We start from the raw sequence: 43,506 nt of genomic DNA, 5'->3' as shown, positions 1-43,506 counted from the left end.
CCAATCTACTCTGGTAGAAAGGTGTAAAATGTTTTCCTTGGGCCAATTGTTTTTTTCAGAAAGACCTTTCAAGAATGTTTTACACCAATCTACTCCAGTAGAAAGAGGTAGTAAAGCATATCTGGTCATTTGTTAAGGCAAAAGAATGATGTAATTATATGTGGTATTTATTTTTTCAAAAAAATATAGAAATATATGTTTCAGACAGTTCAATTGCTAAAAATATGGCTTTAGAAATATGTTGTGCAGCATAATGTTTTGATGATCGAACCGTATGTGTTTACTTTTTGAGTCGGTTTTGAAAGGTGTAACGTATTGATGTTTACTTTATTGTCTTGATAAAAAAGGAATGTTTGTTTAATTTTATATAGCATATTTGTTACGTACATAAAACAAGTATGGAATATAGTAAAAATCAGAGCTCCAATTTTAGGAATTGGTAATCTTTAAAAGAATGGATTACTTATTGTTTAACTTCAAATTGAGATGATATGAAAACAGAACAATTTAGTGCTGCACGATTCAGAAATGCAGAATTGATTTCATTGGGGGATGACACCATTCGTATCTGTAAAGTACACGATTGGAGTACATCACCAGTTCAAGCTCTTTATACGAATACAGAAAGTTCGTTGGGAGCATTAAAGCAGCAAGTGAACAAGGCATCTACAATCGTTGAAACTGCTGAAGTTCGTGAGTTGGATTCACTTTTTAATAATTCGTGGCGAGCAGCGAAATGGTACTGCAAGGCTTATGTGCTTAGTCCTGTTAAGGCAGAGAGCGATGCTGCCACCGTATTAATAAATCTGGCAAAAACTCATGGTAGTAATTTGCACAACGAAAGTTTGGCGGTACAAAATTCCAATGCGCGTTTGTACTTGAACGATTGTGAGACGAAGCAAAATGTAAAGGATGCCATTGCTGTCATTAAATTCCAACCCTTTGTTGATCGTATCAAGTTGAATCTTGATAATTTAGTTGCCGGCATTGTAAACAGAGATGAAAAGGCCAGTAGTGAACATCGCGAAGTCGACACCAAAGAGTTTCGTGTAATGTTGACAAATGACCTGAACAGTCTTTACCAGTATTTGGAACTGATGTCGGAATTGAATGGTGAAGGTGAGTTTACCGACATGCTTATGCTGATTAACGAAAGCATTCGCAAAATTGAGCATTCGATTAGCTTGAGAAGCAAACAGGCCAAAGAGGAGGAGGTAGAGGAGGAATAGTTAGATCGTAATGGATATAAAATCGCCCCACTGATGTTTTGGTGGGGCGATTGTTTATATACACGTTTTGTTTTTAAGCGTTTATTTTAAAATTAATTGGATGTCCTGTGTTGTATTGTTTCCTGTAGTTATTGTAAATTCTTTGTTAATCTTACTTTCCGGATGGCTAACAACAAATTTATATTTGCTTTCCTTTTTTAATTTGAATTGAAGGAATTGGTTCATGTCATCAGTTTTGCGAGGTGAATATCCGAAGTTTATATTTTTTTCAGATAATTGAACATCTACACGACAGCTGATGCGCGAGTCACTTTTTGAAGTATTATCGTTATCGAAAACCACCACGTTAGCCATTAATTCATCATCTTGTAAAGGGCTGTTTTTAATCGATTCATGGTACAAATCAATGTAACGTTGGGTTACATTAACTCCCCAGGCTAGGGTTTCCTTTTTGTCTGAATTCGCCATTGAGGCTTTCATTTCTTCAAATTGAGGACGAACTTTGTTCGGTAATTTATTTAAATCAACCACTTCTATAATTCGACCATCAGGTGCTGCATAGTAAGGCATATCAGTTGGTTTGTACGAAGCTGCATAAATCCAATGAAGCATATTGTTTGGGTCAGATTTTCCGGCATCGGCTAAAAACCATGATTTATTTAATGCCTCGGGATAGTATTCTATAAATTTCCACTCATCCTCAATCAATACTTCACACCAGGTATGATTGCCCTTGTAATTGGTCCACATGGCTGTTCCTGCCAAGTGAGATGGAATTCCAACAGATCGGAAAGCATCGGTCAGTAAAATTGACAAACCGGTACAAGTTGCCATATTCTCCTTCATGGCTTGAAATGGGCTAATGTCAACTCGTGAGCGTTTGGTATTGTATTCAACATTAACTTCATCTTTTATATTTTTGGCTATGGACATTACAGCATCAACCAAATCATCTTTCCCTTCTACATATTTAGCGAAGCGTGAATAAAATTCTTTACGCCACGGATCACGTTCTTCCGAAATATTCGCATATGGCAATACTTCGTTAAAGAAAACCGAATCGGCTAGGGCAGCACACCAAGCATATTTCTTGCGCGCTTTGTAGGCGTATTCAGCGTTTTCGAGAAGGAAATCAGCTTTTATAGTACTTAAATCTCGTTGTGGCATATGGCTAATAATAAATGCCATGCCTTCCCTTTGTTCTTTAGGAGATTCGCTAAGTGCCTTTTGTAGCTCAGTAGCATTTTTACCAGCATTGGTAAATGCAGTTTCCAATAGAGAGTTATAGGTTGTTGGAACTCCTGGATACTTTGATTGACATCCCCAAGTGAATAGGATAATGACAACTAATATTGCTAGTTTATTCATAATTGAGTTGTATGTAAAAATTTAATAAGATATCTAATAAATAAAATTTGATGTTGTTAGTCTCCCAGATTTTCCATGCTCACCAAATACCATTTTCCAGAAAATCCTTTAAAGAAATATTTGGCATCGCCTCCTGTTTCAACACCATACCAATGCAAAACTCGTTCGTTGGTAGCTTGGAATTTTAAATCGAAATTGTCGTAAATTTGAGTTCTTTCAAAGGCTGTATTGATGTAAAATGATTCATACTTCCATTCAGATTTCGTTATGATTAAAGTATCAATAGCATCTCCTGGATCATCGAGCCATGTCACATTCTTTATTGGGAATTTAATTCTACTGACTTGAAATGTGGAATCACTCATGAAATTCCAAAAGAAATTCTTGAAGTCTTCATTTGCGTACTCTTTTACTTCGTGATGTTTTAATTCTTCTTGCAAAGATTTGATTCTATCTGAAGATATTTTCAATTCCTTCCTAAGCTTATCGATTTGATGTAGATATTCGGATTCTTTCTTTTGATTAATGTTATTGCAAGAGAGAAATAGGAGAAATAGTAATAATACTGAAATCTGCTTCATATCATCTAGTTTAAGGAAATCTTATTGATTGTAGTGATGTAATTTCTTAAGGTCTTCATGGTCTCCTCTTTGTTAAAATACCAATCGGAGAAGGGAAGAGGGAATATACTCACATCAGCTCGGTTTAAAATTCTGTAGCGCTCAATGCCAAAAACATCAGAATATTCACCAGGGTAACCCACCAAATCAATTCCGATATATTGGTTGTTGTATTTTATGAGTAGATCGATCTTAAGGCCTGCGATAGAATAAGCTTCCCAAATTGAATTTATCTGCCAGGATTTAAGAGCTTCTTTAACTTCGTTAAGGAATTGATCACGTGATTGATTCTCTATATCAGATGCTACAATTGTATTCGATTTGGTTTTCGATAAATAAGCCCGAAGGAGGGTATCTGCTTTCAGCTCGTTTGTGGATATTGAATGATGTACATATTGCCTGTTTCGTGCACGAGTTATGGCTACGTTAAAAACATCCTCTTTGTTAATATGATTGATTGCCGAATGATGACTATGAGCATCTATGGTCAAGGATAAATGCATAATGTCCCGTTCTTCACCTTGAAAACTATAAGCAGTTCCTACTCTTATTTTATGCTTTTCGATTTCTTCCATTTCAAACTGATTTAAAAGCTGTTTTCCCAACCAATCTACCTGTGCTCTAAAGGGGGATAGTACTCCTATACTTGAGCTAATTTCGGGAGATAAATCTTTTTCTTTGTCAACCAACTCACGAACGGCATTCAATATTGTACTTGCCTCTTTTTCGTTTAAACCATTTTTGTCTCGTTTTCCTTCAATATTGATAAAATATAACGCTTGTTCTGTCTCATCAGGTCGTGACGTCATTATTCTTAGTTGATTATCGTAAAAATGTTCATTACTGAAATGAATGATGGGCGATAAACTTCTAAAATGTTCGTCAAGCATACTCACTTGGTTTCCTGATTGCAGACTACTCATAACCAAATCTAAAATACTCTTATCTCTGTAGTTTAGTATATTGTTATCGATATGTTGAAGCTTGTACTTGTTTCGATAAATGTTTTGAATTTCTTTGGAGAGAAAAGAAACATGCCTCAATTGACAAGGATCACCTGCAAAAACAAGTCTTTTTGCTCGCTGAATTAGAGGGAGACAACTGGCGATGTCACATTGTGTAGCTTCATCTATAATCACGACATCGAACATTTCTTTTTTGAAAGGCAATGCGTCTTTTACTTCCGATAAATTACATAACCAAATTGGGAATGCTTTTAAAACTGCATCGAATTTTATTTCATCGAATTTGGCAAGCTTTTCTGTGTCGCTCGACATTTTTAAAGCTTCATGAAAGCGTTGTATGTTTTTCCAGTCGCTTTTCATCACACTTAAAATTTGTTTGATGTATTTCAAACGAATAAAAAGCTGAATGTCTTCTATTTGTTGCTGATCGTTTTGCTTTAATTGCTGATTGTATTCCCATATTGGCACCTGAATTCTGTTTCTGATGTCAATGTAGCGTGTCTTAATTTTATGCCATACTCCATTCTGATGATTGCTGAGGTGTTCACCCCATTTAAGTTCATTTTCTACCTCATTGGAAAAGGATTGCTCCAACTTGTTAATAAGCTTGGCTCTGGATTCAATCTCATTCGATAGGTTCATTAAATTCAGGTCTAACTCATCGCCTTTTATTTTAGGCAGATCAAATTCTTTTAAGAGGTAATTTAGTTTTCGAACACGGGTAAGAAGAGATTTTAGAAATCGGTTTAGTGGAGTGGAGTAGGAACGTTTTTTGCCGGTTCTAACAACAGCTTTGTCTACACCCAATTGAAGTTTTATTTTTTCAGCGATTACATCAACGGCTTCATCGGTGCGTGATGCAATTAAGACCGATTCTCCTCTGTTCATATGTTCCAAGGCAACTGCTCCTATTGTATATGTTTTGCCAGTTCCGGGAGGGCCAACAATTAAAGTTAATGGATTCACCGAACTAGACATTAGTATGGCTTCCTGGGCTTCGCTTAATATCATAGGTAGCTTGCCCTTGGTATATTTTTTTTGTTTATTCTTTAGTTCTTCATCTGAAAATAAAGATTGCAAAGGCAATGAATAATCGGAGTGTGAACCCAATTCATTTAGCTCATTTAATACCCCCCTTGTATTTGTAGATTTTGTTACCAATCCCAAAATACTGGATGGAAGCAATACATATTTACTTTCCTGATCCTTGGATAAGCTTGAAATGTTTTTTTTGATCGTTTTTACATTTGTGTTTTGCGGATATGCATAAATGTTTTCGATGTCAACGTTTAAAAAGTATTTTTTGAACAGGCGTACGATATATTCAATATGCTCGAAACGAATGTCATTTTTGGGTAGATCTTCGAATAAAGTATCTTGAAGGAATTCAGAACTGGAATCACTCAAGAGCATTTGTATAATTGGATAGTTTATTCTTCTTTCCTTGGTGTTGATTGATAAATAATAGAATTCATCCTTTTGTTGTATTTCAGCAGGATAATAAAACAGAGGCGCACATAGTGTTTTGGAATCTCCTTTCGGATCGATATAATTTCCACAAATGAAAAACGTACCATATAGCAATTCCTTTTCTTTCTCGTATAGCTTAACCTTTTTGCTGATTGTGGATGCTTTTGCAGAATCGATGGGTACAATGGGATGATTGCCGGTAAGCAGCTCTTCTTCTCCTTCGAAGTATATTTTATTTTCTACTTTTTGATCTAAAAAATTGTAAATGCTTAATTCCCTGTTGTCTGATCTGTAGCAATCATTAAAGTATTGAATAACATTTGTAAGGGAGTTATTGTTGTTCATAAGAGGTATAAGTATTTTATAAACGATGTAAGGCATAAACTTACATAAGAATTCGTAATATTTCAGAAGATTTTAATTTTATTGAAGAGTCATTAGAGAAGCTTTTCAATTTCATCAATATATTTTTGGAATTCTATTTCCTGGTTTTTTTTCTGTAAAGGAAATCCTCCATCCATATAACGAACAATTCCTTCTTTATCAATTATAAATGTGTATGGATTACCCCAAATATGGAAGTTGTCTATAATTTGTTGACTTGTAAATGATAATACTGTGTAGTTGAAAGCAGGCAGATTTGGGTATAAATCTCTTGGTGCATCAGGACTTAGTTTTTTACTGGCATTGTGATTTATAATTTTCTCTGGTAACAAGTCTGTAATCCCAAATATTTGAACTTCGTTTTCCGGGAACAGCTTTCTTAGTTTTACCATATAGGGAATCTCCAACAGGCAACCTTTACAGGGTATTGTAAAAAAATTCAACACGCTTACTTTTCCTTTGAATAGATCTGACTTTAAAGAGGTTCCATTCATACTAATTATTTCGCCCTTAAGAATCTCTTTGCCTAATAGGGAGTCGTATTTTTCATGAAGTTTCTTTGTAGTGATTTTACCTCCCAAATGTATTTTATTGATATCAATTGGATTTTCTCTTTCCTGTGCTTCAAGGTAGCATGTCATCATTAAGAAAGCAAGCAGTAAAAGGTTGAGTTTCATAAGTGTTTTATTGAGTATATTTTCAGTTTAACAACTAAGTTATTAACAAAATAAAGATTCACAATTAATGCGAGAAGCTAATTGCTTGTATTAGCTAATTTAGTCTCTCTCTAAATTCTATCGATTGCAATGTGTGGCAGATATTTCTTTCAATTCCGTTTGAAATAAAGGTCAGTAAACAAAATAAGTGTTCAAAGCTTGTTTTAGGAATACTAGGGTGAAATGTTTTCGAATTTGGTGGGAGAGGTAAAATATCATTTTCTATAGAAAAATTAAAGTTTATCGTGAAATCAAGATATCTGGATACAATTGGTTTGTATCTATTGATCTTAAAAGTAGAATTGGTTTGGCAAATTGAGAATATTCCCAATATGGACCTTATGGCTTGTAGTAGTGTGTTTTAAGTCTCATTGTCTGGCATGGCTTTTTTCTTAGTTTTACGGTGATTTTTAGCCTCTGAAAACGCGTAGGTAGCTGAATAGGGGTATGTAAAACTCAAAAAACATTTAATAATGAAGAAAGAGAATCAAAACTCTTACAAAGAAAAGCGCAAAAAGGCGCATGAGTTCGAGAGCAGAGAAGCATATCTGAATCACGAACTTGAAATTATGAAATTTCGCAAATGGAGAATTCACTTGCCATTCAGAGATTTTCATATCGAATTGGAAGACTGGGTGCCTGCTTTGGCTGCCACCATTGGTAAGGTGGTAATGGTAACCGCTATGGTTGCTGTATTTGCAACCCAGTTTGGCTTATCGCCAGAATTCGTAGCAGAAAACGTTCGTTACGAGTTGTTAATTGCCGGAGGTATTTTTGTACTTCTGTTTTCGGCAATTCTTAATCCTAATGCCAACCTTGCAGGAACTCACGGTCCTATGATACCGCTGATTCCTATCATTGCCGCCGCTGGTGGTCATCCGCTTGCATTGGGGATTTTAATTGGAGTGTTTGGACTTGCTTTGAGTATCACCAAAGGAGGTTCAAAATTGATGAAACTCACCGGAGTTGGTGTTCGTGGTGGATTGTTGATTTATTTGGGAGCTGTAGGATTGATTAGTCAGATTTCTAAATTGGGAGCTTGGGCTACTGCCGGAGATGTTGGTTACATTTCTTTTGCGGTAATCGGAATCACCATTTTAATTTATGCGTACCTGGCAAAAATCAACAAGCGTTGGTTGGCAATTCCTTTGTGTTCGGCAATTGCTGGTATTGTTGCCTTTGCTTTGGGTGCTGATTTTGCCTTTACAACCAAACCTGGTTTACCACATATGAACCCAATGTGGTGGTGGGGCGAAGATACAGGCTGGAAACTTGGTTTACCAAACTTGGGACACTTTATTGCTGTGATTCCTTTCGCAATTCTTGCTGTTGCCATGTGGTCGCCTGATTATTTGGGACATCGTGTATTTCAGGAATTGAATTATCCTAAGAAAGCCAAGAATGTATTAATGGATGTGGATGATACCATGACTGTTGCTTCAGTTCGTCAGATGATTGGAACAGCTTTAGGTGGTGGTAATATTACTTCATCGTGGGGAACTTACATGATTCCTGCAGCAATTGCCAAGCGTCCTATTCCTGGTGGAGCTGTATTAACGGCACTGCTTTGCGTGTTGGCATCGGTTTTTGGATATCCTATGGATTTGGCCATGTGGGAGCCGGTATTGCGTGTAGCACTAATTGTTGGTGTATTTCTGCCATTGCTTGAGGCAGGTATGCAAATGGTTCGCAAGCACAAAGATTCACTGAGTGCAGGTACTTGTATTTTTGCATGTGCTTTTGTAAATCCTGTATTCGGATGGGCATTTACCATGTTGCTTGATAACCTTGGTTTGATAGGCGATAGCGAGCGAGCTGCTGAATTGAGCTGGAAAGAAAAGCTAATTATTCCCGGAGCAATGTTTATTGTTTGTGTTGTTTCCCTTGCATTGGTGGGACAGCTTCCTGGAATCCCAGGAATTTTCTAATCGATAGTAATTAGATCAATATATGATGCCGTTCCGTTTGGGACGGCATTTTTATTTGATAGTCTTGAATAGTCCAAAAGTCGAATGGTCCAAAAGTCAAAAGTAGGATGGGCAAACAGTCATTGCTTATTACAATATCTTTTGTATGTATAAAGCAGCAGAGCTGCGTAATATTTGTAGCATGAGATTTATTCTTGTTTTTAAGGTGCAGCGCACCGCGGTACAATCAAAGTCTAAAGCTTAATTTTGTTCAAGTAATTGGGCATCCTTTCCGTTAAAATCCTTAAGTTTGATTTCGAATTCATTTAATAAACAAAATACACAAATGGAAATCAGAAAAAACGAAACGCAGTTGGTGTGTATCGCCAAATTTATAGCCAAAGAAGGTGAAGTTGATCAGTTGATTAAAAATCTTCATTCTTTAATTCCAATGACAATGCAGGAAGGTGCATGCATTCGTTATGAATTGAATCAATGTATCGATGAACCTAATAGAATCACTTTCATCGAAAAATGGTATGATCAGGTAACTTTTGATGCGCATTGCAACAAGCCATACATTGTAGAATTCTTTAATGATGGCAAACCACATCACGTTAAAGAGTTTGAAGTAACAATGCACAAGGAGTTGTTGCCATAAGAAAACTTCAAGAATCAAGCTCCAAGCTCCAAGCTATAAGGTGAAATGCATGGGAAAGTACGATTTTACAGTTTGAGACTGCGATAAAAGTTCGGACTCTCAATTGTTGATATTTTTAAAGATGACCAGATAAAACAAAAGGGAAATTGGATGGTATCCAATTTCCCTTTTTTTATCTTAAAAGAATAAACTTTGCTTATTTTGTTGCAGGAATTACTTCTTTTTCTCCAGCTTTAAGCCACGCTTCGCCAACTCCTAAAATGGTTCTGCCCGCTACACCGTTAATAATAATTGCTGCCATCATGTACCAAGCGGCAAGTGCGCATGCAATTAGTACGTAAGCCGCAACTGTATTCATTGCCGGGAATCCAAAGTGTCCTAAATCCAATAGAATGAATCCTAGCATTAGAATACTGAAAGTAGTTGCCATAGCTCCATGAATGAATAATGAAGCAAACCAAAGAATTAAAGTAAAGAATGTATAAGCTAATAAGAAATAACCTACATCAGTTCCGGTAGATTTGTAGATTCCGAAGTGGTTTAACATCCATACAATTCCTATGGCAATCCAAAAAGATCCATAAGCTGAAAATGCTGCAAATCCAAAGTTGTTTGCATTTTTGTGTTCTAATAGACCTGCGCACAATTGAGCAATTCCACCGAATGCAAAACCTACAGCCAATACCGGACCTAATCCACATAGTCCAAGGTTATGCAATTGTAATAAAATGGTACTTAAACCAAATCCTCCAAGTCCGACAACAGCCGGATTTCCTAATTTTACGTTGTTCATCACTAAAGTTAATTTTATCCTAGATTGAGCGGCAAAACTAACAAAATGCCTAGCAGGTAATTAAAGCCGATTGTAGTTTAAAAACATACCTACTGTACAACATTTTGCTTTGAAAAGTGTAAGCTTGTGATAAACAGTGCTGTTTTAGTGATATCTGCCTTTTCAGGACTTGGCCTTGTGTTGCACAATAGTGTTTGTAACGAATAGATTGATAGATTTTTATGCGTAAAAAAGAGACTGTGAAAAAAGTAAGGACTTTTGCAATCCCATTAAAATTCAGTTTTATTTTATCGGTAAAATGCCAACTGAACTAAAAAAAATGCATGAAATTCTTACTTTTTGCACAGTTTTATAGGTTTATCTTCCGACCAATTCAAGTTCACGACTTGATATTTCTCGCATTTCAATTTTTCGAATTTTACCAGTAACTGTTGTTGGAAATTCTTTTGTGAATTTAAAGTACTTCGGAATTTTATAGGTTGCAATTTGTCCTTTGCAATACTCGCGAAGTTCATCTTCGCTAACCGATTTATCATCTTTGAACTTAATCCAGGCCATTACCACTTCGCCATATTTGTAATCAGGAACACCAATAACGTATACCTCGCTAATAGCTTCGTGTGTATGCAAATACTCTTCAATTTCGAAAGGGGAGATGTTCTCACCACCTCTAATGATCATGTCCTTGATTCTACCAGTTATGGTAACATAGCCATCATCATCCATACTTGCAACATCGCCGGTGTGCATCCATCCTGCATCATCAATTACTGCATTGGTAGCCTCTTCGTTGTTCCAGTATTTTAGCATTACCGAATAACCTCTGGTACAAAATTCGCCACTTTCTCCTCTTGGCACGATTTTTCCGCTTGTAGGATCAATGATTTTGATTTCCTGATGAGGATGAACACGACCAACGGTACTTACTCTTTTATCCAATTGATCATCCACGAAAGTTTGAGTAGAAACAGGAGAGGTTTCTGTCATGCCGTAGCAAATGGCAACATCTGTCATGTTCATTTTTTCTTGCACTTCCCGCATCGCTTTTTCAGGACAAGAAGCTCCTGCCATAATACCGGTTCTCAAACTACTCATGTCGTATTTTTCGAAGTTGGGATGTTCCAATTCGGCAATAAACATTAGCGGGACACCATACAAAGAGGTGCATTTTTCATCCTGAACTGTTTTTAGAACCGTTTCTGCCTCAAAAGCTTCGCCCGGAATAATCATTGCCGAACCATGCGTAATGCAGGCAAGATTACCCAATACCATTCCAAAACAGTGATAAAAAGGAACAGGAATACAAACTCTGTCCTTTTCAGTATAGTGTAATCTTTCACCAATAAAGTAACCATTATTCAGAATGTTGTGATGAGTTAATGTAGCTCCTTTGGGAAATCCTGTGGTTCCGGATGTGTATTGAATGTTAATCGGATCATCGAATTGTAAGGTGGCTTCAATGTCTTCAACTTCCTGGGTAGAAATTCTTTTTCCAGCTTCAATTAAAGCTTGCCAGTCTCTATCAAGAATCACAATTTGCTTCAGGTGAATACAGGATTTTCGAACTTCCTGAATGATTTCAAAGTAATTCGTTTTTCTAAAGTTTTTGGACATGATTAGCAGACTAATCTCCGACTGACGCAAGGCAAATTTCAGTTCAGATGCTTTGTAAGCCGGGTTTACATTCACCAATATGGCGCCAATTCTGGCCGTTGCAAATTGTACGATCACCCATTCGTGTCGGTTTGGAGACCAAATTCCTACACGATCCCCTTTTTTTACACCAAAAGCCAATAAGCCTTTTGCGATTTCTTCTATTTGGTTCCAGAATTCCTGATATGTGGCACGATAGTTTTGGTAAGGGACAACTAAAGCTTCTCTGTCGGGGAAAAGCTCTACAGTTCTTCTTAATCTTTCGGTAATGGTTTCGCCTAAAAGTGGCATTTCTGAGCTACCATGCTCATACGATAGTTTATTCATGTCTATGGTTTTGCGCAGGAGAATTATTTCAATTCACCTGTTTTAAGATTAATAACAAAACCATCTTTTGCTCAAAAGAAAATTTGAGCACTTTGATTAGGAAGTAAATTTAGTTGTGTGATTTGTCTGAAATCGGCTGCAAGTTATAAAAATTGAGGCTAGAAAGAACTTCTTTACAGAATAAATTGTTTGAACATTTACTAATCTTCCCAAACAATGGTCTTCATATCTTCCCAGAACGGTCCAAATTGAATTTCCGAAATTTTCCCATCATCTAACCACAGGTGTAGATTTTCATTTGGGAAATAAATTAATTCATGTGTAGGAAATTCTTCGGAATCAGCCTTTTCGAATTCTGGTTTGCCGAGCTGAAATAGCTCTAGTTCATCCAAAAGGTTACGTTTTGATAAGCCTATTTTTATAAAATTAAAAATGTGGTATTGTGAGTGATAGATTGAAATGTAACTCAACCTGAATTGATCGACAGATTCGAAAGTGAAACTTAATCCTTTATTGTTATAGAACAGGGTTATACTATTTTCGCTTGGAGAAAGTGAATATTCTCCAACTTCATCAGCTTTACCCAGTATTTTTTCAACTTCGGCTTGTATCATTCCAAAGTTGACACCAGAGATGCCTTTGCCTAATAAGATTTCATTTTGGTTCATATTCAATTTTCAAAAGGATATTTTAATTTGATCTGATCTCTAACTTCATCAAGTATTGATAATATTTTTTTGCTCTTCCAAATGGGAACAATTGAGCTTTCCAACCTGCCTTTTTTAATTAATTCTCCAACAGCATAGGCTTCGTAGTTGTAGCCCATCTCTTTACTCTCATCTTCAAACTCCAATACTTCATCATCGGTAATTAGCTTGGATTTTTTTGCCATCCAAAACTTAGGAATTTCAATTCTTCCTTTGGTGCCGTAAACAACAGCTTCATTCTTCATATTTGAAAGAAAGGAACTTGAAATTTGTGCCATTCCACCATTTACATACTTCAACTGAATGCTATTGTATTCATCAACACCAGTATTGCCTATATGTGCTAAACTTTGAATTGTTTCAATTTTGTCGTTAAAAACCAGTTCAGAAATGGCAATGCCATAAATTCCAATATCAAGTAATGCACCACCAGCTAAATCAGGATTTGCCAATCTTCCCTCTTTGCTCATATTACCGACGAAGCCAAAACTTACCTGCAATTGCATGATATCACCTATTTTACCTGAATGTATCCATTCCATGCTTTTTAATATGGCAGGCAAATAATAAGTCCACATGCCTTCCATAAAGAATAAGTTCTTTTCTTTTGCCAATCGACTTAAGGCTTCGAACTCTTTGGCGTTGACACAAACAGGCTTTTCGCACAATACAGCCTTGCCATTGTTAAGACACAAGCTGGCATGTTCAAAATGAAAGTTGTGAGGAGTGGCAACATAAACAATTTGAATATCCGGGTTTCGCAGCATGCTTTCGTAAGACGAGTGTGAGTGCTCGATATCATATTTACTTGCAAAATGTTTTGCTTTCGATTCAGATCGAGAGGCTACCGCAATGATTTTACCATTTGGTACAAGTTTAAAATCATTTGCAAATTTACCAGCTATCTTTCCAGCACCTAATATTCCCCAGTTTACTGTCATTGTTCTTTATTTTGATTATTAAAGATATGATTTTGCCAAAAAACTAAGAATGAAATCGGGAAAAATATTTTTAATAATTTCTCCATTTCAATATCAAAAGTTTTGGAAAAAATAAGATGAAGAAAGAAAAAAGGGAATGAATTAAATGTAATATTGAAGAAACTGTTCACCAATTGGTTTTCCTGTCTAATCCCAATTTAAGAACAGTAAAAAGAGCTTAAAAACTTTATCAATACAGTAAAATCACTATTTTTACATCTTCAAAATCAATACAAGTAAAAATGGCAAAAGATTTTCGACCAACCGACTATATTTTGGAGTCGCAAGAAACGGGTAAGAGATTTGAGGACGAAGGATGGACTCTTGATGCTCCCGGTGAAGATAAACCTTGTTTAATTAGAGCAATTTACGATAAAAAACAGATTGAAGTAAAGGACAATTCTTTAGGGATTTATAAATTCTCTGATTGGTTGCCAGTTCACAAAACATTGGAAGGATCTTCTGCGCCTGCAACCTACAAAAGTGAAGGTTTGGCAAAGTATCTTGGTTTGAATAATCTTTACATCACTTTTAGTGGATATTGGCCTGAAAAAGGGGCTAATTTCAGAACTTGCTCTTTTAAGGAAACTGAAGCTTATTCGGTTGGTGGTCGTTTGGACGATGATAATAATATTTTGGTAGTTGCATCGGCAGGTAATACTGCAAGAGCATTTGCCAGAGTATGTTCAGATAATAATATACCATTGTTATTGTGTGTGCCGGAAGATAACATTAATGCACTTTGGTTTGATGAACCAATTAAAGACAATGTAAGACTTGTGGTTACCAAATCGGGAAGTGATTATTTCGATGCAATTCACCTTTCGAATATCGCATGTCAGCTTGATGGGTTTATTGCCGAGGGTGGTGCAAAAAACGTTGCTCGTCGCGATGGTATGGCTTGCACAGTTAATTCAGCAGTAACCGAAATAGGTAAGATTCCTGATTACTATTTCCAGGCAGTAGGATCGGGAACAGGTGCCATTGCCGCCTGGGAGGCAAACCTTCGTTTTATCGAAGACGGAAGATTTGGTTCTAATAAAATGAAATTAATGGTTTCTCAGAATACACCTTTCTTGCCAATGCATGATGCATGGAAAGAAGATTCAAGGGAAATGTTGCCATTGGATGATAATTTGGCAAGAAAACAAGTTGAGGAAATTGTAGCCAAAGTACTGTCGAATCGTAAGCCTCCATATTCAATTGTTGGTGGATTGTACGATGCGATGAAAGATGCAGGTGGAGATGTTCTAAAAGCTACAAATGAAGAAGCTGCTGAAGCTGGTAGAATCTTTGAAGAAACCGAAGGAAATGATATTCACCCTGCTGCTGCAGTTGCAACGGCAACTCTTATCAATTATGCCAAAGAGGGCAAACTGGATAAGGATGATTGTGTAATGCTTAACATTACCGGAGGAGGAGAAGAGCGCTTCAAAAGAGAAAAAGAGGTAGTTTATTTAAAACCTTCCCATGTTTTCGATATCAATCCTGATTTGAGTGAAGTGAAGGATGTGATGGAAAAACTTTTTAAAATAGAAATTGACACTACAGTATAAGTACAGAGAAAGCAGGCTTTAAGCCTGCTTTTTTTATGTGGATTATCTTTGCCTAGTTGATCAGCGAATGTACAATATCAATTGAATCGGTAATGCATTTTGCGCAAATGCTTTCTTTTGTGTTGTTATCCTTACAATATTGCTGACCTTCCGGGGTATTTAAATCACATTTGATAATGTCTTTACAATCCAATGATTCATGCAGTTGTGTAAATCTGCGGTTAAACTCCTGTATCATTGACCTGTTGTTATCGGTTTGTAAGCTGTGATTGGAATACTTCTCGCAATTATGAATACCGATAAGCATAAAAGCACCGGTTACAGCACCGCATGTTTTTTGCAGTCGTCCCATTCCTCCTCCAAAACCGCTTGAGATTTGAAAGGCCAGGTTTTCATCAAATTTGAATTGATCTGAGAATGCAAGTAGAACCGATTGGGCACAGTTCATTCCGGATTTAAAGCTTTCAATTGCTTTTTCCTTTTTTGTAATCATAGTGAGGTATTTAATTCATCTTTGGGTTAATTAACTGCTTGCTTAAAGATAGCTTAATTGATTGGATTTAAAGTTCCTGCAGAGGAGGAATTTCCATGTTTTTCGTGTATTCGTATCCCAAATTAAAAATTTCCTGTGCTTTGTTTCCATTCAATATTTCGTAATCGCGCAAGCCAGTTGGTTCAATAAGCAGCGAACATTTATCCTTATGCCTGATTACATTGGAGTGAACTCCAAGTTGAAAAGTGCGTGAAGCCACCTGTACCAGATTATCAAATTTTTCTATCTTTTGAATGGGACTTACATTTACTGCAATAATAATATCGCACTTATTAATGAGTGGAGAAATAGGCAAGTTATCGAAAAGGCCACCATCAACATACATGGTGTTATCCATTTCAACCGGAGAAAACAAAACGGGAATACTCACCGAGGCCAATAAATATTTTAGCAAATCCCCTTCTTTAATATATTCAACTCGTCCATCATTTAAATTGGATACAGCAATGAACAAAGGAATTTTAAGGTTTTCTATTTTCTTGGTTTTAATGTGTTTTTTTATCTCTTTTTCAAGTCCAATCAAACTAAATAGTCCATGTCGGGGGTATTGCCATTTTGAGTAGGCCATTACACCCTTATTTTTAAGTGCTTTTAATATTTTGGAATAAGAAAAGCCCGAAGCAATAAAGGCTCCAATAAGTGCACCGGCACTAACACCCGAAATAATATCAGGTTTAATTCCTTTTTCTTCTAAAGCTTTTAAAACACCTAGATGAGCAAACCCTCTTGCTCCACCACCTCCAAGAGCAATTCCAATTTTCATGTGCGTACAAATTGAATTATAAACTTAAAATAGCAAATTGCGATTAGATTATCCAGTATTTATGAAAGATTTGCAAAAAAAAGATCATTCAACTTGAATGATCTTTTTTTCATTTAATCCTTAACACCTTCCAATGCTCCTTTTATGATTTCTTCCACAACCGAGGTGTCGAGTAGAGTGGATATGTCTCCAAAATTGCTGTAGTCTCCTTGTGCTATTTTTCGTAAAATTCTTCTCATGATTTTCCCGGATCGTGTCTTAGGTAAAGCTCTAACCAATTGTATTTTATCTGGTTTGGCAATTGGTCCAATAATTTTGGTTACCCCTTTGCGAATACTGGTTTTAATCCCTTCTTCACCTCCTGTTGAAAGATCACCGCAAACCACAAAAGTGTAAATGCCTTGTCCTTTGATATCGTGAGGGAATCCAACAACGGCAGATTCATTTACCAAAGGATGCTCATTAATGGCATTTTCTACTTCGGCAGTTCCCATTCTGTGTCCCGATACATTGATCACATCGTCAACCCTTCCAAGTATTCGGTAGTAACCATCTTCATCTCTTTTAACGCCATCGCCCGAAAAGTAAAGGTTTTCAAAAGTACTAAAGTAGGTTTTCTTGAACCTTTCATGATCTCCCCAGATTGTTCTTAACATTCCCGGCCAAGGATATTTAATACACAGATTCCCTTCTACACTCTTTCCGGATAATTCATTTCCATCCCCATCAACTATGATTGGCTGAATTCCCGGTTGTGGGAGCGTGGCAAAACCAGGCTTGGTAGGAATGATTCCTGCGATAGGACTAATGGAAATGCCTCCTGTCTCGGTTTGCCACCATGTATCAACAATCGGACAACGATTTTTACCAACATGATCATGGTACCAGTGCCAGGCTTCTTCGTTAATTGGTTCTCCAACTGTACCCAATACTTTCAGGCTTGACAAATCTTTATTTTCGACATACTCTTGCCCCATCGAAATTAAAGAACGAATGGCAGTAGGTGCAGTGTAAAATTGTGCGATCCCATATTTATTTACGATATCCCAATATCTTCCAGCATCAGGATAGGTAGGAATACCTTCGAACATTACCGTTGTCGCTCCATTTAATAATGGGCCATATACAATGTAGGAGTGCCCGGTAATCCAGCCAATATCTGCAGAGCAGAAGTAAACGTCGCCATCGCTGTATTGAAAAACATTTTTAAATGTGTAGGCAGAATATACCATATAGCCACCACAGGTATGCACGATGCCTTTGGGTTTATCCGTAGATCCTGAGGTATATAGAATAAAGAGAGTGTCTTCCGCATCCATTAGTTCAGCCTTATTGTTTTCATCGGCATTGGCCATGACTTCGTGCCACCACATGTCTCTTGAATCATGAAAAGCAACCTCAGTATTGGTTCTTTGAACCATTACTACCTTTTCAACTGATGAGCAGTTTTCCAGAGCTTCATCCACAATATCTTTTATAGGAATAATTTTACTGCCACGGAAAGCGCCGTCAGAAGTAATTACCAATTTGGCTTCCGCATCATTAATTCTATCGGCGAGTGAGTTTGCCGAGAAGCCTGCAAAAACAATGGAATGTATTGCACCGATTCTCGCACAAGCCAACATGGCAATTGCCAATTCGGGAACCATTGGCATATAAATGGCAACCCTATCACCTTTGCCAACACCAAGATTCAGCATTACATTGGAAAACTTTTTTATTTCTAAAAAAAGTTCATTGTAAGTTAATACTCTGTTCTCGTCATTTGGTTCATTGGGTTCCCAAATAATTGCAGGTTGATCGCCGCGAGTAAACAAATGACGTTCGAATATATTTTCAGTAATGTTCAGCTTCCCATTCAAAAACCAATTGATTTTTGGTTCGGTAAAATTCCAATCCAGAATCTTATCCCATTTTTTTCTCCAAAAGAAGCTTTCTGCAATTCTACTCCAAAATGCCTGTGGGTTTTCTACACTTTTTTGATATTCGTGAATGTAGCCACCCAGAGTACTAATCTTATCAATCATGATCTTTTAATTTGGTTATCAGTTTAAATCTAAATAACTAAATATATGAAATTCTAGATTGATTGTCCAGATGTAATTTCTATTCAAAAAAGTGATGCTATACTTCTCTGGAAAGATAGTATCTTCACACAGTAAAAATTAAAAACGGATGAAAAACAAAAAAACGCTAATAATTATTCTACTGCTTGTCTTATTAATCTCAGTAGGTTCAATTCTATTGATTAACAATTCTGAATTACTTGTAAACCTTGATGCCAATACAGTATCCTTAATTAAGCAATATCTTAAAGTAATTGGATTCTTAAGTATTATGGGTTTGGTGTATTTGCGCATGAAAAAAGGAAATGAGACCACAAGTGAAGAGATAGAAAAATGAACCGGCAGAATTTTTCTGATAAAGGGACTACGGAAAAATTCTGCCGCTTCGGCTAACCACTAACCACTACCAATGTAGTATTTTTGTTCCTGTTCGGAATTTTATGCTGATTAAATATCAAGAAACGAGATACAGGAGAATTTCGTTACTTGTGAAATCCAGGTACAATTGCATGGTTGAGTTTACAGATTGATGTAATTAACCCAGATTTTCAAATTTATATCCACTTTTTAGGAATATCTAATTTACGAAATTGACAGACGAATGTCCACTTTTTAGAAATCTTTTCTTGCTTTTTAAAGAGACTTATTTACATGTGTTTAAGATAATATAAATGCATGGTGAAAATTGCAATTCTTAGGGTTAAGATTTACTAATCAATCTGATATGTTTTTGCTCTAAAGGCATTTAAAATTGGCTTAGTTTTTTGAATGCAAAGTTGAGGATATTTTATATTGGCAGTAATGGATTAATTGTATTTGTCAATTGAACCATAGTGAGATATCAAGTGGATGGGATGTAGTTCCGACACATGGAGAATGTACAAATTGAATGCCTAAACATTCCTTAAGCAAGACTAAATATGATAATAAAAAACCAGACAGAATATAAAAAGACTGTCTGGTTATAATGATATCATTCTTTGTTTAAATAAACAAATTCAAGTTCGATTGTTCAGCTTCCGACAGGTAGGTTGCAACACCACCAATCTGAACACCATCCAACAATTCTTCTTTGTCTACGCCCATTACATCCATGGACATTTGGCAGGCAATCATTTCCACACCATTCTCCATGGCACTTTGAAGCATATCTTCTAACGAATCTACCTTTTTGGCAAGCATTCTCTTCTTCATCATTTTGGAACCAAGTCCCATCATGTTCATTTTAGAAAGTTTCAAGTCATCAGCTCCGCTTGCCATCATTTTGCCAAACATTTTGCCCATCATGTCCTTTTCAACCTTTGGCTTTTTGGCTTTCTTAATGATGTTTAACCCCCAGAAAGTAAAGAAGAGTGTTACTTTGTTTCCGGTAGCAGCCGCTCCATTGGCTATAACGAGTGAAGCCAAAGCACGATCCATATCATCCGAGAAAACCACCATGGTTTTGTTTTTAGGAAGGTTTGCAGCAGTAACAGGGCAAGCTTCCTTACTGGCTTGTTTCTCAATTAAAGCGGTATAAATTCCTTTTTCTGAATCCACAGAAATTAATTGGTTACCAGTCATTTTGCACCAAGCTTCCACATCTTTGGCGAAACCAGGATCGGTTACTTTCTGTTGCAAGCGTTGTCCGTTTTCCAATTGATCCATTTCTTTCTTTAATTTGATAATTGGACCGGGACATTGCAAGCCACAGGCATCAACTTCGATTACCTTTGTTTCTGCGGTACTTTCTTGCTCTTCTGATTTGGGTTTCCCTCTGTAGATGTGACCATCACGGGCAATGTAACTTGATTCGAAGATATCCTCATTACTCTGCTTGCAGGTAGCATGCTCGTAGGTTTTGTAACCTCCACTTAGGTTGTAAACTTCTGAATATCCTTTCTGCATCAGAATACGTGCGGCAAAGTATCCTCTTAGTCCAACGCCACAGTAAATGATGATTTTTTTGTCCTTCGGAATTTCATCCAGTCGGTTTCTGATTTGGTCCACTTCAATATTTACCGATCCCTCAATCTTACCTAACTCATATTCATCTGGAGTTCTAACATCCAAAATGAAGTTATTTGGCGCATGAAGCTGGTAAAGCTCATCCCAGTGCATAATTTTCACCAATCCTTCAATGATATTTCCTGCAGTAAAGCCAGCTTGATTTACAGGATCTTTGGCAGATGAGTAGGGTGGAGCATAGGCATGTTCAATTTCTTGAAGATCATAGATGGTTCCATTGTTTTGAAGTACAGTAGCAATCAGGTCTGTGCGTTTGTCAACTCCTTCGTAGCCCAATACTTGTGCTCCATAAAGTTTTCCGGTTTCGGGATGGAACATTAGTTTAATACTGGTAGGAGTTGCCCCCGGATAATATCCGGCATGCGATCCACCGTGAGTAATATTTGAGATGTATTTGATTCCTTCCTTTTTCAATACTTTCTCAGCCAATCCGGTAGAGCCAACAGTCAAATCGAATACTTTAGCGATTGCTGTAGCAATTGCACCTTTGTATTCATATTTGTGTCCCAGTACCAAATTGTTGGCAAGTAAACGTCCTTGTTTGTTTGCAGGCCCAGCCAAATAAGCATTGGTATAATTGCCAGTAATGGGATGAGGGAATGCAATGGCATCACCCAATGCATAGATATGCTCATCGCTGGTTTGCAGGTATTTGTTAACTTGAATGCCACCATTAGGAGCAAGATCAATTCCAGCCTCTTTAATCAATTTTGTCTCAGGACGAACCCCAATTGATAGAATCACCATGTCGGCTTCAATTTTCCTGCCCGATTGCAAACGAATCTCAAGGTAATCTCCTTTGCGTTCAAATTCACTAACGCCATCTTTCAGGAAAAACTCTACATTTTTGGTTTTCAAATGCTGATGAACCACAGCTGCCATTTCGTAATCCAAAGGAGTCATTACCTGTTCTGCCATTTCAACAATGGTAAGCATCATTCCCAGGTGGTGAAGGTTCTCTGCCATTTCCAGGCCAATGAAACCTGCACCTACTACAACAGCTTTTTGTGGCTTGTGTTCATTATAGTAAGATTTTATTTTATCTGTATCCTTCACATTTCTTACAGTGAAAATTGCAGAATCGTTGATGCCTGGAATAGGAGGTTTAATGGGTTCAGCTCCTGGAGAAACAATTAGTTTATCGTATGTTTCAGTATAGACAGTATTGTTTTTTAGGTCTTTAACTTCAACCTCTTTCTTTTCTCTGTTGATTTTAATTACTTCATTAAGTATTCTCACATCAACATTTAGTCTTTTGTTGAAACTTTCTGGAGTTTGTAACAGCAGATTTTCCCTTTCGGTGATTACATCGCCTACATAGTATGGCAAACCACAATTTGCATACGAAATGTGTTCACCTCTTTCAAACATGATTATTTCTGCTGATTCATCCATTCTTCGAAGACGAGCAGCCGTTGTTGCACCTCCCGCAACTCCACCAACAATTAAATATTTTGCCATTGTATATCTTATAATAATTATATCTGTACAAAAATAAACATCCAGATATCTAGATGTAATAGGTGCAAAAGTAAGATTTGATTTTATTGATACAAGAGATCTGTGTGGCTTAGGGATGTGTTTTGTAGCAGGTTTTTGATTGACCTGATTGTTAGTTATGGAATATCAGCAACATATGTGCGGTGTGATATATTTCACATCAAATTAATTTGAGAAATATCTCGATATTATTAAGGGGTAATTTAAGCAAGTCTTCAAATAATAAGTATCTGGAACCATACTAAAGATCAGCTAAGAGGAAATCTATCAGCAAAATAAATGTGATAAATACTCGGGTTAAAAGGTAAATTAGGCTTATTTTCGTTTCAAGGATAATACCGATGATTAATTGGTAAGCGCCATTTGTTCGTATCCCTACAAATGTCGAACTGATTATTATCGGCATTTCAATTTAATATTCATAGTTTCGCTAAAAGCCTACTCTGAAATTTAAATGGTGTAAATTTCGACATGATAAAATTTGACAATGTAAGCTTAAAGTTCTCCGATCAAATCATTTGTGAGAAACTTAATATCGATGTAAAATGTGGTGAATCATTTTGTTTGAGTGGACCTTCTGGTAGGGGTAAATCCAGTTTGCTAAAATTGATGCTTGGAATTATTTTACCAGATTCAGGAGACATTTATATCGAGAATCGTAAACTTAGTCCTGATAATGTTGAGGAGCTAAGAAAACAAATGAGCTGGCTTCCACAAAATGTTCATTTGCCTGTAGATTCTGGACAGGAACTAATAGAATTGCTGCAGTTGAATGAAAAACAAGTAGAAATGTTTAAGCATTATCTGCAGCAACTTGAAATAAAAAATGGAGAGCAAGAGAGAGGTTTTACTGAAATTAGTGGTGGCCAAAAGCAGAGAATTGTATTGGCTGCAAGTCTGAGCCTGCAAAAGCCAATTATCTTATTAGATGAACCAACTTCTGCTCTTGATGAAGAATCGATTGATCTTTTGATAAAGTTGATTAAAAGCTTAAAGGATAGGACTATCGTGTCTACATCTCATAATGGCAAGTGGATAGAGAGTTGTACAAATGTATTTGAATTGTAATGATTTGATAAAATCAACCTGGTATGCAAGAAATAGCTGATATTGGAATAATACACCTAATTGTTGGGGGGTTTTTAATGGTAATCCCTATTGTGGGATTTCTATATTTCAAGCTTAAAATTATCAAAGAAACTTTGATTGCGATTATAAGAATGATTGTTCAGCTTTCATTGGTTGCTCTCTATCTTGAATATATTTTTGAATGGAATAATGCTCTCATTAATTCTGCCTGGGTAATTGCCATGGTTTTGGTAGGAACTTTCACTACAATTAAACGAACAGGCTTATCTTACAAGCATTTTGTACTTCCATTTTTTATATCTGGCTTGACCAGTATATTTATAGTAGATACCTTTTTTCTGGGGTTCATCATTCAATTGGATTATGTATTTGATGCTCGATATTTCATTCCCATTTCAGGTATGATTTTAGGGAATGCTTTAAATCACAATATTGTTGGAATTAGCGATTACTTTACACGATTGCGAAAAGAACAAGAATTGTACTTCTTTCTCTTGGTGAATACCAATAGTAAAAAACATTCTTTATTGCCATACATTCAATCAGCCATCAAAAGTGGTCTGAATCCTTTAATTGCGACCATGTCGGTATTGGGTTTGATTTCCTTGCCAGGAATGATGACAGGACAAATTTTGGGAGGTAGCTCACCTGTTGTTGCCATAAAATATCAGATCCTAATCATGATTGCCATATTTGTTGGATCTTCTTTTAATTTGATGGCAAGTATCGTCATGTCCAATCGTTTTGTATTCGATTCTTACGGTAGATTTAAGCCTGGAATTTTTGCAGCCAAAAAATAGCTTATAGCCTTATGATATGGTAGATATAGAAAGTTAGGTGATGTTTACGCAACCGTTTTCGTTATTTGAAATGAATCTAAAAAATCTGCCTGTATTATTTTTTTATTGGCTTTAATCCAAATAATGGTATTTTAGCAGCAAATAAAAGTAGAAAAGCTCATTTGAGTTACAATCTATAAGTAGAAATGAAGGATTATTTTGAATTTTACTTTTACGTTCTGGCATATTTAGTATGCTTTCTTGAAATCTTCGGTGGATTATAAAATCCATCCCTTACCGCGATCCTTATATTTTTAGGGTCCGTTTTCCTATACACAATATTTTGTAACTGAGTTTTTGAATTTGAAGTGTTTTTCTTCAAATCGTAATATCACATCTCTCACATACTTGCAATTTTAGCTTGCAAGTTGTCTGAACACATAGAGAACTAAATAGTTAAACAAATATAACATGCAAAAGTCTTTACTATTAGGTGTAGAAGCCATTGCACAAGGTGCAATCGATGGCGGAATGTCTGGAGTTTATGCTTATCCGGGAACACCTTCAACCGAAATTACAGAGTACATTCAACACTCTAAGCAAGCACAACAATTAAATATTCACAGAGACTGGGCAGCAAATGAAAAGACTGCTATGGAATCTGCATTGGGAATGTCATATGCTGGTAAGCGTTCTATGGTGTGTATGAAGCACGTAGGTTTGAACGTTGCTGCTGACTGTTTCATGAACGCTGCAATCACTGGTGCTAATGGTGGTATGTTAATCGTTGTTGCTGATGATCCATCAATGCACTCTTCTCAGAACGAGCAGGATTCACGTGTGTACGGTAAGTTCGCCATGATGCCAATCCTGGAACCATCGAACCAGCAAGAAGCATACGATATGGCTCGTTTCGGATTCGAATTGTCTGAAGCTTGCGAGATTCCTGTGTTAATGAGAATCACAACCCGTTTGGCTCACTCTCGTGCGGGTGTTACACGCGCTGCTGAAGTTGTTGCTCAAAACGACATGAAATTACCAGAAGACAAAGTACAGTTCGTATTGCTACCAGGTATTGCTCGTAAGCGTTACAAGTTGTTGTTGAACAACCAGGCAAAATTCGAAACTGCTTCTGAAGAATCACCATATAACAGTTACACCGAAGGTACTGATAAATCAATGGGTATCATCGCTTGTGGATTAGGTTACAACTACTTAATGGAAAACTATCCAAACGGAGATTGTCCATATCCAGTTGTAAAAATTAGCCAGTACCCAATTCCTCGCACAATGATTCAAAAAATCACCAGCGAGTGTGATAAGGTAATGGTATTGGAAGAAGGATATCCTGTAGTTGAAGAAATGTTGAAAGGATATTTGGAAAAAGAAGCTGTAATCGGTCGTTTGGATGGTACTTTGTCTCGCGATGGTGAGTTGAAGCCTGAAATGGTTGGTAGAGCTTTAGGTTTTGATGTTGAAGAAGGTGCTGAAGTTCCTAATTTGGTATCAGCTCGTCCGCCAGCATTGTGTGTTGGATGTTCTCACATTGACGTATATACTGCATTGAACGAAGTGGTAGCTGAGTACGGTGAAGGTCGCGTATTTGCAGACATAGGTTGTTATACTTTGGGTGCATTGCCTCCATTCAACGCGATTAACTCTTGTGTTGACATGGGTGCTTCTGTGACTATGGCTAAGGGTGCTGCTGATGCAGGATTGATTCCATCTGTTGCAGTAATCGGTGACTCTACATTTACTCACTCAGGTATGACTGGTTTATTGGATGCTGTTAACGAAAAGACTCCAATTACCGTAATCATTTCTGATAACGAGTCTATCTCTATGACTGGAGGTCAGCATTCATCTGCTAAAGGTAAATTGGAAGCAATTTGTGAAGGTTTAGGTGTTGAGCCGGAACATTTACATGTATTAACTGCTGTACCTAAGAAGCGTGATGATTTAAAAGATCTTCTTCGCAAGGAATTCGAATACCAGGGAGTATCAGTAATTATTCCTCGTCGTGTTTGTGTTCAGAAGAATGTTCGCGATCAGAAAATCAAGAAAGCCGCTAAAGCAAAAGCAGCTGCAAAAGCATAAACAATTAATAATTATCAATTAATAATTAGTAATTACGAATGATCAATTGCGAAGTAAAAAAGCTGACAGCTGATGGCTGAACGCTGAAAGCTACTTTGCACTTGATACAAAAACAAAAGACGATGAAAACAGATATGGTCATAGCAGGTGTTGGTGGTCAAGGGATTTTATCCATTGCTGCTGCTTTAGGATCTGCTGCTCTAGACAATGATTTATATATGAAGCAAGCTGAAACTCATGGTATGAGTCAGCGTGGTGGTGATGTTCAGTCATTCATGAGAATTTCTGACAAGCCGATTTATTCAGATTTGATTCCTCGTGGTGGTGCTGATATCATTTTATCAGTAGAGCCAATGGAAGCACTTCGTTACCTTCCTTACTTAAAGCAAGGTGGATACGTAGTAACCAACTCAACTCCATTCGTAAACATTCCTGATTACCCTGAAATGGAAGAGTTGGAGAAGACCATTAAAGATCTTCCAAACTACGTTTTGATCGATGCTGATCAAATTGCTGAGGAAACAACTGGTTCTAAACGTGCTTTCAACTTCGTAATGTTGGGTGCTGCTTCACCATTTATCGATGTTCCTTTCGAGTATCTTGAAGAAGGTATCCGTAAGATTTTCGAAAGAAAAGGAGAGGAAGTAATCGAAATGAATATTAAAGCACTTCATGCAGGACGTAAGTTTGCTGAAGAAAATAAGTAATCTTAGTACCTAACCTAGACTATTTATAACTCAGAATCCCCGTCAGGAATTTTCCTTTCGGGGATTCTTTATTGTGGTAATTGTATCTTTTTTAAGCTTTACTCCCAAACAATTTTAATGTTTGAGTCCAACTCTTTCCCTTGCACGAGGGAGAGACTCTGACATTATAGAGTGCCTGATTTATCGGATAGAATTTTCATTCAAAAAAGTGTAAGGAAGATGGAACTTGCATTGAATTGTTTATAATAATGTTTTACTTTGCGCAAAAAATAATACCGAAAGGGTAGTTAAAAGGAATAAAACTTTGGCAAGAAAGAAGAAAAATAAGCTGTTAAGTTGGATATGGTACTTTGTTATGGTGCTAATTGTTTTGGGCATAGGCTTTAACCTTCCATCCTTAAATTGGTTAGAATTCAATTTAAAATTGGCCTTACAAATCATCATTACCACAAGCATTGCCAGTTTTATCGGTAATCTTATCGAGGAGAGAAACTGGTCACATTTGATGAAGCGATTTACCAGTCCGATTACCCGATGGGCAAAACTGCCAAATATTTCCGCTACCGCCATATTTGGTTCATTTTTCTCTTTGCTTACTGCAAACAGTATGCTTACATCTGCCTATGAAAGCAACCAGATGAGTCGCAAACAGCTTCGTGTAAGTGCCATGTGTACTTCCTTTATGAGTTATTTGTATCATAGCCTTCGAATTATGTACCCTACCATTGCAGCAGTGGGAGTGGTGGGAGCCACTTATTTTGGATTACTTTTCGGATTAGGCTTTCTCGTAGTTTTTATTGCCCTGTTGGTGTCGAGATATAGTAAGGCGATTCATGATATTCAGAATGATATTTTAGTGGAAAAAGAGGAGAGAAGTGCTGATAGCTGGAGAGTGAGCATTGAAAAGGCTCGCAAAAAAACTTACCTGGTGGTAAAAAGAATGTTCCTGATAGCCATTCCTATGTTTTTGTTCTTTTCATTTTTAAATGAAATTGGTTTTTTCGATTTATCGGATAGTTTGTTTAAAACATCAAGTTTAAGAGAGTACTTTCCTCCGGAATCACTTGCAGTGGCAAGCTCTATGTTGGGTGGTATTTTAAGTGCAGCTACAGTAGCGGCAGGCTTTTTAAAAACCGGAAGCTTGCAGGCTTCTCATGTATTGGTAGCTTTGTTGATGGGCAATATCATTTCACTTCCCATAAGAAGTTTACGAAGAAGTTTGCCTTCAGCAATGAGTGTTTTTCCTGCAAAAGAGGCACTTGTAATTGTATTGCTAAATCAGGGAAGTAGATTGTTGAGCAATATATTATTATTAGGCACAATATTGCTGTTGATGTATTATCATATCATTTAATAAACAAGTTAAGAATTAAATGATATGATTCGATTTCTGACTCAGGTCGTTCACCTGAGTCATTTTATTGAATTATGAATTACAATCAGAACATTGATTTAGCAATTCATCCGCCTCTTCGAGCATAGGCATTATATTTTCGCCAATAAGCATAATGGTTGGCATTTCAAGAGGATTTTGCTCTAGTTTACTCATGAAATTGCTTAAGTTTCCAAACAGCATCTTTTCGTCTGGGTAGGATACCTTGGAGATGGCACAAATGGAAGTTTCTGCTTTCACGCCATTGCCAATTAGTTTATCGATGATACTGCCAAGGTTGTTCAATCCCATGTATATCATTACAGGAGTTCCCAATTGAATCATGCTTGAAACTGCATCGAACTGTTTCATGTCACCATCTAAAGTGGTACCGGTACAAAATAGCAAGGTACGATTTATCGAACGCTCGGTAATTGGTATTTGACAATGGTTTGCCGCAGCAATACCAGCAGTAATGCCAGGAACGAGTTCATAGTCAATCTTCTCATTTCGAAGGAAGCGTACTTCCTCAATTCCCCGGCCAAATATTAGTGGATCACCAGTTTTTAAACGAACAACACGTTTGCCTTCTTCAACACCATTTTTCATTAAAGCATTGATTTTACACATGCGCTTTATTTGGTCCTGCTGATCTTTGTAAGTTTTTCCAACATAAACTTTTTCACAACTCTCAGGAAGCATTTCAAGAATCTGTTTTCCAAGTAAAGCATCGTATAACACCACGTCTGCCTGCATTAAAACCCTGTGTGCTTTTACCGTCAATAAATCCGGATCTCCTGGCCCTGCCCCTACAATGTACAATCTATGTTGCATTTCAGTTCTCTTATATGATCAATTCTACTTCTGTAATTTATAGGATCACAAAAGTAGAATATTCTTAAAGAACCTCAAGTAAATTCAGTTTAAATTGTATCAAGAGGACTTGTATAAATAAATTTATAATTCAATTTCTTGATTAATTTGGATGAATCAACCCATTTGTATGCCAATTGTTCATCTTCCAGAAATTCAGGTTCTGGAAGATTGGCTGCACGAGCTGCTTTTTGGTAAAAGTCTTTTCGAGTGGGGTGCTCAGGGCAACAAGCATTATAAATGTCTCCCCATGCATTTTGTTTGATTATTTCTGATATGATTTTTATACAATCATCCTGGTGAATTAGGTTTACGGGAACCAAACCATTTTTTAATTTCTTCTTATTCGATAAAAACCTTCCGGGATGGCGATCATAGCCAATTAAACCACCAAAACGTATGATGGTAGTTTCGAACTCAACTGATTGAGTCAGTAATTCTTCCGCCTTTACTAAAGCTTTGCCACTGGCTTTTTCAGGACTTAACTGAAGCTCTTCGCTAACATTGCCAAGCGTGTTCGGATAAACAGAAGTACTACTAATGAATAGTACTTTTTTTACACCATGCTTTTGTACTTGCTGTTTAAGAGATTCTATTTGCTTTGGATAAAAGCTTTCGATATCATCTCGTCGTTTAGGAGGAATACTGCATATAATAATGTCAGTATCAAAAAAGTCATCATCGCTACATTCCTCTAAATGTGGATTAAATACCACCTGGTAGGCTTTTATTCCTGCTTCTTTCAATTCATGCAAATTTTCTTTTTGCATTATCGATCCTTTTACATCAAAGCCTTGCGAAAGCAGTTTCTTGGCTAAAGGCAATCCTAGCCATCCACAACCAAGTATGGAGATGCGCTTCAAATTCGAACTGTCTGTCATATTACAATGGGATTAAGATTTTGTTTTGTTCTCGTCTAGTATTTCTGCAATACTTACCAAACAGTTTGCAATTTCACGTTTAAAAGGATGATTTGGCATAATACCACTTTCAGCATCCAGGCCATTTAATATTCCCATCCAAATTGCACTAATCCCAAAACCAACCAAAATGTCTTTCTGATAATTTGCTATAAATATTCTTCGAAACTCTTCCGTAAAATTGTTGAATTTAACCGCGATTTGAAATGCATAACTTGAATCGTTATTTTTTCCATTTTCGGTATGATAGTTAATTGCTCCAACAAAAGCTGTTGCAAGTTGGTTCGATTCAATTTCAATCTCGTTTCGTTTATCTTGATTGATATCCATGTCATTAACTCCTTTCAGAATTAAATCATGAATATCATTTGTAGTAAGTGAATCCTTTAATAATATAGCGTCCATATTGTATTTATTTTTTAATACCGATTGTTAATTTGTAAGCCTATCTGCAAAAATGCATTTCAAAATAATTTACTCTATTTAACTTGTTTGATGTTTTTACCATGGCTAACAAATTATATATCGGCATTATATCTAAACTGTGTGAGAGTTTTAAGCAAACTCCCGATCTTTAATAAGTGATATAAGAGGATCTAAAATAGTAGAAAAAACTGTGACTCGGATATTATTTATATTTCAAATGCTTTATTAATTTTGGTTCATACTTAAAATAAACACTATCATAACCTTTAAAATTCACAGATGAAGAAACTATTATCACTTGTTATATTAGGCGGAATCATTGCTGCTTGTGCACAAAAACCAGATGAAAATTTGGTCATGAATCAAGTTGCAGAAAGTTACGCTAAAACAGTTTTGGAGATTGGTCTTTACGATCCATTGTATGTTGATGCTTATTATGGGCCAAAAGAATGGAAGACAGAAGTGGAGCAACGAAAATTGGATGAAATTCCTTCTGCTGAACTCTTGAAACGCATGGATGAATTAAATGAAAAAGTGAAGGCAATAGATGTTTCTGAAAAAGAGGAAATGTTGAAATTGCGTAAGCTATATCTGTTAAAACAATTTGTGGCGGTAAAAGCCAGAATTGAGATGTTATCCGGTAAGAAATTTACATTTAATGAAGAATCGGATGCATTATATGATGCTGTAGTTCCTGATTTTGAAGATGAGCATTTTGCAGAAATTATTAATGAGCTGGAAAAGCTTGTGCCTGGAAAAGGAAGTTTAATTGATCGTTTGGCCAAATTTCAAAAAGATTTTGTAATTCCCAAAGACAAAGTAGATGCTGTCTTTAGAGCTGCAATTGAAGAATCGCGCAAGAGAACAAAACAGCATATTACTCTACCTGAAAATGAAAATTTTGAATTGGAATATGTTACCGATAAAGCCTGGGCTGGTTACAATTGGTATAAAGGGAACAACTTTAGCTTGATCCAGGTTAATATCGATTTTCCGATTCTTATCGATAGAGCCATTGACTTGGCAAGTCATGAAGGATATCCGGGACATCATGTATACAATTCGCTGTTAGAGAGTAATTTGGTGAAGAAAAGAGGTTGGGTTGAGTTTTCGGTGTATCCTTTGTTTAGCCCTCAATCATTAATTGCCGAAGGAACTGCTAATTATGGCATTAATGTTGTTTTTCCTCGCGAGGAGAGAATGAAATTCGAGAAAGAAGTTCTGTTTCCTTTGGCAGGATTGGATACTGAGAAAGTTGATTTGTACTATCAAATTCAGGAATTAACTCATGAGTTGACTTATGCCAGAACTTCTGCCATGAGAAACTATTTGGATGGCAAATGGTCGAAAGAAGAAACAGGCAAATGGATGGAAAAATATGCTTTAAGAAGAGCGCATGAGTCTACTTTCAGGTTTCCTGAAACCTATCGTAGCTATATTATCAACTACAATTGGGGACAAGATTTGGTGAAAGAATACGTAGAGAAAAGAGGAGGTGTTGAAAGCAATCCTGACAAACGTTGGGAGATTTTTACGCATCTGATTTCTACGCCTCAGGTGCCAACAAACTTGAAATAGATGTAAAAGAATATTTAAAAGACGTCATTGAAAGAAGTTCAATGGCGTTTTTTTTGATACTCCCTATAAGTAGGTATTTGAACGTTTGGTTTTTAGTATTAGTTTTGATGTTATTAAGAATTAATTTAGATAAGACTTATGAATTACCAGAATGAAGAATTACCAAAAGGTGCAATCAAAGTAGGCAGTACGCCTAGCATGACAGAGGAAACTGTAAAGCCAGCTATTTTAAAATCTCATTTGGCTCCCAAAGGAAAAATCGGTTTATTGGTTGTAGAAGAAGGGCATTGTCAGTATGTGTGGGAAGATGAGGAAGGACCTGCATTGGATGCCGATCCGGAACATCCGATTGTGATTTTTCCAGAGCGATATCATCATGTTGTGCTAACCGGACCCGTTAAGTTTAGAGTAGAATTTTACACCATACTTGATAAGGTGATTGAGGTAAAGCACCCGGAAGAAAAGAAACGACCTGGACAAGATTTTCTATAATCAAAAGGCAAAAGGAAAGCCATTAAATCTCGTTTAGTGGCTTTTTATTTATCTATTTTTGATGTAATGGGAGAGAAAATGCAAAGCAGGCACCTTTCTGAGATTCATTACAAAACCATATTTCTCCTCCGTTCATTTCTATAAATTCTTTGCAGAGAACAAGACCTAGTCCTGATCCTTTTTCCTGATTGGTTCCTGTTGATGTATAAGTTTCACCTTTTTTAAAGATTTTTTCGGCAGCTTTATCCGAAATACCAATACCTGTATCTTTTACTTTTACAACAGCATTATCATTTTGTGTTTCGCTTGAAATGCTTATGGAACCTCCCAAAGGAGTAAATTTTATGGCATTGCTAATAAGATTTCCTAGTATCAATTCTATAGAATATTGATCTGTATGAACATTTATCAAATCGTTGTATTCATAAGTCAATTCAATATCTTTCAATTTTGCCGAGCTTATGTAATTGTTAACAGATGCTTCGATTAGCTTGTTTAATGGTAAAATTTCAGGTTCTACCTTTATGCTTCCTTGTTGTATTCTGGCCCAGGTTAAAAGATTTTCCAGTAGATTATATGCGCTATGAGAAGAATTTTTAATATCTGATATCTGTAATTTTCTTTCCTGATCATTTAAGCTATCGTAATCACTATGTAGAAAATCACTAAACCCAATAATCGTATTAAATGGGGATCTTAAATCGTGTGCAATAATTGAAAATAGCTTGTCCTTTGTTTTATTGGCGATCTCAAGCTCATTTTTTTGTTGTTCAATGATTTGATGTGATCTTTTCTTAATTCTTGCTCTATTAAGAAGGATGCCTATTAAAACCATTACAAGTAAGGCAAACGCAATTAGAAAGTTTCTAATTTGTGTTTGTTTGGCAGCGTTTAATTGCTGTAAGGAAAGATCTTTTTTTAGATTATCATTCTCTTTTTCTTTCAGCTGAGTTTTAAATTTGGTTTCCAATTCAGTTATTTGCTTTTGTTTACTTTCATTGAAAACACTGTCTCTGTGAATCAATTCAAGTTTTTTATACTCTAAGGCTTTTTCAAATTTATTTATGCTGGAATAATAATAACTGTAAGCTTTTAATAAATCACTTTTATTGTAATTGATATTATATGTTTTGCTTAGTTCGTTGGCTTCTTGCAATGATTCTTTTGCCTTGGCAAACTCCTTTTTATTAATTTGTAAGCGGGCCAGAATAATTAAATTGACAATAAGCTGGTTGGATAAATTGTTTTGCCGGTTAATCTTAACAGCTTCATTTAGGTAATAATTTGCATCCTCTACATTATTTAAAAGGTAGTTAGATTGCCCCAGGTTTGCATATGTTTGAGCAATTTGAAAACGATTATTAATTTTTATGAATGCAGGCAATGCTTTTTCGAAGCAGCTTATGGCTTTTTCATGATCTGCCATTCGACTATAGCATGCTCCAAGATTATTGTAAGCAGTGGCTACCGCTATGTTCATTTGATTCGGGTCAGAAAGCGAAAGTACCTTTTGAAAATATTGAATTGCCTGTTCTAAATCTTCATTGTAAAGTAGCGTTGTCCCAATGTTTAGGGACAAATTAAGCACTTGCTTTTCATTTTTAAGACTATCGGCAATATGATAAGCCGTTGTAAAATTGTCCAACGCTTTATTATAATCTCCTTGGTTGAGATAGTTGGCAGCAATAATATTTAAACATCTTAACTTTAAAGATGGATCATGCATTAGGGAAGCTCCATTGTAGGCTTTATCCAGATAAATTAATGAACTGTCAGTAATACCTCCCGAATAGTAATAATATCCTTTAAAATAGCTTGTATAGTAAATCTCTTTTTCCAGTTTTTTTTCTTTAGCTATTGTTAATGCTAAATTATTAAAATCCAGAGCTTGTTTTCTTTTTCCTGAATTTATATAAGCATAGCACAAATGGTTCAATGCCTTGATTCTTGTTGAATCAATTTGATAAATTACCGCCAAGGAATCTGCTTTGCGAGCATAAAAAATTAACTGGTTTAAATCTTTGTAATAATATTCTTTAGCTAACTGGCTGTAGATGTGGGCTTTTTCTTTGTCATCCTTTGTAAAGGAGAGAAGCTTACTTAGGCTATCAACTTTATTTTGAGCTTCGCTAAAATTCGAAAAGCTTAATCCTATAAAAAGAAACAGTAGTAATAATTTATTCATAGAAACCAGCATTTGATATTAATTTAGCTATACGCAAATATTGACAACTGGTTTAAGTATTTTTAAAGAAAATCTAGCATGCAATCTTCAATGAAAGGATTATTGTTTCCCAGAAGATTGCATGTTTCGTACATTAATTTGAAAATTGGATGATGTTAGTATCATGTGTTAGTGCATCATAAACCAATAATTTTCCAGAAAGAATTTCTCCAATTTCCAGGATGATTTTAATTGCCTCGCAGGCTTGCATACTCCCGATTATTCCAGGTAAAACTCCAATAACACCCAATGGTAAATCGAATTCATTGGGAGTGTCAGGGAACAAATCGAAATAGGAAGGACCATTTTTGTAATTAAACACAGAAACCTGTCCTTCGAATTCTCCAATTGATCCATGAACGAAAGCTTTGTTTTGAGCTTTTGTGATTTTATCGATGCATTTTCTGGATTTGAAGTTGTCTGTAGCACCAACTACAATATCATATTTAGAGATGATTTCATCTGCATTATCATCATCCAGCATGAATGGGTAGTGTGATATTTTCACATCGGAATTCAATTGATTTAATGTTGCTTTGGCTTGCTCAGCTTTTGATTTTCCAATTTCATTTTCGCGATAAAGAATTTGTCTTTGCAGATTGGATAAACCAATGGTATCGGCATCAACAATTCCTATGTTTCCAATGCCTGCAGCAACAAGGTACTGGAGAATTGGAGCGCCCAATCCGCCTGCGCCAACCACCAATACTTTTGCATCCAGCAATTTCTTTTGACCATCTTCTCCAATTTCAGACAAAATGATGTGCCTGTTGTATCGTTCTCTTTGAATTTCGTTCATCTTGTTACAGTTGCATAAAGTTATCCCAGTCCTTCCAAACTACTTCATATCCTTTAGATTGAATCATTTCTGCAATTTCAGAAGGGCTACGATCATCATTGATTGAGAATTGCTCTAATGATTCTTCCTTGTTCGAATACCCACCCGGATTGGTTTTAGAGCCGGCACTAAATGATGTAGCACCCAGTTGTAGCATATTGTCCCTGAACTTTTCGCTTTCACGTGTCGACAATGAGATCTCCACATGATGGTTAAAGAGGCGATAGGCGGTTATCAGTTGTACCAAATCTTTTTGCGTTGTTTCGTAATTGGGCTGAAATCCACCTGCGTGAGGACGAAGTCTTGGAAAAGAAATAGAATACTTACTTTTCCAATAGTTTCTCTCCAAATATTGAAGATGAAGGGCTGTGAAGAAAGTATCAACACGCCAATCTTCCAATCCCAAGAGGCAACCCAATCCCACTTTGTGGACTCCGGCCTGACCTAATCTATCTGGAGTTTCCAATCGATATTGATAGTTCGATTTTTTACCAGCGGGGTGGTATTTTTTGTAATTCAATTCGTTATAGGTTTCCTGGTAGATGTATACCGTATTCAATCCTTTATGAGTCAATTTTTTGTACTCATCAGTTGACAGCGGTTGTGCTTCAAGCGAAATTAATGAGAATTGATCTTTAATGCTATCCATCATTTCCCCTATGTAATCGCACCCGCAGTTTTTCTGATCTTCGCCACTAACAAGCAAGATATGTTCGAAACCCAACTTCTTGATTTCTTTAGCTTCCTGTCTCATTTCTTCGGACTTAAGTATTTTGCGGTCAAACTTGTTCTTGTGATTGAATCCACAGTATACACATGTGTTGGTGCAGGAATTGGAGATATACAATGGAATGTACATCTGAATACATTTCCCAAATCGCTTTTGTGTAAGCTGCATGCTCTTTTGTGCCATTGTCTCCAAATAGGCAGATGCAGCAGGGGAGATGAGTGCCTGAAAATCATTCAAATCTATTTTTTCCTTTTCCAAAGCATGTTTTACATCTGCTTCGGTTTTGGAGTAGATTTGATTTTTTACTTCATCCCAATTGTATTTTTGTATTTCGTTGTAGAAACTCATTTTAAGCACTTAATAGGTTAATCCAAATTTTCAAGGAAAGCAGTTAAAGGGCTGCTGGCATTGGCGCCAACTGATTGTTCCGCTAATTTGGCTTCATAAGCCATTCTACCAGCTTCAACTGCCATTTTAAAAGCTTTAGCCATTTCAACAGGGTTTGGAGAAACAGCAATTGCGGTATTTACAAGCACTGCATCGGCACCAATTTCCATAGCTGCAGCAGCATGCGATGGAGCCCCAATTCCCGCATCAACCACCACGGGAACATTGCTTTGTTCAATGATGATTTTTAGGAAATCGATGGTTTGTAGTCCATTGTTTGAACCAATTGGAGACCCTAAAGGCATTACAGCTGCAGTTCCAACCTCTTCCAGTTTTTTACAAAGAACAGGATCAGCTTGTACATAGGGTAAAACATGAAATCCTAGTTTCACCAATTCTTCGGCTGCTTTTAAAGTTTCTTCTCCATCGGGAAGTAAGTATTTGGGATCGGGATGAATTTCCAATTTAAGCCAATTGGTTTCCAGCGCTTCTCGTGCCAATTGAGCTGCAAATATGGCTTCCTTTGCATTTCGCACTCCAGAGGTGTTTGGCAGTAAATTAACTCCAGGAATATTTAAATGCTGCAACATGTTGTCATTGGCATCTTCAATGTCAATTCTTTTTAGTGCCATGGTTACCAGTTCCGATCCGGAAGCTTCAATGGCTTGTTTCATGATTTCGTTTGAACTGAACTTTCCAGTTCCTGTGAACAAACGTGACTTGAATATTTTATCTCCTAATATTAAATTATTCATGAGTTTGGTTGTTTAGTGTTTTTAATAAAGCTCCTGAAATGGCAACTCCATATAGTCCTTCTTTGCTTAGCATTTCAATTTCATCCAATAGGATTCCACCAACGGCAATTATTGGAATATGAATTTTCTTTTCATTCATCTGTTTGATGATTTCTTTGTATCCATCAACTCCCACTACAGGACTTAAATTCTTTTTGGTAGTGGTGTGTCTGTATGGGCCCAGTCCAATATAATCTGCACCTCTTGATCTTTGAAGAAGAATATCCTCCATTGTATTGGCAGTTCCTCCAATGATGATATCATCACCTAAATTTTTTCTCGCTTCATTAATAGCCGTATCATTTAATCCCAGATGAACAGCATGAGCACCAATTTCTTTAGCAATATCTATGGAATCGTTAATGATTAAAGTGCGATCAAATTGATTGGCGTATTTCAAAGCCAATGCAGCTTCTTTTAAGATATCATGCGAGCAACTAGCTTTCATTCTAATTTGCACAGCTTCCACTCCTTGTTCAAAAGCCAGTCGCGCTTGATCAGAATGAGATAATTTTGGATGATCTTGTGTTATGTATTGAATTTTAGGAATTGCTCTCTTCATATAAGTTATGGATTGTTGAATGTATTTCTCTGAAATTTGATGATATCAAATCTTGATTTTTAAATGGATCTCTCGTCCAAACTGCTCCCAATACAACAAGTCCATCGAATTGTAATTCTTTTATTGTTGATACATTGCTTGTCTCTATACCTCCAAGTGCATAGATTTGGATTGATCTGGATTCTTTCAGAAACAGTTTAATTTCTTCCATATTCAGATTTCCCTGGTATCCTGGTTTTGAAATGCTTTCAAAAATCGGACTCAAATAAACATAGTCGAATGCCTTGTCTAAGGATTTGATTTCCCGAATGGAATGACATGAGGTTCCTTTTCGGATACCTGTTGTCAACTGTTTTGCATGCTCTCTTTTTGCTCCCGAGAAATGCATTCCCTTCAGCTTGAAGTTTGAAAAGACTTCTATTTCGTTGTGCAATACAATTTTTGCATGCAGCGCTTCCGGGATTTCATCCAGGTAATCAATCAATTCCTGTTCCGAAGCTCCAGGTTTACGAAGATGAAAAGTAAAGTTATAACGATCCAGTAAAGAGGAAACAATTACTGTTTCCCCTTTAAAAAAATCAGGATGTGAAATCAAAATCAGCTCCATTGAATTAGCTGTACAGTTCATTACCAGATTGCTCAAACTCCTTGGCTTTTTCTTGAGCCTTATCTGCCAATTCACGAACTTCCATGCTTGCACGCATCGAACAGAAGTTCTCTCCACACATGGAGCAGAAGTGAGTGGATTTGTATCCTTCATCCGGAAGTGTTTCATCATGGAATTTCATGGCTTTTTCGCTATCCAGGGCCAATGAGAATTGATCTCTCCAACGGAATTCAAAACGCGCCTTACTCATTGCGTTGTCGCGATATTGAGCTCCGGGGAATCCTTTGGCCAGATCGGCCGCATGTGCAGCTAGTTTAAAAGTGATAACCCCTTCTTTTACATCATCGCGATTCGGAAGTCCTAAATGCTCTTTCTGAGTTACGTAGCATAGCATGGCGGTACCGTGCCAGGCAATCATTGCACCTCCAATTGCCGAAGTAATGTGATCGTAGCCAGGAGCAATATCGGTAACCAAAGGACCTAAGGTGTAGAATGGAGCTTCGTCGCAATGTGCCAACTGTTCATCCATATTTTCCTTGATCATGTGCATTGGTACGTGCCCCGGACCTTCAATAATAACCTGTACAAAGTTTTCACGAGCAATTTTGGTAAGATGTCCCAAGGCTTCCAATTCTCCAAATTGTGCTTTGTCGTTGGCATCGGCCAAACAGCCTGGTCGCAATCCATCGCCCAAAGAAACTGCAACATCATATTTCGCTAAAATCTTACAGATGTCCTCAAAATGAGTATAAAGGAAATTTTCTTTGTGATGGTGTAGAATCCATTTCGCAAGAATCGATCCGCCACGAGAAACAATACCTGTTGTTCTGTGAATGGTCATTGGAATGTGTTTCCAAAGCAAACCTGCGTGAATGGTAAAGTAATCTACACCTTGCTCGCACTGCTCAATCAAAGTGTCTTTGTAAATTTCCCAACTTAGATCTTCCACTTTTCCATTCACTTTTTCAAGTGCCTGGTACAATGGAACGGTTCCTACTGGCACCGGACTGTTTCTTACAATCCATTCCCTGGTTTCGTGAATGTTCTCACCAGTAGATAAATCCATAATGGTATCTGCGCCCCAGCGGAATGCCCAAACTGCTTTTTCAACCTCTTCTTCAATGCTCGAAGTAGTAGGGGAGTTCCCAATGTTTCCATTAATTTTTACCAAAAAGTTTCTACCAATAATCATTGGTTCAGCCTCGGGGTGATTGATGTTTGCAGGTAGAATGGCACGTCCCTTGGCAATTTCATCGCGTACAAATTCCGGACTAATGTGTGTTTCAGGAATTTGAGCACCCATGGGACAACCTTTGTGCTGAGCGTATTTTTCCTTGATCTCATCGATGCGTTGGTTTTCACGAATGGCAACATACTCCATTTCCGGCGTGATGATTCCCTTTTTGGCATAGTAGTATTGCGATACATACTTTCCTTCCTTCGCCTTTAATGGTTGGGTGCTTACATGATCGAAACGCAAATGATCCAGGCTCTCATCCGTCAAACGCATGCGCCCATAATCCGACGACAGTCCATCAAGTTCTTCTACATCTTCACGATCAAGAATCCACTGTTTACGAAGTTTTGGCAATCCTTTTTCAAGATTTACCTCAATATTGTCATCCGTATAAGGACCTGAGGTATCATATACCGTAACCGGATGGTTCTTGATTACATTTCCATTTTTATCAGTGGTATCTGCCAATTCTATTTCGCGCATTGCCACTTCTATGTTATGGATTTTACCTTTTACATAGATTTTTTGGGAGTTTGGAAAACTACCCTGAGTAATGTTTTTTGTTTTCAATCTTCTATGAATTTAATTGTTCTTCTTGCATTATAAGAGGCAATTAAGCGACAGAAGAATATTGAAAGTTTAAGCAGTGAAACCCGGAATCATCCACCTTTTGTAGCCGAAACAATCAAAACTTTGTCGTTTTCCTGAAGTTGGTGAGATTCCCAATCCTGTTTTTTCACTACACAATTGTTTACTGCAACTGCAATACCTTTTTGATCCACATATTCAGTCACCGATAAAAGTGTAAACAACGAAGCACAATCATCCAAAGCAATTGGATTACCATTACAAAAAATGTTCATTTCAAAAAAGATTACAGGAGTAGAAACAGGAGATACATACATCCCTTGGCAGCATTACTTGCCCAGGTTCATAGGGTATAATCTCAGCCGTTACAGGCACCCCTTGTTAATAATGCTGACAAACTTAAATGAAATATTTTGAATTTTTACTGTAAACGATTGAAAAATTTATTTGAATGATTTTATTGTGGTGATATTCAGAAGAATAAAATGTTATTTATTTTATTCTTTCCTCTTCTTCAATTTCTCTTGCTTTGGATAAGGATGTAGCTACCAAACCAGCCGGAACCGTAACAACACCTACACCAATTAGCAATACAAAAAATGTAAAAATCTTACCACCTACGGTAATCGGGTAAACATCACCATAGCCAACTGTGGTTAGTGTAACGATGGCCCACCACAAGCTATGAAATACCGAAGCGAATATTTTGGGTTGGGCCTCGTTTTCGAAAAAATATATGCCTGCTGCCGATAAAAATATTAAGATACCTGTTACGATAAAGAACAGAATGATTTCTTCTTTTACAATTTTAGCTGCGATATGAAATCGGTGTAAAGCTCTATTGTATCGTATCAACTTTAATGTTCTGAACACTCTAAAGATTCTGAATGCACGAATTGCTCTAAAATCCAAAGTTCCTTTAAGGTAAAAAGGCAGTATGGCCAAAAGATCAATGATTCCATAGAAACTGAAGATGTAAGAAAGTGGTCGTTTTGAAACCAAAATTCTAAGGATGTATTCAGCCGAAAATATAATGATACAGAAGATCTCAAAATATTCCAGAAACTTTACTACATGAGGAGAATTGTTAGGCAATGTTTCCACTGAGAATGAAATCAGCGAAAGCATAATTAAAACCTGGATGAAATAATCGAAAACCTTTCCTTTTTTGGTGGTGTTGTCTTCAACAATGCTTCTGATAATTTCCTTCATTACTGATAGATATGTTAAAAAATTCTTAAAAATAATTTAAAGTTATTCTAATTTATTATAAGCACTCTAATGCTTGCTTATACAATTATTGTAAAAAAGAATCAGAAATAAAATTTGTAATACCAAAAGTATGACTGAAATATAATTGCATATACAACCTATAGAGACAAGTATACAAGCTTTTTGTGCTCAAATTTACTTGTTATTCAAATAAATCTAAGCATTTTAGACAAAACACAAATTATGTTTTTATGAAGTAGATCGTTTGAATATTGTATACCCATTAGTTTGTATTGTAAATTGTTGGAGTGCTTAAAAATTGTTAAAATTGCTACTCAAATAAGCGATAGCAGTATTAAGAGGAGGTGGAAGAGTATGGATTATTTGTTTGTGATTTGTTTGGCCATATTGGGATTTTTTATGGTTTCTATCCTGTCGCGTAAGGCAAACCAATTGTCCGATAGAATTTTTACATTTTGGCTTTTTCTTGTTGCCTTGGCTGAGGTAACATTCTTCCTGTCTTCACAAAACCTATTTCACGATTTTCATTGGATTTACGAGTTTGCATGTGCCAGTCATGTGTTGCATGGAACCATGTTCTATTTTTACATTTTAAGTCTAGTCGACCCAAACTTTGGCTTTAGCAAAAAGCATTTGTTACACCTTATTCCTTTTGCTGTGTATATGGGATACAAAACCACTACTAAATCATTGGGATTGGTTGATTGTCTTGGGGAAGGCGGCTGTTCTCATTCCGATAATATCTATGCCATTATTTCTGTTTACATGAAGTTTTTGATCATACTGGCCTATGTAGTTATTGGATACCTGATGATTTTAAAAGTGCAGAAAAACAAATCCTTTGCTAAAGGAAATCCATACAGGTTAAAATGGATTAGTAGTATTGGAAACGGTGTAATGGTATTGCTTGCGGTGGTTTTTCTAATAAAGTTACTCGGCATTTTCGGTGTTCATTTTGTTATTGACCAGGTAATGCTGATTAATATTATCGTATCGGTATTTGTGATATCATTTGTTTACATTTATAGTAAATATGCTTACATATTTGCAAATCCAATGAGTGTTAATCTGGCTCTTCCTGTTGAGAAGGATACTACATCAGTTCACATTTCAGAAGAAGAGAATCCTTACGATGAGCAGTTTCAGCAAATTTGTGATTTCATTGAAACAAAAGAAGTATATAAAGATGGTGATTTAACGTTGCGAAAATTGTCAGATATGATTGATGTGCCAGAGCATATCATCTCTCAAGCAATTAACCGTAGCGCAAATCGATCTTATTCCGATTTTATCAATTCTTATCGAATTGACTACTTCATTCAGTTGATAGATCGTAAAGCACACGAAGATAAAACCCTTCTTTATCTGGCTTTCGATTGTGGATTCAATTCCAAATCTTCATTCAATCGTGTTTTCAAGCAATTCCATGAAATTACTCCTACGGAGTATATCAAATCCAGAACTTAAATCTGGCTGTCCTGTTTTCCTATAGTAATATAGTCGAATAGTTCAAAAGTCGAATAGTTCAAAAGTCGAAAGGTAGAAAAGTAGAATAGTCGAAAAGTCAAAGTTTCACGCAAATTATCACAGGTTTTGTCGCGATTTTCGCAGAATAGAGCACATGTTGCAAGTACCTAGCGAATTACACCTTTCCTAAATCACGAATTCACTCAATCATACAGTAGAAAAGTAGAAAAGTAGAAAGGTCAAAAAGTCGAAAAGTCAAAGTTTCACGCAGATCATCACAG

General features: G+C 36.5%; 37 protein-coding genes. 13 read left to right on the top strand and 24 right to left on the bottom strand.

The features are described from left to right. Positions 1-491 precede the first annotated feature (491 nt). Entirely contained in the window at positions 492-1,229 is a 738-nt protein-coding gene (locus NQ163_RS17300) for a DUF6261 family protein (protein ID WP_268191589.1), read from the top strand. A gap of 81 nt (positions 1,230-1,310) precedes the next feature. Here the strand turns inward: NQ163_RS17300 and NQ163_RS17295 are convergent, their stop codons facing one another. From NQ163_RS17295 to NQ163_RS17280, 4 genes are all read right to left on the bottom strand, one after another. Next, complete coding sequence (locus NQ163_RS17295) at positions 1,311-2,597, bottom strand: transglutaminase domain-containing protein (RefSeq protein ID WP_268191588.1); 1,287 nt, start codon at positions 2,595-2,597, stop codon at positions 1,311-1,313. Positions 2,598-2,653: 56 nt separating this feature from the next. Further along, positions 2,654-3,178: a DUF4348 domain-containing protein gene (locus NQ163_RS17290; protein ID WP_268191587.1), complete on the bottom strand. Its 525-nt coding sequence runs from the start codon at positions 3,176-3,178 to the stop codon at positions 2,654-2,656. Between the two features lie 5 nt (positions 3,179-3,183). Further along, entirely contained in the window at positions 3,184-5,997 is a 2,814-nt protein-coding gene (locus tag NQ163_RS17285) for a DEAD/DEAH box helicase (protein WP_268191586.1), read from the bottom strand. Positions 5,998-6,089: 92 nt separating this feature from the next. Beyond that, complete coding sequence (locus NQ163_RS17280; protein WP_268191585.1) at positions 6,090-6,713, bottom strand: peroxiredoxin family protein; 624 nt, start codon at positions 6,711-6,713, stop codon at positions 6,090-6,092. A 512-nt stretch (positions 6,714-7,225) separates the two neighbouring features. On the opposite strand from NQ163_RS17280, the gene NQ163_RS17275 reads away from it, so the two are divergent. Then, a complete protein-coding gene (locus NQ163_RS17275) occupies positions 7,226-8,680 on the top strand; it encodes a DUF3360 family protein (RefSeq protein WP_268191584.1) in 1,455 nt (484 codons plus the stop codon). 325 nt (positions 8,681-9,005) lie between these two features. Beyond that, complete coding sequence (locus tag NQ163_RS17270; protein WP_120239526.1) at positions 9,006-9,320, top strand: putative quinol monooxygenase; 315 nt, start codon at positions 9,006-9,008, stop codon at positions 9,318-9,320. A gap of 196 nt (positions 9,321-9,516) precedes the next feature. Here the strand turns inward: NQ163_RS17270 and NQ163_RS17265 are convergent, their stop codons facing one another. The 4 genes from NQ163_RS17265 to NQ163_RS17250 form a co-directional block, all read right to left on the bottom strand. Beyond that, entirely contained in the window at positions 9,517-10,113 is a 597-nt protein-coding gene (locus tag NQ163_RS17265) for an acetate uptake transporter (RefSeq protein WP_120239527.1), read from the bottom strand. A 357-nt stretch (positions 10,114-10,470) separates the two neighbouring features. Further along, positions 10,471-12,093 (bottom strand): AMP-binding protein, encoded by a 1,623-nt coding sequence (locus NQ163_RS17260; protein WP_268191583.1) that lies wholly within the window; start codon positions 12,091-12,093, stop codon positions 10,471-10,473. A 200-nt stretch (positions 12,094-12,293) separates the two neighbouring features. Then, positions 12,294-12,761: a hypothetical protein gene (locus NQ163_RS17255; RefSeq protein ID WP_268191582.1), complete on the bottom strand. Its 468-nt coding sequence runs from the start codon at positions 12,759-12,761 to the stop codon at positions 12,294-12,296. A 2-nt stretch (positions 12,762-12,763) separates the two neighbouring features. Beyond that, a complete protein-coding gene (locus NQ163_RS17250) occupies positions 12,764-13,741 on the bottom strand; it encodes a Gfo/Idh/MocA family protein (protein ID WP_268191581.1) in 978 nt (325 codons plus the stop codon). A gap of 281 nt (positions 13,742-14,022) precedes the next feature. Here NQ163_RS17250 and NQ163_RS17245 point away from each other — a divergent pair, with 281 nt between their 5' ends. After that, a complete protein-coding gene (locus tag NQ163_RS17245) occupies positions 14,023-15,336 on the top strand; it encodes a cysteate synthase (RefSeq protein WP_211334441.1) in 1,314 nt (437 codons plus the stop codon). 52 nt (positions 15,337-15,388) lie between these two features. On the opposite strand, the gene NQ163_RS17240 is transcribed toward NQ163_RS17245, so the two are convergent. The 3 genes from NQ163_RS17240 to acs all read right to left on the bottom strand — a co-directional run bounded on the left by NQ163_RS17240 (position 15,389) and on the right by acs (position 18,679). Then, positions 15,389-15,829, bottom strand: a complete 441-nt coding sequence (locus tag NQ163_RS17240; protein ID WP_120239531.1) for a C-GCAxxG-C-C family protein — start codon at positions 15,827-15,829, stop codon at positions 15,389-15,391. Positions 15,830-15,896: 67 nt separating this feature from the next. Continuing rightward, positions 15,897-16,652, bottom strand: a complete 756-nt coding sequence (locus NQ163_RS17235; protein WP_268191580.1) for a patatin-like phospholipase family protein — start codon at positions 16,650-16,652, stop codon at positions 15,897-15,899. 113 nt (positions 16,653-16,765) lie between these two features. After that, positions 16,766-18,679, bottom strand: a complete 1,914-nt coding sequence (acs, locus tag NQ163_RS17230; RefSeq protein WP_268191579.1) for an acetate--CoA ligase — start codon at positions 18,677-18,679, stop codon at positions 16,766-16,768. 148 nt (positions 18,680-18,827) lie between these two features. On the opposite strand from acs, the gene NQ163_RS17225 reads away from it, so the two are divergent. Then, positions 18,828-19,055 (top strand): hypothetical protein, encoded by a 228-nt coding sequence (locus NQ163_RS17225; protein ID WP_268191578.1) that lies wholly within the window; start codon positions 18,828-18,830, stop codon positions 19,053-19,055. A 647-nt stretch (positions 19,056-19,702) separates the two neighbouring features. Here NQ163_RS17225 and NQ163_RS17220 read toward each other — a convergent pair. After that, positions 19,703-22,186 carry an FAD-dependent oxidoreductase gene (locus NQ163_RS17220; protein ID WP_268191577.1) on the bottom strand — a complete coding sequence of 828 codons (2,484 nt, stop codon included), beginning with the start codon at positions 22,184-22,186 and terminating at the stop codon, positions 19,703-19,705. A gap of 510 nt (positions 22,187-22,696) precedes the next feature. On the opposite strand from NQ163_RS17220, the gene NQ163_RS17215 reads away from it, so the two are divergent. From NQ163_RS17215 to NQ163_RS17195, 5 genes are all read left to right on the top strand, one after another. Then, positions 22,697-23,293 (top strand): ABC transporter ATP-binding protein, encoded by a 597-nt coding sequence (locus NQ163_RS17215; protein ID WP_268191576.1) that lies wholly within the window; start codon positions 22,697-22,699, stop codon positions 23,291-23,293. A gap of 23 nt (positions 23,294-23,316) precedes the next feature. Then, a complete protein-coding gene (locus NQ163_RS17210; protein WP_268191575.1) occupies positions 23,317-24,114 on the top strand; it encodes an ABC transporter permease in 798 nt (265 codons plus the stop codon). A 450-nt stretch (positions 24,115-24,564) separates the two neighbouring features. Next, positions 24,565-26,190, top strand: a complete 1,626-nt coding sequence (locus NQ163_RS17205; RefSeq protein WP_268191574.1) for a thiamine pyrophosphate-dependent enzyme — start codon at positions 24,565-24,567, stop codon at positions 26,188-26,190. 122 nt (positions 26,191-26,312) lie between these two features. Further along, on the top strand, positions 26,313-26,897 hold the full coding sequence (locus tag NQ163_RS17200) for an indolepyruvate oxidoreductase subunit beta (RefSeq protein WP_110358955.1): 585 nt from the start codon (positions 26,313-26,315) through the stop codon (positions 26,895-26,897). 304 nt (positions 26,898-27,201) lie between these two features. Continuing rightward, positions 27,202-28,251 (top strand): hypothetical protein, encoded by a 1,050-nt coding sequence (locus NQ163_RS17195; RefSeq protein WP_268191573.1) that lies wholly within the window; start codon positions 27,202-27,204, stop codon positions 28,249-28,251. A 72-nt stretch (positions 28,252-28,323) separates the two neighbouring features. Here NQ163_RS17195 and cobA read toward each other — a convergent pair whose 3' ends face one another. The 3 genes from cobA to NQ163_RS17180 all read right to left on the bottom strand — a co-directional run bounded on the left by cobA (position 28,324) and on the right by NQ163_RS17180 (position 30,467). Further along, on the bottom strand, positions 28,324-29,103 hold the full coding sequence (gene cobA, locus NQ163_RS17190; protein ID WP_268191572.1) for a uroporphyrinogen-III C-methyltransferase: 780 nt from the start codon (positions 29,101-29,103) through the stop codon (positions 28,324-28,326). A gap of 89 nt (positions 29,104-29,192) precedes the next feature. Next, positions 29,193-30,023 carry an NAD(P)H-binding protein gene (locus NQ163_RS17185; protein WP_268191571.1) on the bottom strand — a complete coding sequence of 277 codons (831 nt, stop codon included), beginning with the start codon at positions 30,021-30,023 and terminating at the stop codon, positions 29,193-29,195. A 12-nt stretch (positions 30,024-30,035) separates the two neighbouring features. Beyond that, on the bottom strand, positions 30,036-30,467 hold the full coding sequence (locus NQ163_RS17180; RefSeq protein WP_268191570.1) for a hypothetical protein: 432 nt from the start codon (positions 30,465-30,467) through the stop codon (positions 30,036-30,038). Positions 30,468-30,767: 300 nt separating this feature from the next. Between NQ163_RS17180 and NQ163_RS17175 the strand changes: the two genes are divergently transcribed. Together NQ163_RS17175 and NQ163_RS17170 are read left to right on the top strand one after the other, a co-directional pair. After that, positions 30,768-32,066, top strand: a complete 1,299-nt coding sequence (locus NQ163_RS17175; RefSeq protein ID WP_268191569.1) for a hypothetical protein — start codon at positions 30,768-30,770, stop codon at positions 32,064-32,066. Positions 32,067-32,204: 138 nt separating this feature from the next. Beyond that, positions 32,205-32,558 carry a DUF1971 domain-containing protein gene (locus NQ163_RS17170; RefSeq protein WP_120239545.1) on the top strand — a complete coding sequence of 118 codons (354 nt, stop codon included), beginning with the start codon at positions 32,205-32,207 and terminating at the stop codon, positions 32,556-32,558. Positions 32,559-32,610: 52 nt separating this feature from the next. On the opposite strand, the gene NQ163_RS17165 is transcribed toward NQ163_RS17170, so the two are convergent. From NQ163_RS17165 to NQ163_RS17125, 9 genes are all read right to left on the bottom strand, one after another. Beyond that, the gene (locus NQ163_RS17165; RefSeq protein WP_268191568.1) at positions 32,611-34,743 is read right to left on the bottom strand and encodes a tetratricopeptide repeat protein; all 2,133 of its coding nucleotides are present in this window, start codon (positions 34,741-34,743) and stop codon (positions 32,611-32,613) included. A gap of 133 nt (positions 34,744-34,876) precedes the next feature. Continuing rightward, positions 34,877-35,581 (bottom strand): HesA/MoeB/ThiF family protein, encoded by a 705-nt coding sequence (locus NQ163_RS17160; RefSeq protein ID WP_268191567.1) that lies wholly within the window; start codon positions 35,579-35,581, stop codon positions 34,877-34,879. A 4-nt stretch (positions 35,582-35,585) separates the two neighbouring features. Then, the gene (gene thiH / locus NQ163_RS17155; RefSeq protein ID WP_268191566.1) at positions 35,586-36,698 is read right to left on the bottom strand and encodes a 2-iminoacetate synthase ThiH; all 1,113 of its coding nucleotides are present in this window, start codon (positions 36,696-36,698) and stop codon (positions 35,586-35,588) included. A gap of 17 nt (positions 36,699-36,715) precedes the next feature. After that, positions 36,716-37,492: a thiazole synthase gene (locus NQ163_RS17150; protein ID WP_268191565.1), complete on the bottom strand. Its 777-nt coding sequence runs from the start codon at positions 37,490-37,492 to the stop codon at positions 36,716-36,718. Then, positions 37,485-38,093 carry a thiamine phosphate synthase gene (locus NQ163_RS17145; RefSeq protein ID WP_268191564.1) on the bottom strand — a complete coding sequence of 203 codons (609 nt, stop codon included), beginning with the start codon at positions 38,091-38,093 and terminating at the stop codon, positions 37,485-37,487. Before NQ163_RS17145 ends, NQ163_RS17150 begins: the two co-directional genes overlap by 8 nt. Continuing rightward, entirely contained in the window at positions 38,074-38,721 is a 648-nt protein-coding gene (locus NQ163_RS17140) for a thiamine phosphate synthase (protein ID WP_268191563.1), read from the bottom strand. Before NQ163_RS17140 ends, NQ163_RS17145 begins: the two co-directional genes overlap by 20 nt. Continuing rightward, entirely contained in the window at positions 38,705-40,507 is a 1,803-nt protein-coding gene (gene thiC, locus NQ163_RS17135) for a phosphomethylpyrimidine synthase ThiC (RefSeq protein WP_268191562.1), read from the bottom strand. The genes NQ163_RS17140 and thiC overlap by 17 nt, the downstream gene beginning before the upstream one ends. Before the next feature lie 89 nt (positions 40,508-40,596). Further along, on the bottom strand, positions 40,597-40,800 hold the full coding sequence (gene thiS / locus NQ163_RS17130; RefSeq protein ID WP_054721763.1) for a sulfur carrier protein ThiS: 204 nt from the start codon (positions 40,798-40,800) through the stop codon (positions 40,597-40,599). A gap of 217 nt (positions 40,801-41,017) precedes the next feature. Further along, positions 41,018-41,737: an ion transporter gene (locus NQ163_RS17125; RefSeq protein WP_268191561.1), complete on the bottom strand. Its 720-nt coding sequence runs from the start codon at positions 41,735-41,737 to the stop codon at positions 41,018-41,020. A gap of 375 nt (positions 41,738-42,112) precedes the next feature. Here NQ163_RS17125 and NQ163_RS17120 point away from each other — a divergent pair, with 375 nt between their 5' ends. Further along, positions 42,113-43,225, top strand: coding sequence for a helix-turn-helix domain-containing protein (locus NQ163_RS17120; RefSeq protein ID WP_268191560.1), 1,113 nt, complete (start codon positions 42,113-42,115; stop codon positions 43,223-43,225). Positions 43,226-43,506 lie beyond the last annotated feature (281 nt).

Origin of the sequence: Marinifilum sp. D737 (genome assembly GCF_026672275.1) — a bacterium.
Classification (GTDB): domain Bacteria; phylum Bacteroidota; class Bacteroidia; order Bacteroidales; family Marinifilaceae; genus Marinifilum.
Note: the sequence above shows the minus strand (reverse complement) of the source record. Positions and strands in the feature narration are given on the sequence as shown.

What these genes read in the sequence shown, in the direction of transcription:
- NQ163_RS17270 (WP_120239526.1), top strand. Translation starts at nt 9,006, where the DNA reads ATGGAAATCAGAAAAAACGAAACGCAGTTGGTGTGTATCGCCAAATTT.
- NQ163_RS17200 (WP_110358955.1), top strand. Translation starts at nt 26,313, where the DNA reads ATGAAAACAGATATGGTCATAGCAGGTGTTGGTGGTCAAGGGATTTTA.
- NQ163_RS17205 (WP_268191574.1), top strand. Translation starts at nt 24,565, where the DNA reads ATGCAAAAGTCTTTACTATTAGGTGTAGAAGCCATTGCACAAGGTGCA.
- NQ163_RS17265 (WP_120239527.1), bottom strand. Translation starts at nt 10,113, where the DNA reads ATGAACAACGTAAAATTAGGAAATCCGGCTGTTGTCGGACTTGGAGGA.
- thiS (WP_054721763.1), bottom strand. Translation starts at nt 40,800, where the DNA reads ATGAACATTTTTTGTAATGGTAATCCAATTGCTTTGGATGATTGTGCT.
- NQ163_RS17275 (WP_268191584.1), top strand. Translation starts at nt 7,226, where the DNA reads ATGAAGAAAGAGAATCAAAACTCTTACAAAGAAAAGCGCAAAAAGGCG.
- NQ163_RS17300 (WP_268191589.1), top strand. Translation starts at nt 492, where the DNA reads ATGAAAACAGAACAATTTAGTGCTGCACGATTCAGAAATGCAGAATTG.
- NQ163_RS17140 (WP_268191563.1), bottom strand. Translation starts at nt 38,721, where the DNA reads ATGAACTGTACAGCTAATTCAATGGAGCTGATTTTGATTTCACATCCT.
- NQ163_RS17120 (WP_268191560.1), top strand. Translation starts at nt 42,113, where the DNA reads ATGGATTATTTGTTTGTGATTTGTTTGGCCATATTGGGATTTTTTATG.
- NQ163_RS17240 (WP_120239531.1), bottom strand. Translation starts at nt 15,829, where the DNA reads ATGATTACAAAAAAGGAAAAAGCAATTGAAAGCTTTAAATCCGGAATG.
- NQ163_RS17170 (WP_120239545.1), top strand. Translation starts at nt 32,205, where the DNA reads ATGAATTACCAGAATGAAGAATTACCAAAAGGTGCAATCAAAGTAGGC.
- NQ163_RS17280 (WP_268191585.1), bottom strand. Translation starts at nt 6,713, where the DNA reads ATGAAACTCAACCTTTTACTGCTTGCTTTCTTAATGATGACATGCTAC.
- cobA (WP_268191572.1), bottom strand. Translation starts at nt 29,103, where the DNA reads ATGCAACATAGATTGTACATTGTAGGGGCAGGGCCAGGAGATCCGGAT.
- NQ163_RS17165 (WP_268191568.1), bottom strand. Translation starts at nt 34,743, where the DNA reads ATGAATAAATTATTACTACTGTTTCTTTTTATAGGATTAAGCTTTTCG.
- NQ163_RS17125 (WP_268191561.1), bottom strand. Translation starts at nt 41,737, where the DNA reads ATGAAGGAAATTATCAGAAGCATTGTTGAAGACAACACCACCAAAAAA.
- NQ163_RS17225 (WP_268191578.1), top strand. Translation starts at nt 18,828, where the DNA reads ATGAAAAACAAAAAAACGCTAATAATTATTCTACTGCTTGTCTTATTA.
- NQ163_RS17210 (WP_268191575.1), top strand. Translation starts at nt 23,317, where the DNA reads ATGCAAGAAATAGCTGATATTGGAATAATACACCTAATTGTTGGGGGG.
- NQ163_RS17220 (WP_268191577.1), bottom strand. Translation starts at nt 22,186, where the DNA reads ATGGCAAAATATTTAATTGTTGGTGGAGTTGCGGGAGGTGCAACAACG.
- NQ163_RS17180 (WP_268191570.1), bottom strand. Translation starts at nt 30,467, where the DNA reads ATGGACGCTATATTATTAAAGGATTCACTTACTACAAATGATATTCAT.
- NQ163_RS17260 (WP_268191583.1), bottom strand. Translation starts at nt 12,093, where the DNA reads ATGAATAAACTATCGTATGAGCATGGTAGCTCAGAAATGCCACTTTTA.
- NQ163_RS17145 (WP_268191564.1), bottom strand. Translation starts at nt 38,093, where the DNA reads ATGAAGAGAGCAATTCCTAAAATTCAATACATAACACAAGATCATCCA.
- NQ163_RS17250 (WP_268191581.1), bottom strand. Translation starts at nt 13,741, where the DNA reads ATGACAGTAAACTGGGGAATATTAGGTGCTGGAAAGATAGCTGGTAAA.
- NQ163_RS17255 (WP_268191582.1), bottom strand. Translation starts at nt 12,761, where the DNA reads ATGAACCAAAATGAAATCTTATTAGGCAAAGGCATCTCTGGTGTCAAC.
- NQ163_RS17150 (WP_268191565.1), bottom strand. Translation starts at nt 37,492, where the DNA reads ATGAATAATTTAATATTAGGAGATAAAATATTCAAGTCACGTTTGTTC.
- NQ163_RS17245 (WP_211334441.1), top strand. Translation starts at nt 14,023, where the DNA reads ATGGCAAAAGATTTTCGACCAACCGACTATATTTTGGAGTCGCAAGAA.
- acs (WP_268191579.1), bottom strand. Translation starts at nt 18,679, where the DNA reads ATGATTGATAAGATTAGTACTCTGGGTGGCTACATTCACGAATATCAA.
- NQ163_RS17235 (WP_268191580.1), bottom strand. Translation starts at nt 16,652, where the DNA reads ATGAAAATTGGAATTGCTCTTGGAGGTGGTGGAGCAAGAGGGTTTGCT.
- NQ163_RS17160 (WP_268191567.1), bottom strand. Translation starts at nt 35,581, where the DNA reads ATGAACGAAATTCAAAGAGAACGATACAACAGGCACATCATTTTGTCT.
- NQ163_RS17285 (WP_268191586.1), bottom strand. Translation starts at nt 5,997, where the DNA reads ATGAACAACAATAACTCCCTTACAAATGTTATTCAATACTTTAATGAT.
- NQ163_RS17295 (WP_268191588.1), bottom strand. Translation starts at nt 2,597, where the DNA reads ATGAATAAACTAGCAATATTAGTTGTCATTATCCTATTCACTTGGGGA.
- NQ163_RS17185 (WP_268191571.1), bottom strand. Translation starts at nt 30,023, where the DNA reads ATGACAGACAGTTCGAATTTGAAGCGCATCTCCATACTTGGTTGTGGA.
- NQ163_RS17290 (WP_268191587.1), bottom strand. Translation starts at nt 3,178, where the DNA reads ATGAAGCAGATTTCAGTATTATTACTATTTCTCCTATTTCTCTCTTGC.
- NQ163_RS17175 (WP_268191569.1), top strand. Translation starts at nt 30,768, where the DNA reads ATGAAGAAACTATTATCACTTGTTATATTAGGCGGAATCATTGCTGCT.
- NQ163_RS17215 (WP_268191576.1), top strand. Translation starts at nt 22,697, where the DNA reads ATGATAAAATTTGACAATGTAAGCTTAAAGTTCTCCGATCAAATCATT.
- thiH (WP_268191566.1), bottom strand. Translation starts at nt 36,698, where the DNA reads ATGAGTTTCTACAACGAAATACAAAAATACAATTGGGATGAAGTAAAA.